General features: G+C 65.7%; 48 protein-coding genes (2 of these 48 running past the window's edge). 25 read left to right on the top strand and 23 right to left on the bottom strand.

Annotated features, from left to right (window positions below; translation table 11 throughout):
• On the bottom strand, window positions 1-790 hold the 5' portion of the coding sequence (locus tag KUW17_RS20275) for a hypothetical protein (RefSeq protein ID WP_222482125.1). Its footprint begins 737 nt before the window's first position; the window shows 790 of its 1527 coding nt (coding positions 1-790); it begins with the start codon at window positions 788-790; its stop codon lies beyond the left edge, outside the window.
• Between the two features lie 3 nt (window positions 791-793).
• Window positions 794-1747, bottom strand: coding sequence for a hypothetical protein (locus KUW17_RS20270; RefSeq protein ID WP_222482124.1), 954 nt, complete (start codon window positions 1745-1747; stop codon window positions 794-796).
• Window positions 1748-1954: 207 nt separating this feature from the next.
• On the opposite strand from KUW17_RS20270, the gene KUW17_RS20265 reads away from it, so the two are divergent.
• On the top strand, window positions 1955-3001 hold the full coding sequence (locus KUW17_RS20265) for a hypothetical protein (protein ID WP_222482123.1): 1047 nt from the start codon (window positions 1955-1957) through the stop codon (window positions 2999-3001).
• Window positions 3002-3039: 38 nt separating this feature from the next.
• Here the strand turns inward: KUW17_RS20265 and KUW17_RS20260 are convergent, their stop codons facing one another.
• A complete protein-coding gene (locus KUW17_RS20260) occupies window positions 3040-3579 on the bottom strand; it encodes a hypothetical protein (protein WP_222482122.1) in 540 nt (179 codons plus the stop codon).
• A 243-nt stretch (window positions 3580-3822) separates the two neighbouring features.
• On the opposite strand from KUW17_RS20260, the gene KUW17_RS20255 reads away from it, so the two are divergent.
• The 7 genes from KUW17_RS20255 (at window position 3823) to KUW17_RS20225 (ending at window position 11073) form a co-directional block, all read left to right on the top strand.
• Complete coding sequence (locus KUW17_RS20255; protein WP_222482121.1) at window positions 3823-6213, top strand: glycosyltransferase; 2391 nt, start codon at window positions 3823-3825, stop codon at window positions 6211-6213.
• Window position 6214: 1 nt separating this feature from the next.
• Entirely contained in the window at window positions 6215-6835 is a 621-nt protein-coding gene (locus KUW17_RS20250; protein ID WP_222482120.1) for a sulfotransferase family 2 domain-containing protein, read from the top strand.
• Window positions 6832-7518 carry a sulfotransferase gene (locus tag KUW17_RS20245; protein ID WP_222482119.1) on the top strand — a complete coding sequence of 229 codons (687 nt, stop codon included), beginning with the start codon at window positions 6832-6834 and terminating at the stop codon, window positions 7516-7518. The genes KUW17_RS20250 and KUW17_RS20245 overlap by 4 nt, the downstream gene beginning before the upstream one ends.
• A 2-nt stretch (window positions 7519-7520) precedes the next feature.
• Window positions 7521-8378: a hypothetical protein gene (locus tag KUW17_RS20240; RefSeq protein WP_222482118.1), complete on the top strand. Its 858-nt coding sequence runs from the start codon at window positions 7521-7523 to the stop codon at window positions 8376-8378.
• An 87-nt stretch (window positions 8379-8465) separates the two neighbouring features.
• On the top strand, window positions 8466-8990 hold the full coding sequence (locus KUW17_RS20235) for a hypothetical protein (RefSeq protein WP_222482117.1): 525 nt from the start codon (window positions 8466-8468) through the stop codon (window positions 8988-8990).
• 9 nt (window positions 8991-8999) lie between these two features.
• A complete protein-coding gene (locus KUW17_RS20230; RefSeq protein ID WP_222482116.1) occupies window positions 9000-10028 on the top strand; it encodes a glycosyltransferase family 2 protein in 1029 nt (342 codons plus the stop codon).
• A gap of 7 nt (window positions 10029-10035) precedes the next feature.
• The gene (locus KUW17_RS20225) at window positions 10036-11073 is read left to right on the top strand and encodes a hypothetical protein (protein ID WP_222482115.1); all 1038 of its coding nucleotides are present in this window, start codon (window positions 10036-10038) and stop codon (window positions 11071-11073) included.
• 29 nt (window positions 11074-11102) lie between these two features.
• Here KUW17_RS20225 and glf read toward each other — a convergent pair whose 3' ends face one another.
• Both glf and KUW17_RS20215 read right to left on the bottom strand, forming a co-directional pair.
• A complete protein-coding gene (gene glf / locus KUW17_RS20220; protein ID WP_222482114.1) occupies window positions 11103-12266 on the bottom strand; it encodes a UDP-galactopyranose mutase in 1164 nt (387 codons plus the stop codon).
• Window positions 12267-12472: 206 nt separating this feature from the next.
• Window positions 12473-13360 (bottom strand): glycosyltransferase, encoded by an 888-nt coding sequence (locus tag KUW17_RS20215; protein ID WP_222482113.1) that lies wholly within the window; start codon window positions 13358-13360, stop codon window positions 12473-12475.
• Window positions 13361-13715: 355 nt separating this feature from the next.
• Between KUW17_RS20215 and KUW17_RS20210 the strand changes: the two genes are divergently transcribed.
• The 4 genes from KUW17_RS20210 (at window position 13716) to KUW17_RS20195 (ending at window position 17400) form a co-directional block, all read left to right on the top strand.
• Window positions 13716-14468, top strand: coding sequence for a sulfotransferase family protein (locus KUW17_RS20210; RefSeq protein WP_222482112.1), 753 nt, complete (start codon window positions 13716-13718; stop codon window positions 14466-14468).
• On the top strand, window positions 14461-15147 hold the full coding sequence (locus tag KUW17_RS20205) for a sulfotransferase (RefSeq protein WP_222482111.1): 687 nt from the start codon (window positions 14461-14463) through the stop codon (window positions 15145-15147). Before KUW17_RS20210 ends, KUW17_RS20205 begins: the two co-directional genes overlap by 8 nt.
• A 13-nt stretch (window positions 15148-15160) precedes the next feature.
• Window positions 15161-16309: a hypothetical protein gene (locus tag KUW17_RS20200; protein ID WP_222482110.1), complete on the top strand. Its 1149-nt coding sequence runs from the start codon at window positions 15161-15163 to the stop codon at window positions 16307-16309.
• A 236-nt stretch (window positions 16310-16545) separates the two neighbouring features.
• Window positions 16546-17400, top strand: a complete 855-nt coding sequence (locus KUW17_RS20195; protein WP_261397315.1) for a hypothetical protein — start codon at window positions 16546-16548, stop codon at window positions 17398-17400.
• 71 nt (window positions 17401-17471) lie between these two features.
• Here KUW17_RS20195 and KUW17_RS20190 read toward each other — a convergent pair whose 3' ends face one another.
• The 3 genes from KUW17_RS20190 to KUW17_RS20180 form a co-directional block, all read right to left on the bottom strand.
• Complete coding sequence (locus KUW17_RS20190; RefSeq protein WP_222482108.1) at window positions 17472-19301, bottom strand: glycosyltransferase; 1830 nt, start codon at window positions 19299-19301, stop codon at window positions 17472-17474.
• A gap of 120 nt (window positions 19302-19421) precedes the next feature.
• Window positions 19422-20075, bottom strand: a complete 654-nt coding sequence (locus tag KUW17_RS20185) for an ABC transporter ATP-binding protein (protein ID WP_222482107.1) — start codon at window positions 20073-20075, stop codon at window positions 19422-19424.
• A gap of 10 nt (window positions 20076-20085) precedes the next feature.
• Entirely contained in the window at window positions 20086-21513 is a 1428-nt protein-coding gene (locus KUW17_RS20180) for a sugar transporter (RefSeq protein WP_222482106.1), read from the bottom strand.
• A gap of 90 nt (window positions 21514-21603) precedes the next feature.
• Between KUW17_RS20180 and KUW17_RS20175 the strand changes: the two genes are divergently transcribed.
• The 7 genes from KUW17_RS20175 (at window position 21604) to KUW17_RS20145 (ending at window position 30299) form a co-directional block, all read left to right on the top strand.
• Complete coding sequence (locus KUW17_RS20175; protein WP_222482105.1) at window positions 21604-22476, top strand: ABC transporter permease; 873 nt, start codon at window positions 21604-21606, stop codon at window positions 22474-22476.
• Window positions 22477-23108: 632 nt separating this feature from the next.
• Window positions 23109-24227: a glycosyltransferase family 4 protein gene (locus KUW17_RS20170; protein WP_222482104.1), complete on the top strand. Its 1119-nt coding sequence runs from the start codon at window positions 23109-23111 to the stop codon at window positions 24225-24227.
• Window positions 24224-25363, top strand: a complete 1140-nt coding sequence (locus KUW17_RS20165) for a glycosyltransferase family 4 protein (RefSeq protein ID WP_222482103.1) — start codon at window positions 24224-24226, stop codon at window positions 25361-25363. The genes KUW17_RS20170 and KUW17_RS20165 overlap by 4 nt, the downstream gene beginning before the upstream one ends.
• Window positions 25360-26256 carry a sulfotransferase family protein gene (locus tag KUW17_RS20160; RefSeq protein ID WP_222482102.1) on the top strand — a complete coding sequence of 299 codons (897 nt, stop codon included), beginning with the start codon at window positions 25360-25362 and terminating at the stop codon, window positions 26254-26256. The genes KUW17_RS20165 and KUW17_RS20160 overlap by 4 nt, the downstream gene beginning before the upstream one ends.
• A gap of 141 nt (window positions 26257-26397) precedes the next feature.
• Window positions 26398-27663, top strand: a complete 1266-nt coding sequence (locus tag KUW17_RS20155) for a polysaccharide biosynthesis C-terminal domain-containing protein (RefSeq protein ID WP_222482101.1) — start codon at window positions 26398-26400, stop codon at window positions 27661-27663.
• A 72-nt stretch (window positions 27664-27735) separates the two neighbouring features.
• The gene (locus KUW17_RS20150; protein WP_222482100.1) at window positions 27736-28911 is read left to right on the top strand and encodes an O-antigen ligase family protein; all 1176 of its coding nucleotides are present in this window, start codon (window positions 27736-27738) and stop codon (window positions 28909-28911) included.
• Between the two features lie 287 nt (window positions 28912-29198).
• Window positions 29199-30299, top strand: coding sequence for a glycosyltransferase (locus KUW17_RS20145; protein ID WP_222482099.1), 1101 nt, complete (start codon window positions 29199-29201; stop codon window positions 30297-30299).
• A 56-nt stretch (window positions 30300-30355) separates the two neighbouring features.
• On the opposite strand, the gene KUW17_RS20140 is transcribed toward KUW17_RS20145, so the two are convergent.
• The 3 genes from KUW17_RS20140 to KUW17_RS20130 are packed head-to-tail and all read right to left on the bottom strand — an operon-like array spanning window position 30356 to window position 34465.
• Complete coding sequence (locus KUW17_RS20140; RefSeq protein ID WP_261397314.1) at window positions 30356-31771, bottom strand: polysaccharide biosynthesis/export family protein; 1416 nt, start codon at window positions 31769-31771, stop codon at window positions 30356-30358.
• Entirely contained in the window at window positions 31761-32402 is a 642-nt protein-coding gene (locus tag KUW17_RS20135) for a YjbF family lipoprotein (RefSeq protein ID WP_261397313.1), read from the bottom strand. The genes KUW17_RS20140 and KUW17_RS20135 overlap by 11 nt, the downstream gene beginning before the upstream one ends.
• Window positions 32399-34465, bottom strand: a complete 2067-nt coding sequence (locus KUW17_RS20130) for a YjbH domain-containing protein (protein WP_222482098.1) — start codon at window positions 34463-34465, stop codon at window positions 32399-32401. The genes KUW17_RS20135 and KUW17_RS20130 overlap by 4 nt, the downstream gene beginning before the upstream one ends.
• 369 nt (window positions 34466-34834) lie before the next feature.
• Between KUW17_RS20130 and KUW17_RS20125 the strand changes: the two genes are divergently transcribed.
• Complete coding sequence (locus KUW17_RS20125) at window positions 34835-35140, top strand: hypothetical protein (RefSeq protein ID WP_222482097.1); 306 nt, start codon at window positions 34835-34837, stop codon at window positions 35138-35140.
• 32 nt (window positions 35141-35172) lie between these two features.
• Here KUW17_RS20125 and KUW17_RS20120 read toward each other — a convergent pair whose 3' ends face one another.
• The 6 genes from KUW17_RS20120 to xrtE form a co-directional block, all read right to left on the bottom strand.
• Window positions 35173-37317 carry a polysaccharide biosynthesis tyrosine autokinase gene (locus KUW17_RS20120; RefSeq protein ID WP_222482096.1) on the bottom strand — a complete coding sequence of 715 codons (2145 nt, stop codon included), beginning with the start codon at window positions 37315-37317 and terminating at the stop codon, window positions 35173-35175.
• Between the two features lie 105 nt (window positions 37318-37422).
• The gene (locus KUW17_RS20115) at window positions 37423-38079 is read right to left on the bottom strand and encodes a sugar transferase (protein ID WP_409996785.1); all 657 of its coding nucleotides are present in this window, start codon (window positions 38077-38079) and stop codon (window positions 37423-37425) included.
• 194 nt (window positions 38080-38273) lie between these two features.
• Window positions 38274-38537: a VPEID-CTERM sorting domain-containing protein gene (locus KUW17_RS20110; protein WP_222482094.1), complete on the bottom strand. Its 264-nt coding sequence runs from the start codon at window positions 38535-38537 to the stop codon at window positions 38274-38276.
• Between the two features lie 199 nt (window positions 38538-38736).
• Complete coding sequence (locus KUW17_RS20105; RefSeq protein ID WP_315899414.1) at window positions 38737-39468, bottom strand: metallophosphoesterase; 732 nt, start codon at window positions 39466-39468, stop codon at window positions 38737-38739.
• Between the two features lie 124 nt (window positions 39469-39592).
• The gene (locus tag KUW17_RS20100) at window positions 39593-40102 is read right to left on the bottom strand and encodes a hypothetical protein (RefSeq protein ID WP_222482093.1); all 510 of its coding nucleotides are present in this window, start codon (window positions 40100-40102) and stop codon (window positions 39593-39595) included.
• A 187-nt stretch (window positions 40103-40289) separates the two neighbouring features.
• Entirely contained in the window at window positions 40290-41828 is a 1539-nt protein-coding gene (xrtE, locus tag KUW17_RS20095) for an exosortase E/protease, VPEID-CTERM system (protein ID WP_261397312.1), read from the bottom strand.
• Between the two features lie 606 nt (window positions 41829-42434).
• Between xrtE and KUW17_RS20090 the strand changes: the two genes are divergently transcribed.
• Complete coding sequence (locus KUW17_RS20090) at window positions 42435-42698, top strand: hypothetical protein (protein ID WP_222482092.1); 264 nt, start codon at window positions 42435-42437, stop codon at window positions 42696-42698.
• Window positions 42698-44524, top strand: a complete 1827-nt coding sequence (locus KUW17_RS20085) for a hypothetical protein (RefSeq protein ID WP_222482091.1) — start codon at window positions 42698-42700, stop codon at window positions 44522-44524. The genes KUW17_RS20090 and KUW17_RS20085 overlap by 1 nt, the downstream gene beginning before the upstream one ends.
• A gap of 152 nt (window positions 44525-44676) precedes the next feature.
• On the opposite strand, the gene KUW17_RS20080 is transcribed toward KUW17_RS20085, so the two are convergent.
• Window positions 44677-45765 (bottom strand): glycosyltransferase, encoded by a 1089-nt coding sequence (locus tag KUW17_RS20080; protein ID WP_315899413.1) that lies wholly within the window; start codon window positions 45763-45765, stop codon window positions 44677-44679.
• Window positions 45766-45901: 136 nt separating this feature from the next.
• Here KUW17_RS20080 and KUW17_RS20075 point away from each other — a divergent pair, with 136 nt between their 5' ends.
• On the top strand, window positions 45902-46903 hold the full coding sequence (locus KUW17_RS20075) for an NAD-dependent epimerase/dehydratase family protein (RefSeq protein ID WP_222482089.1): 1002 nt from the start codon (window positions 45902-45904) through the stop codon (window positions 46901-46903).
• Window positions 46904-47125: 222 nt separating this feature from the next.
• Window positions 47126-48436, top strand: coding sequence for a UDP-glucose dehydrogenase family protein (locus tag KUW17_RS20070; RefSeq protein ID WP_222482088.1), 1311 nt, complete (start codon window positions 47126-47128; stop codon window positions 48434-48436).
• A gap of 156 nt (window positions 48437-48592) precedes the next feature.
• Here KUW17_RS20070 and KUW17_RS20065 read toward each other — a convergent pair whose 3' ends face one another.
• The gene (locus tag KUW17_RS20065; protein ID WP_222482087.1) at window positions 48593-49705 is read right to left on the bottom strand and encodes a ParB/RepB/Spo0J family partition protein; all 1113 of its coding nucleotides are present in this window, start codon (window positions 49703-49705) and stop codon (window positions 48593-48595) included.
• A 55-nt stretch (window positions 49706-49760) separates the two neighbouring features.
• Entirely contained in the window at window positions 49761-51170 is a 1410-nt protein-coding gene (locus tag KUW17_RS20060) for an AAA family ATPase (protein ID WP_222482086.1), read from the bottom strand.
• A gap of 485 nt (window positions 51171-51655) precedes the next feature.
• Between KUW17_RS20060 and KUW17_RS20055 the strand changes: the two genes are divergently transcribed.
• On the top strand, window positions 51656-52663 hold the full coding sequence (locus tag KUW17_RS20055; protein WP_222482085.1) for a replication initiator protein A: 1008 nt from the start codon (window positions 51656-51658) through the stop codon (window positions 52661-52663).
• Window positions 52664-52950: 287 nt separating this feature from the next.
• Here the strand turns inward: KUW17_RS20055 and KUW17_RS20050 are convergent, their stop codons facing one another.
• The 3 genes from KUW17_RS20050 to KUW17_RS20040 form a co-directional block, all read right to left on the bottom strand.
• Window positions 52951-54366 carry an HlyD family type I secretion periplasmic adaptor subunit gene (locus tag KUW17_RS20050; RefSeq protein WP_222482084.1) on the bottom strand — a complete coding sequence of 472 codons (1416 nt, stop codon included), beginning with the start codon at window positions 54364-54366 and terminating at the stop codon, window positions 52951-52953.
• Entirely contained in the window at window positions 54363-56162 is a 1800-nt protein-coding gene (locus tag KUW17_RS20045) for a type I secretion system permease/ATPase (protein WP_222482083.1), read from the bottom strand. Before KUW17_RS20045 ends, KUW17_RS20050 begins: the two co-directional genes overlap by 4 nt.
• Window positions 56163-56316: 154 nt before the next feature.
• Window positions 56317-57177: the 3' end of a calcium-binding protein gene (locus tag KUW17_RS20040; RefSeq protein WP_222482082.1), read on the bottom strand. Its footprint extends 1590 nt past the window's final position; only the last 861 of its 2451 coding nucleotides appear in the window; its start codon lies off the right edge, out of view; the stop codon is at window positions 56317-56319.

Raw genomic sequence — 57177 nt, 5'->3', positions numbered from 1 at the left:
CCCGCACAGCCAGCCGCTCCGCTTCGGCCTCCAGCTCCCCGCAGCGTGCGGCCTGCAGCGCCAGTTCCCGGCAGGTGTCGGCATGCTCCTCGGCCTGCGCCGCGGCAGCCTCCTGGCTTGCCTCAAGCGCCCCGGTCAATTCCTGCAGATCCCGCTTCACCCCGCCTGCGCCTACGGCGCGGACCGCAAACAGATACGGCCGGTCCGGATCCTCCGGCGCCGGCTCCAGCCAGCCCTCATAGCCCAGTTCCTGCAGCAGCGCCTGCAGCTCCGCCAGCCCCGGCGCCCCGTCGTAAAGCGGCTGCCGCCCCTCCTGCACCCGGACCGACCGGAACCCCTCCAGCAGCCCGGCCCGGGCCAGCGCCTGCAGAATGCCCGCTGCCTCGCCGGGCGCCTCGATCACCAGCAACCCGGCGCCGTCCTGCGGCAGCCCCGCCTCCGCAACCAGCGCCTCCGGGGCAACCGTTGCCGCCGGCTCGGCGGCCAGAACCTCCAGCCCCGGGAACAGCGCCCTGAGCGCCGGACCGGGCGCGCGCAACCCGTTCAGATCAGAGAAATTGGTGCGGTAATAGGTCTGCGGCCCCGGCCGGGCGCTGACCGCGGCCTGCACCGCCCGGACCACCGAATGCGCCGCCGCCAGCTGCTGCAGCTCCGCCGCGGCTTCGGGATCGGCCTCGGCCAGGACAACCGGGTTCAGCCCCGCGGCGAGGTAAGCGCCGGCATCGCCGCCGCCCCCCGCGCCGATATGCAGGACATGGCTGAAGGGCAAGGGCACACGCATGGCCGCCATCGCTCAGCGCCCCCCGCGCAAGGCACGGCGCAGCCGCCGCAGCGGCGCGGTCAGCCGGTAGGACCGGGACATCTCGAAACGGCGGATCTCCGCCCGCAGGGTTTCGGCCTCCTGTTTCAGCGCCGCCGCCTCGCCGGCCTTGCCGGCCGCGGCCTGCTCCAGCCCGGCGATCACCGCACCGGCTTCCTTCAGCGCCGCTTCCTTGGCGGCCAGGCGCTCCGTGAGTCCCTCCAGCCGCGCCTCCAGCGCCTGATAGGCCTCCAGCCCGCTGCGCATCTGCTCCAGCCGCTGCTCGAGCTGAAGCTTCTCGCCGTAAAGCCCCTCCATCTGCTCGTACATGCTGCGCTGCTGGCTTTGCAGCAGCTCCAGTTCCTGCAGGCTGTCCTGCTGCTGCAGATAGGCCTGCAGCGCGGCTTCCGGATCCCCGGCGCGCGCGCCGCCCGCCAGCGCCGCGGCAGCGGCCAGCTCGCCTGCCAGCCGCCGCAGCTCCGGGCTTGCCGCCAGGCAGCTCTGCGCCAGCTCCAGCAGCACCGGCGACGGGGCCGGTCCGGAGGCCGCGCGCAAGCGCTGTTCCGCCGCCCCGCCGGCCGGCTGTCCGCACAGCGCCAGAAAGGCCTCCGGCGCCCGGCGCAGGGCAGAGGCATCCACGATCCGCACCCGCGCGCGGCAGCGCCGCTGCAGCGCCAGCACCTGCTGCGCCTGGGCCTGCCAGGCCTCCAGCGCAGCCCCGGGCTGCTGCCCGGCCTCCAGGCTCCGGCACAGGGTTTCCGCCGCCGGGCGGCACATGAGCAGCAGGGCCGGCCCGTCCGGCCCGGCCGTTTCCGGCAACTCACCTGTCACGCTGATGGCGGCGGCGTCCAGCGCCGCGCCAACAGCGCTCTGCAGCTCCGCATCCGCGGCCCACACCAGAAGCCCCTTGCCGGCGCCCGCATCTTCCAGCGGAAACGACTCTTTCATCATGCCCGTCATCTGTCCCTCAACGGGCGGCTGTTTCCGCCGCCCCAGCTCTTTTTCTGCACCACTGCCTGGCAGGGAACTTGTACGGGCGCGCGCGCCCGGTTGGCAACCCGGACGCCGGGCCCTTGCGGATTTTTGCAGGACAAGCGGCCGCCGTGCCTGCTATAGGCCGCTTAAAACAGGTTCCCCCGGCAGGCAGCAGACAGAATGATACGGGTTTTCAAGACCGGAAAGCACGCCATCCGCACCCCGCTCAGCTACCCGGCGCTGGCGCCGCTGTTCGAAGGGCGCATCGAACTGGTGGAACGCCCCGAGCAGGCGGACCTCTACGTCTTTGCCCATGTGCTGGACGTGCGGGACGCCCCGCAGGCGCTGGCAGAGGACTGGCGGCGGCGCCGCCGCCCCATCGTGCTGTTGTCGGAAGAGCCGTTCTGGGACACCATCTGGGCCGGGCAGCCGCTGGCCTCCTGCCGTACGGCGGACAGCGCCTGGGGGGTGCTGCCGCTGCACCAGCTCAACCACCACACCTCCGCCATCTACGATTTCGCGCGGATTCCCTACTACCTGCTGACCAACCACCGCTTTGCCAATGCCTATGCCGCGAAATTCAGCCGCAACACGCAGCTGGCGCCGCGGGACTGGGCGGCGGCCTTCCGGGACCGGCGCACCGCCCTCGCCTTCATGTTCGAACGCCGCCCCGAACCCTACCATTCGGTGAGCTGGCCCGAGGGCAATATCACCGGCCTTTGCCACTGGCGCACCCTGGTGGCAGAAGCCTGCCGCCGCGGGCCGATCGAGCAGCTGGGCCGCAGCTGGCAGCCGGACGCGCCACCGCGCAACCGGCTGACCGACTGGCACCTGGACAAGCTGGCGCTGCTCGACGGCCGCCAGCGGGTGCTCGCCGCGTTCGAGAACACCCACCAGCCCAGCTACATGACCGAGAAGATCTTCGATGCCTTCGCGGCCGGCGCCCTGCCCGCCTACTGGGCGGCGCCGGAGCACCGGATCCACGAGTTCGGCCTGCCCGGCAGCGCCTGGGTCAACCTGCACGGCCAGAACCCGGCGGACGCCGCCGCCACGCTGGACGGGCTCGGCTGGGACGACCCGGCCTGGCTAGAGGAGGTCTGCGCCGCCTATTGCCAGGCGCAGCAGGCGCTGGCCGCGCTGTTCTGCAACCCGCGCCACTGGCAGCAGGAGCGCCGCCGGCTGCAGCAGGTGCTGCCCGCCGAACTGGCCCGCATCCTGGACGGCTGAGCCGCCCCGCCCGGCAAAAGGAGGACGGGGGCCGGCGGTCAGACCATCAGCAGCGGCTCGATCTGCACCGCGTCAGCCCGGAAGCTGTCGTCAAGGAAGAAGATATTGAGTTCACAGGCGCTTGCCCGGGCGGCCAGTTCGCGGTCCACCGGCAGATGCACCAGCACTTCGCGGGCGCCCGGCGCCAGCAGCAGCGGCGCGGCGGCAGGCACGTCGCGCAGGCCGCCCTCGGGCAGGAAATAGCGCAGCGCCGGGCTGCAGGCGATCAGGCTGCCGCTGCGCAGGGCCAAGCGCAGCCCAGCATAACGCGCCTGTGCCAGCTCCGCGGGCTGCAACTTAAGCCCCAGGCAGGCCCAGCGGCCGCTGTCGCCGCCCTCCAGCCCCAGGGTGAAACCGTCCTGCCCCGGACCCGCGGACATCCGCGCATGGCCGCCCGGGTCGCAAGACAGCCACAGCCCCTCTCCCAAGTCCAGATGGCCCGCCCGCACGTCCCGGGGTGCGGCTTCCGCAAGGGCGGCGGCCTGGCCGCGCAAATGATCGAGAGCAGGCAGGGCGGCAGGCATATCCATGGCGTTCACGGGGGGTCCTCATGTCCGGTATCGTCGCTGCCGGGCAGCTTCCGGGAAAACGGCGCGGGATGCAAGCTGCCGCGGCCGGGCTAAACTCCACCCTGACGAGAATGATGCGGCATATTTTCGCCACAGCTCGGCAAGCGAAACAGCGGCCATTTACCCCCTGGGAGAATCCTGTAAATGTCCCCGCAAAAGCCGCCGCCATGGCCGCAAACCGCCAGCCCCTTCAGGACCGTTTCCGCATTGACCGTGACAGAATTCAAAACCGCCGCCCGTTTCTGGGACGAACTCAGTGAGTTGTCCCGCACCGCCGCCCGCCTGCCGGCAGAGGAAACCCGGACCCGCCTGTCCCGGCTCGCCGCCCAGGGCACCGGCGACAGCGATCTCGATGCCGCCAGGCAGGAAGCCCTGAAGTACACTGCGCGGGAAATCGGCATCGACCTGCCGGACCTGAACCGCCCGCCGGCACCGCCGCTGGCCCTGGCCGAAGGCCCGCTGCCGCCGATCACCGGCGGCGGCCTGCCCGGCACCAGCCTAGTCACCTGCGCTATGAACCGCGAGGCCAACCTGCTGCGGGCGCTGGACAGCTGGCTGGCCTGCCCCGACCTGCGCGAGATCATCATCGTCGACTGGTCCTCGGACCGCCCGGTGCGCGCCGCCCTGCAGGCGCAGGGGATCAGCGATCCCCGCATCCGGGTGCTGCGGGTGGAGGGCGAGCCGCGCTGGATTCTGTCCTATGCCTTCAACGCAGGCTTCCGCGCCGCCTCCTGCAGCCGGATCCTGAAGGCGGATGCAGATATCGTGCTGGACCCGGAGTTCTTTGCCAGAAACCGCCTGTTCAAGGGCAGTTTCATCGCCGGCAACTGGCGCAAGGCCGCCGCAGGCCAGGCGCATGTGAACGGTTTCTTCTACGTGCACAAATCGGACCTGGCCGCGATTGCCGGCTTCAACGAGCATATCACCACCTACGGCTGGGACGATGATGACATCTATGCCCGGCTGACCGATCACGGGCTGGCGCGGCGCGACGTGGACCCCGGCACCCTGCGCCACCTCGACCACAGCGACGAGGAGCGCACCGGCGAGGCCGCCGCCGCGGGGCCGCTTTCGGCGCTGGAGGAGCTGCAGGCGGGCACCATGTTCAAGATCCGCCAGAACCGCTTCCTGGCCAATACGATGCCCGCCTGGGGCCCGGGCCAGCACCTGCTGCCCTTCGAGGTCAGCGCGGCGGGCCCGGACGGCGCCACCCTGGCGCGCCAGGGCTGGGTGCCGCATCCGGTGCCGCCTTCGGTGCAGACCGATGCGGCCCATTACGCGGCGCTGGAGATGACCGCCTGGCGGCTCGGCTCGCGGGTCTTCGGGCTGGAGCGGGCGCAGCTGGCCAAGCTGCTGGAAAAACCCTTTGCCGATCTGACCCGGCTGGACGTGGAGCTGCTGCTGCACGGCCATCAGGCAGGGCTTGCGGGCGGCGCCCTGGTGGCCCGGCTGGAGGCGGCCGCAGCGCTGCCGGAGCAGGCGCTGGAGGCCCTCGCGGACCGCGCCCGCGCCTGCGGTCTGACGCTGGTGCTGAGCGGCCCCTTCGCGGAGCTGCCGCAGGCGGCCGCCGCCGCACGCGCCTGCCCCTTCGTGCCGGACTGGGAGAACCTGGGCGAGCTCACCCGCTTGCAGGCCGCGGATCTGGCGCCGCCGCGGGCGCGGGCGCCGGGCGAGCATTTCGAACTGCTGCTGGACGCAGAGGCGCTGGAAACGCTGGCTGCCGCCGCCCCGGCCGCGCCGGCGCTGCAGCCGGACCGGCCGCGGCTCTACATCGACGGCCAGCACGGGCTCGGCAACCGGCTGCGCGCCATCGGCTCGGCGGCGGCGATCGCTGCAAAGACCGGCCGCGAGCTGGTCATCGTCTGGCAGCCCGACGCCCATTGCGACTGCCGCTTCAGCGACCTGTTCGACTACGATGGCGCGGTGATCGAGGAGGCCTTTGTCTCCGAGGCCGCCTCCCGCGGCCTGCGCACCTACAACTACATGGAAATCGAGGACGGCGCCGAGAAGGACGCACCGGTCGATGCCGGCGGCAGCGCCAGCCTCTATGCCCGCTCGGCCTATGTGCTGAACAGCCCGCTCAGCAGCTGGGAGGACGAGAACCGCTTCCTGCAGCGCCTGCAGCCGGTCGCCTCGGTCAAGGAGATGGTGGCGGGCGTGCGCACCCCCAACGACGTCAGCGCCCATGTGCGCATGGCCGGCGGCAAGGACTATGAGCACCTGCCTTACGAGCAGGCCGAGGGCAACTGGAGCGAGGAGGGCCACCAGGCCATCGCCCACTGGCGCGAAAAGAGCCATTTCAGCCATTTCTTCAAACGGCTGGATGCGCTAGCAGCGGAAGGCCGGGTGGAGCGGATCTTCGTCGCCGCCGACCTGCCGGAAACCTACGCCGAATTCCGTGCCGTCTACGGCGATCGCGTTGCCATGCTGGAGCGCGCCGTCTATGACCGTTCGGCGGAACAGCTGCGCTACGCGCTTGCGGATGCGCTGCTTCTGGGCTCCTCGCCGCTGCTCCTTGGCAGCTCTTGGAGCTCCTTCTCGGAGCTCGCGATGCGCCTGTCGCCGCAGAAGATGAAGATCGAAATGAGCGGGAAGGATTTCTGAAGTGATTTTTCAAATCAGGTCAAAACGTATTCTGTTTATCCACATCCCGAAATGCGCAGGCACAAGTGTGGAAGCCGGGCTCAACAGGCTATCCGAAAGACCCATTGAACTCAGGAATGATTCTCCGGTGCCAGAGCTTTTATGGGGGCAGCACAATGGCAAACAGCTGCAACACGCGACGCTTCCTGAAGCACTTGAAAACACGGGCCTCTCAGTGGAAGACTTCGATGCTATATTTTCTGTTGTCCGCGACCCAATGGATCGGTTCTTCTCCGAGCTTCGCTGGCTTCTGTCGAACCCATACTTTCAATCGCGTGCTTCTATCGACTTTCTGATGCAGAAAATGGCCCTTCAGAAGAAGGATCGCTTCCCTCATTTCAAGCTTCAAAGAGAATTTTTTCAACCATCCGACCCAGTCGCTGTGTTTGATCTGAAAGATATCAACAAACTACCAGATTACATCAAGAGCATAACCGGGGTTACCCCCGTTATAGAAAAAAGGAATGCCTCCAAGAAAGACATACTGCCAAGATCAGTGGTTTCACACGAGAACATGAACCGCATTAAGGATATCATCGCCGCTGACATAGAGTTCTGTAAGGACCTTGGAGCCATAATATGACAGACTTGAAGTTTGCCTTTATAATAACTTATGGCAGAAGCGGCTCCACCTTGCTGCAGGGTGTTCTCAACTCATTGGAGGGCACGCACATTCTCGGGGAAAACGGAAACCTGATCCAATACCTATTTGAAATGCAGAAGAAATTGGATAGCATACAGCATTCCGTGGGCGAAAACAAATGGCGCACGGAAAAAGATCCCTTTTTCGGAATAGACTATTTGACCTTCGACCTGATCGCGAAGGCCACGCGCAGTTTCGTCACTGATATGGCGATGGCTTCTTGGACCGAAACGCGTCCGCCTCGCATGGTCGGTTTCAAAGAAATTCGCTACCCCCACATGCAAAACCCTCAAGAAATGCTGAACTGGATGAGGCGCGTATTCCCTGAAGCAATTTTTATTTTCAACAAACGAAGTCTTGATAATGTTCTGAATTCCGGAATGTTCTTAGAACATTCGGATGAGGCACGAAAAGAATTGCGCAAGCAGTTCGAAGCATTCGATGCAATCATGTCGCAACATGATCAGCAGGATCAAAACTCGATTTTATTAGACTATGATACTTACCGTGATGATGCCGCCTACATTTCGGAAAGCTTGTCGAGGGTAGGCATTACAATCCCGACAGATTTGGTTGCAACGGTCATGGAAAAGAAGCACAGCTACACGTGGAAGGGAAAATAAAAATGAACCATTTTGTTTTCCAGTCCCGTGCGAGAAGCTGCTCCTCCGAAGCTGGCGTTCTTTATTGCGGATATGGGGAAAAATATGTTCAAGAGGCGGCAGGGTCCGCGCGGAGCCTCAGGCGGCTCAATGACCTGCCCTGTGCCTTGTTTACTGACAAGGTGAGTTTCGCGCAGGAACTGGGGTGTTTTGACTATGTCCTTCCGTTCCAGCCACTGGAAGAATTTAACGCGGTGTTTGTTGCAACAAAGCGCCTGCCGTCTTTGAAGTTGTTTCCGCTGCTGGCGTCTCCCTTTCGGCGGACACTGCACCTCGACTCAGACACTCATATTTTCGGCGACTTGTCAGAAGCTTTTGACCTGTTGCTGCATTTCGATGTCCTTCTTACCAACGAAGCCAAAACAAAAATCGCGCCAAACGAAGATAAGTTTAGGTCCGGGCAGCACATGAGCCTCGAAAAGCTGATGATGCCCAGAGCATTCAATGCTGGCGTCTTCGGATATTCGGACACTGAGACCGCAACTAATTTCATCCGCTTTTGGATCGACGATTTTCTGAAGATGTCGGAAGAGTCCCCAGATTCCGGAAACTGGAAAGGGGTGAATGACCAGGTATCTCTGAACCAGCTTTTCAGCAAAGGCGTTATGAGTAAAACGGGGGTGAACTTGGGAATTCTGCCCAACTACCATTACAACGCCACGGGACGCATGCTGCCAGAGCTGCACAGGATCGGAGCGCTGGAGCGCGTGCGCATTGCACACACCCACCTTTGCGCACAGGTGCTTGATGAGCAGAGCAGCATACTGGAGCTTGCGTACCATCCGTCGCTTGCGAAGTTCAAAACCGACGCACCCACATAGTGCGGTCCACCCCTCCGCCCCTGCCGCACACCGCGGCCAGAACAATCAAAGGTTGACTGACGCCTTCCCATCCCGGACAACAGACCCATGCTGACCGCCCCCCCGCTTCCGCTTCCGGACCTGGCCCGGTTCCAGCGCCAGGACGGCGCCGGTGCGCTGGCGCCGGAGACCACGGAGCTGGCGCCGGGGCTGTTCCTCAATGCCGACCCTAACCTGGGGCTTTCCGGCAGTTGGCGGTCACCGCCGGGGCGGTTCCTGGAGCTGGAGGCCCGGGCCACGGGCCGCGGCGGCTGGATGGCGCTGCATTTGGCGCTGCCGCTGGGCGGGCTGCAGGATATCACCTATCTGGGCTATGCCTGCCGCGCCGCGGGCCCCGCGCCCTGGATGATCCGCCCCTGCCTGCGCTCGGGCACCGTGGACGGCGGTTTCACCGACACCTTCTTCGGCAAGCACATCCTCGCCACCGAGCGCCCGGCCAGCCATCTGGATGCACTCTATCTCGACAGCTGCCCGGAGCTGCCGCTGGCCGCCCCCTGGCGCGAGATGGTGCTGTTTTTCCCCTGCGAGGATTTCCAGATCCATCTGCATCATCTTTACCTTTTTGCGCTATGAGCTGCTGCCATGACGCTTGACCTGACCATTGCCATTCCGGTCCGCAATGACACCGGCCACCTGATCCAGCTGCTGGCCAGCCTGGCGGCGCTGGACCTGGCGCGCCAGGTCATCGTGGCCGATGACGGCTCGGACGAGCCGGTGGCGGCCGCCGCCCTGGCCCGGGCCTCCGGCTTTCCGGCGGAGCGGCTGGCGGTGCTGCGTCTGGACCGCGGCCGCGGCGCCGGCGCCGCCCGCAACCTGGCGCTGCGCGCCGTGCGCACCCGGCATCTGCTGTTTCTCGACGCCGATGACCGCCCCACCCGCGAGCTGCGCAGTCTCTGCGCCGCCCTAGCGCAGGCGGGGGAGTTCGACTTCTGCATCTTCCAGCACCATGACAGCCGCCTGGCAAAGGACCGCCTGTTCGGCCAGCCCTGCCATGACCAGGCGTTCTGGGCTGCCGCAGGCCTGGCCCGGGGGGCGCTGGCGCCGGTCTCCGACGCTGCCGCCGCGCAGCTGGCGCAGACCGCGAACTACCCCTGGAACAAGATCTACCGGACCGAATTCCTGCACGCCCAGGGCATCACCTGCACTGAGATTTCGGTGCACAACGACGTCGAGCTGCACTGGATGAGCTTCCTCAAAGCCGGCCGCATCCTGGCCAGCGACCATATCGGCGTGGTGCATTTTGTCGATGAGGCCGGCCAGCGGCTCACCAACCGGTTCGGCCCGGAGCGGCTGCAGGTGTTCCAGGCCTTCGAGGCGGTCGCGCAGGAAATCCGCCGCGCACCGGAGCGCGGCCTCGGCCTGCCGTTCTACGCCTTCACCCTGGGGCTGATCGGCTGGATCCGGGACCGGATGCAGCCCGGCCTGCATCCGCGCCTGGCCGCCTCCGCCGCCGGTTTCCTGGAGCACAACCGGACCGCCGCGCAGCGGGCTGAGCTGCGTCGCCTGCAGCCGGAGGCCTATGAGCGGATCCTGCATCTGATCGCGGCCCATGCCCCGGCCAACCTGCCCGGCCTGCTGGAGGCGCCCGCTGCAGAGCGCCGCCGGGCCTGACCCCGCCATGGTTCTGCGCGCCCTGCTTCCCCGCCGCCGCCGCCCGCGCCAGGTCTGGCTGCACATCGGCCTGCCCAAATGCGGCTCCACCACGATCCAGCGCCACATGGCGGAGGCCTATGAGCAGCACCTGCAGCTTGGCCTCTGCTACCCGCAGAGCCACCGCTCTGCCACCGGCTACCGCAACCACATCCCGCTGGCCCGGCTGGCGGCGGAAGACCTGCCCGCCGCCCTGGCAGAGATCGAGGCCGAGGCGGACCGCCACGGCTGCCGCCGCATCCTGCTGTCCTGCGAGCATTGGACCAATGCGTTTTACACCGGCAGGCTGGCCGCGCTGGCCGAGGCGCTGCAGCAGCAGATGCCGGACTGGCAGATCCGCCTGGTTGCCTATTTCCGCAACCCCTATGACCTCGCGGAATCCAGCTATGCGCAGTTCCTGCGCGCCGGGCTGTTCGGGATCGACAAGCCGGCCTTCTTTGCCGCAGGCCCGCCCGGCATCGGCCGCTACCTCAGCTGTTTCGAGGAGAACTACGGCTTTCCCCTGCCCTCGCTGCTCGGCTTTGCGCAGATGCTGCAGGCCGGGCTCCCCGCCGGCAGCCTGATCCTGCGCTCGAACGAGCCTGCGGACCTCGACGCGCCGGACATGCTGAGCGATTTCTGCAGCCTGCTCAGCCTGCCGCCCCCGGCCGCAGCAGAGCGGCGCAACAGCCGCATCCTGCCGCGCAAGCTGGCCGAAATCGAATATGTGCAGACCCGGGTCAGCCAGCCGGTCTATGCGCAGCTGCGCCCGAAGCTGCTGAAACGGGATTTCACCCGCGGCGCCCCGCCCGGCCCCGCCCGCGGCAGCAGCCTGCACCTGAGCGCCGCCATGGCAGAGGAGATCACCCGGCGGCTGGAGGCCGAGCGCGGCCAGCTGGCGGCGCTGTTTGCCACCCGCACCGATGCGCTCTGCGCAGCCCGCCGCCAGGACTGGAGCCAGGCGGAGCTGCTGGACGAGGAGGCCCGGGCGCGGCTGCGCAAATTCATCCGCCGCCAAAGCCCCTGACCCCGCGCCTGAGCCGGCGCGGGCCGCCCTTACAAGGGCGCCGCGAAAAACGCCGGCGCCGCCTTGCCCGCCTGCTGGCACTCCAGGAAGCCGCGCGCCGCATCCAGCGCCTCGCGGATGGTCACATCCATGTCCAGGTAGCGGTAGGTGGCCAGCCGCCCGGTGAAGGTGACGCCGCGGGTCTCCTCCGCCAGCTTCACATAGGCCGCCAGGAGCTCCTTCTCCTTCACCTGGCGGATCGGGTAGTAGGGAATGTCGCCGGGCTCCGCCAGGCGCGAGAACTCGCGGTAGCAGACCGAGCCCTCGTGGCTTTCCCAGGGCGCGAAATGCTTGTGCTCGGTGATCCTTGTGTAAGGAACGGATTCCTCGCCGTAGTTCATCACCGCGCAGCCCTGGTAATCGCCCTGATGGGTGAAGCGCTCGAAATCCAGCGTCCGGTAGCCCAGCCGCCCCAGCTCGTAGCCGAAGTAGCCATCCAGCGGCCCGGAATAGAACACGTGATCATACTCCGCCGCCTGGGAGCGTTCGAAAACAGTCCCTAACCGGACCGAAATGCCCGGATGGTCGAGGATCTTTTCGATCATCGCGGTATAGCCGTTCTCCGGCATCCCCTGGAACTGGTGGAAGAAGTAGTTGTCGTCGTAGTTGAACCGCACCGGCAGCCGCTTGAGGATGGAGGCGGGCAGCTCGGAAGGATGCATGCCCCATTGCTTGACGGTGTAGCCCTTGAAGAAGGCCTCGTAGAGATCACGGCCCACGAAGCGCATCGCCTGCTCCTCGAAGGTCTGCGGGTCCCCGATGGTGGTGTCGGCCTGTTCATTGACGATGAAATCATGCGCCTCTTCCGGGCGCATCGTCTTGCGGAAGAACTGGTTGATGGTGTGCAGGTTCACCGGCAGCGAGAACACTTCCTGCTCGCCCGAGAGCCCGCGGGTGGTGGATTTCACCCGGTTCTTGTAGGGCTTGAAGGCCTCGAAGCGGTTCACATACTCCCAGACCTCGGCGTCGTCGGTGTGGAAGATATGCGGCCCGTAGACATGCACCATCACCCCGGTTTCCGCGTCGCGCTCGGTATGGCAGTTGCCGCCGGCATGGTCGCGGCTGTCCACCACGGTGACCGCATGGCCCGCCTCTGCCAGATGCCGCCCGATGACCGCGCCCGAAAGCCCTGCGCCCACGCATAGAATGTTCATGTGCTTGTCCTGTTCCTGGGAGACACCCGCCGTGTATATGCCCTCTACCAAGCTGCAGTGAAGCACTCCCTGCCGCTAATGTCACCTCCGGCAGGGAGTGCTGACTTGAACGAGCCCCTAACAAGGCCCCCGCCGCCCGCCCTGCAGCAGGGAGCCAGGCCATGTCATCAGCCGTGCCGCGGTTCTCACCTGCGGAAATGACAACGCTACGAGGCACGCTGGCTAAAGGCCTTGCCCGCAAGCGCGCCCTCCGGCGCCAATAGCAGATCCGCATCCAGATCGAACCGGCGGCGCAGTATCTGGCGGGCGCGGTCCGGCGCCAGTACCTGGCCCCGGTTGAGGTTCGAAATGCCGCCGTCGTTGTCCCCATGCACCGACCGCACGTACATGATCCGCGAGGGGTCTATGAAACAAGGGTAGAACATGGCCGCGTCCCGGTGCCCTTTCAGATAGTGGTGGCCAATCTCATCACGCGGGCTGACAATGGTGTAGCCCATCGACAGCGGCACCCGGTCACAGATATCAATCAGCTGCGAGCGCCCTTTGCCGTCGTTCTTCCAATAGACACCGCGGGTGGAGCTCAGCACCGTGGGTTTCTGGATCAACCCGGCATTAATCAGACGGCGGGCGCGGCGGCGCAGGCTGCCAACAAAATCCACAGCCAGCGCATCGTCGTCATCCAGCCGGAACAAGCTGACATGCTCGGCTTGCGGGTCAATGACCTGCTCGAAAGCGCGGCGCACGGCATCGGCCAGAGGCATCTGCGGCAGCGCAACGATCCGCACGCCGGGCACATCCGAGACGATCTCCTCCAGCCGGCGCCGGTGTTCCGGCGGCATCCGTTCGGAAACCAGATAGATCATCGAGAAATTGCGGTCGCCCTGCGTCTTCAATGAATGCGCATTGAGCAGCTCCAGCATGCGGAAGCGGAAGGCGATCCGGTTGTCGTCAAACAACGCCCGCAGAAGCTGTGTTTCGTCCTGATGATCCCGAGCGGCCTGGAACCGGTCGGCCGCCGCATAGGAGAAAGGGACAATCCCGATGATCTGGTTTTTCAAAGCCGTGAGATCCTGCATCCAAGGGGTGAAAACCATGTTCTGACTATCTGCCCCTCCCCAATGCTTCAAGGGCTATATTCCCTGACGGCCGGGTGTTGCCACGGCGCTATAGGCCGCCATCCCACCCCACCACATCCTGCTGGAGCAGCGGCCCGCAAGCCGCTATGAGAAACTGAACTGCAAACCGCGACCCAGCCGCAACGAGGGAACGATGAAAAAGCCAGCATATTCACCTCAGAATGCTGCGGCAGAAGCCGAAGAGACTGCCCGGACGATCCGCAGGCTCCTGCAGGAAAGCCGGTTCAGCCAGGCGCGCGAAACGCTGGACGCTCTTGGTAGGTCCAGTCTTCAAGTGAAACGCCGGCGGGTTCGGACCCAACCGGCGGCTTCAGTGCGACTCAAGCGTCCGGTGTTCATCTGCGGCCTGCACCGCAGCGGCACAACGCTGCTGCACGACTATCTTTGCGCCCATTACAAGGTCAGCTTCTTTCAATCTGCCAAAGTGCCGGAGAACGAAGGCCAGTTCTTGCAGGATGTCTATATGGCGGAACGTCCGTTCGGCGGGCCCGGCGCCTTCGCTTTTTATCCGCAGATGCAATTTACCCCGCTGAAAAAGCCTGGGCGGGCACGCAAGACAGCCGGCCGCCTGCTGGCCCAATGGGATAGCTGGGCAACCGGAGAGTCCCCGATACTTCTGGAGAAATCACCGCCCAATATCGTGCGCATACCCTATTTCCGCAGCCTGTTTCCCAATGCCCGTTTCATCGTATGGACCAGAGACCCCCGGGCCGTCACCTTGTCGACCCGCAAATGGCACAAACTGCCCGTCCCCCAGCTCATGGCGCATTGGAACACCGCTTACATGAAGGCCTTCCAGGATCTCAGCGAGGACTGCATCCTCGCCCGTTACGAGGATTTCTGCGAAGACCCAAGCGGCACGGCAGAACGGCTTGCGACCTTCTGCGGCCTTGAAAAACGCAGCGCGCCCTTGCCAATGGCCGAGCGCTTCTGCGCGGTGAAAAACTCCAACGCCAAATACATTGCCGATTTCCCCGCGGCCTACCGGACCCGCAATCTGGTCCGGGCCTGGGAATACTTCGGCTACACTTTTTCCAGCAATCACGGGACCGCTGCCAATGACTGATGCCGCCTCCAGCCAAGAGCGCACCATTGCCGTTCAGATCGGCTTCAACAAATGCGCCACCCTGTCGCTAACCCGGCTGTTCAACCGCAGCGGCGTCAATTCGCTGCACTGCAACTGGTCCAAAGGCAAGGGACGGCAGGAAAAACCGCCCTACCAGGCTAGGATCCACCGCAACCTGACAGCCGGCAGGCCCGCTTTCGAAGGGCTTGAGCGCTTCTCCGGCTTCTTCGACCTGGAACTGATCCGCACCAAGCGCCATTACGAGAACTTCAAACAGTTCCAGGCTATTGCCGAGGCCTACCCGAACGCGAAGTTCATCCTCAACACCCGTGACAAGGCCAAGTGGCTGCGCAGCCGCGCCCGCCATACAAACGGGCTCTATCTGTCCAAGAACATGGCGCTCTACAACGAGAGCGAAGACCAGGTGTTTGCCCGCTGGTCGCGGGAATTCGATAGCCATCATGCCAATGTCCGCGCCTATTTCTCGGATAAGCCCGGCCGGCTGGCGGAATTCGACATTGCTGCTGACCCCATCAGCAAGATCACAGATTTCTTCGCCCCCGAATTCGCGCTCGACCCCGCCCACTGGGAGCATGCCCACAAGACCAGCGACAAAAGCTGGGCCCAACAGGAAGAGGACCGCTGGAGCAGTTTCGACTTCTCGCGTTTCAGCGCATGAAGGGAAGCCACCCATGATACAGGATCTGCTAGTACACACCGGCGACCCCAAGACCGGAACCAGCTCGATCCAATCGGTGCTCAACGCCGGCGCCTGGCGCTGCAGCACTGCGCAGTTGGTGCCCCAGCAGCACCTCAACAACGCGCCCCTTGCCAATGCGCTGAAGGCAGACGCCGACCCCGCCCTTGTAGAGGCGCAGTTCGGCAGCCTCCGGGACTGGTTCTCATCCCGCGACGGCGGCACCGGCGTGATCTCCACCGAGTTTCTGGCCCGGCGCAGCCCGCATCGGCTGCGGGAAGTGCTGGCAGATTATTTCCCCGGCCTGCCCGTCCGCACGATCTCCTACGTGCGCCCGCATGCCTCGCGCGCGGTCTCAGCCTACGGCCAGCGGCTGAAGACCGGCACCTTTGACGGCTCGCTGCCGGATTTTTGCCGCTTCATCACCACCGTACCCACCCTTTATTACGCCAAACGGTTCCCGGCCTGGCGCGAGGTCTTCGGCAGCGGCATGATCCTGCGCCCCTTTGTGCGCAGCGCGCTGCGCGAAGGCGATGCGGTGTCCGATTTTCTCTCTCACGCCTTGGGCACCGGCGATTTCGAGCTGCTGCCCCTGGACACGGTCAACGAAGCGCTCTCCGTGGCGGAGCTGTCAGGCCTGCGCCTTGTCCAGCAGGTCCTGCGCGGCCGGGAGGTGACAGACCACCACAGGCTAGCCCTTGGCGGCGCGCTGCAGCGCAAACTGTCCGCCGTCCCCGGGCGCCGCGGCGAAAAACCGGTGCTCGACCAGGCCAGCGCCAGCCGTCTTTTGACGGCGTTCCAAGCGGATGCACAAGCCTTGGACAGCCAGTTCTTCGGCAAGTCCGTTCTCGAAGAAGAGCTGCTGCGGAGCCACGGCAGCGCATCCCGGACCGGGCAGGACTTCTCCCCCGAAGCCCATTTCCTCCCCCGCCAAAGGATCCGGCTGGACAAGGCAGCGGCCCGTATAGCTTCTTTGATCCGAAAAATGCCCAAAGCCTGGCGCCAAGAATATCAGGTATCAGTATCGCAGCGCGATCCCCAGGACATCGAGGATCGCTCCCTGGCCCAGCGAAGGAACGCCAAAGCTGTCTGGGAAACCTTGGATGAAATAGCCGCCATCCTGGCACAGCCGAAAGCTGCGTAGGGCAGGAATATCCTTTGGCACTTGATGTCGAAACCCGTTAAGCATCACTTAGAAAGCCACAGGCCGTCGGCCGCAGAACATCACAGGTACCCAGGTTGAAACGCACACTGATCCTTCACATTGGCGCCCACCGGACCGCGACCTCTGCCCTGCAGGAATACCTTCATGCCAATTCCGCGCAACTTCTAACAAAGGGCTACTTCTACCCGTTTAGGGTCCGCCGCCATCTGAAGCTGATGAACAATCTGTTCAGCGGCAAGCGTGCTCCGGCCGAGGTGGCACAGACCCTTACAGAACGGGCGGACAAGCGCACGCAGCGGATCCATACGGTGATCCTCAGCGACGAAGACATCTGCATGCGCCACGACCTGGGGGTTCTTGCCGCGTTCCGCGAATGGTTCGACGTCAAGCTGGTCTTCACCCTGCGCCGCCAGGACAGCTGGCTGGAAAGCTGGTTCTTCCAGAACATCAAATGGCAATGGAACAAGAAGCTGAGCCATTGCACCTTCGATGAATTCATGGCCCTGCGCGAGGATTTCCACTGGATCCACTACGACCGCTACCTGCGCCATCTCGAAGAGCTGTTCGGGCAGGAGAACATCATCCTGAACGTGCATGAGCGGGACCAGATGAAAGGCGGCCCGATCGAAACCTTCTGCGACAGCATCGGCCTGACGGACCGCAGCGGCTTCAGCGCTCCGGGCCATATCAACGAAAGCTATTCACCCGCGATGTCCGAATTTATGCGCTGCCTGCCGCTGGATGAGGCCGCCCCCGGCTACCGCGGAATGCTGACTGCGGCCTGCGCCCGGATCGACCAGGCGCTGAATGGCGGCGGCAGGAAACAGTCCGAACGGCTGATGCCGCCAGCGCAGCGCGCCGCGGTAATGACGGAATATGCCGACGGCAACCGCGCCGTCGCACAGCGCTATTTCGGTCGCGAGGAGCTGTTTTTTGACCCGCTGCCCGCTGCCGATATCCCGCTAGCCCGGATGGAGCTGCCCGCCGACAGCTACACGCTGATGCGCGATCTGGTCACTCCGCTGATGCAGGCAGTGATTGCCCATCAAGCGGCTGAAAAGGAACAATAATAACCAAAGGGCCCGGTTCCCGCCGCCAAGGCGGGAACCGGGCCCTTTGCATTTTTCCGCCGTTCCGGCTGTTACTCCGCCGCCTGCCGCTCCTGCGGTGCGGCAAAGCCCAGCCTGGCCTGCCAGTAGTCATCGCTGGTCAGCTGCCCGTAGCGGCTGCGGTATTCCGCGGCCAGAGCATCATAGCCCTTCAGGAAGGCGCGGGCGTTGCGCAGGAAGCGCCCGGTCTCGCGCCAGGCGGCAGATTTCGAATGGCGGACGGTGTAGGATTTCGTGCGCTCCGCATTGAGGCAGGTGATCTCTGCCGCGCCCCAGGCAAAGCCGATGTGGCTGCGGTTCTGCGCCTCCAGCGTGATCTTGCCGCCCAGCCGGGCAAAGCCAGGGATCAGCAGGCCGTTGAGGGTCAGCTTCATCAGATGCCGCTTCCAGGCCGCGGGCGGGTGGTGGCGCACCGGCGGCAGCTCCCGGCGCGGGTCCAGATCCTGCCATGCTTCGCTGGTGGTCAGCGCCTTCAGGTCCGCCCGGCGCCCGGCCATGTCGGCGTTTTCGTCAAAGAAGCCGGGGCCTTGCATCACGTCCTCCACCGCCAGGTTGATGGCGGCCAGGGTGTCGTAATGCATCCGCGGCAGGTTGCGCAGGAAGAACCAGGCGGCGATCTTCAGCACCCCCCGCGCGCCCACGTCCATCTGCGGCAGGCTCAGGTGGTGCGCCATATGGCTGCGCAGGTCCAGGTACCAGGTCTGCGGGCTTTCCTTCTCGGTGAAGCTTTCCTGGAACGAGACCACCCCGTTGAGGGTGGTGATGTTGAAATCATTGGCCAGCGAGAAGCTGACATCGTCGCCGCGCACGAAAAACGGGAAGGCCAGGTGCTCTGCCTGCGCCACCGGGAAGGCGAAATACCACCAGCCGCCGTAGAAATCCTCCGGCACCGGCTGCGCCGTCTCATGCTCCATCGCCAGCATCCGCGCCATGTCGCGCAAGTCGGTGCCCATGTGCAGCGGCTGGCAGCGGGCGAAGAACCGGGCGCCGTTTTCCCAGATCGCCCAGCGGTGCTGCTCGCTGATCATAGCGCCGGCCACCGCGGTTTTGGGATCCTCGGCATAGGCCAGGAACATCCAGGTGCGTTCCAGGCTCTGCATGTGGATCGAGGCGTCGTCATCCATGAACAGGCAGTGCGAGGCGCCCTGCGCCCGTGCCTCCAAGAGGCCGCGGGTGAAGCCGCCTGCGCCGCCCAGGTTCTCGTTCGGCACCAGGGTGACGCCCTCGCGCGGCGGCAGATCCACCGACTGGCCGTTGTCGGTGACGATCATCTGCACATGCGGCTTCATCCAGGAGGAGTCGCGGAAGGCCGCGAACCGCTCCACCGTGCGCGCCACCGCCGCCTCGCGCTTGAAGGTGGTGACCGCCAGCGCCAGCTGCGGCGCCCGCCGCGGCGCGTCCCGGGTCTGCCAGCTGGCCCCGGACAGCCGTCCCGGCCCCATCGCGCGCAGCTCGAAGAACAGCACCCCGGGCCTGAAACCGGGCGCCAGCACATGGTCCAGATCCACCCGCAACCGCCCGTCCTGCGGAAACTCCGCATAGGTGCTCACCACCCGGTCCCAGGACTGGCCGCGCGGCACCAGGAACACCACCAGCTCAAAGGCGCCCTCGCCTTGCAGCTCCAAACTCAGGCTCTGCAGCCCGCATTCGCGCTGCCATTTCTCCAGGTTGAACAGATTGAACCAGCTGCCGAAGGACACATGGCCGCCTGCCTCGAAGCGCAGCTCGCGCTGATCCGGCAGCACCGCAACCGGCCCCTGCGGCCGCAGGTACAGCTCCTGCTCGGTGCAGATGCCAAGCTCCGGCCATATCAGCCCCTGCAGCGCCGCCGCGCCTGTTGCAGCCAGCATGTCCTTCGCCATCGGTAAACTCCTTTGCCCGGCACCCTCAATCACACGGGAGCTGCATACTGGAGCTGCGCGCAGAAATAAATTGCTCATTGCCGTGCAGCCGCAGAAACCCGCCGGCGGGCAGCTGGGCTGTTATTCCAGCATTTCCTCATGCACCGCGATGGCCTCCTCCAGGTCATCGAAATAGCGCACCCGCCCGGCTTCCAGCACCAGGCCGGCATCGCAGAACTGGCGGATCTGGCTCATCGAGTGGCTGACCATGATGGCGCCCGACAGCTTCATCCGGTCGGCAAAGACCGCGCGGCTCTTGCGGCGGAAGGCCTGGTCGCCAACCGCGGTCACCTCATCGACCAGATAGGTGTCGAAGCGGATCCCCATCGAGGCGCCGAAGGTCAGCCGCGAGCGCATGCCGGAGGAATAGCCGCGCATCGGCATGTGGTAGAATTTTCCCAGTTCCGCAAAATCGCCGACGAAGTTCACCAGGTCATCGGTGTCGACGCCATAGATCCGGGCGATGAAGCGGACGTTTTCCGCCCCGGTCAGATCCTTGTGGAACGACCCGCCCAGCCCTACCGGCCAGGAGATGGTGCCGTCCGAGACCACCCGCCCGCTGTCAGGCCTGAGCGTGCCCGCGATGATCTGCAGCAGCGTCGACTTGCCGGCGCCGTTGCGCCCCAGGAGCGCCAGCGAGCGCCCCGGCGGCAGCGTCAGGTTCAGATTGTCGATCACCACCTTGCGCTCGCCCTTGAGCCGGAAGCTCTTGGTCAGGTTCTCCAGCCGGATCATCGCCCTGCCCTCAGCTGCGGTCGCGGACCGAGTAATAGACCAGCGCCCCGATCGACCAGCCCAGCAGCAGGAACAGGGCAGCGAGCGCGCTTAGCATGAACCGGCGCGGGTACTCCGCCTCCTCGGCCAGGGTCGGGGTGATATAGGTGGCCAGGTAGCGGCTCTGGCGGGCGGCCTCGTCGCGCGCCACCTCCAGCGCCGCCAGCGCCGCGCGGTAGGTTTCCTCGGCAAACTCGCGGTCCACCGTCAGCCGCTCGAACTCGGAAATCAGGGTCGGGTAATCCTCGCCGACGCCGCCGGTGTCGGTGTTGCTGGAGGCGAAGGTCTGGCGCTCGATATTGATGCGCCCGCGGATCACCTCGATCTGCTGCTGCGCCTTCTTCAGCCGCACGTCGCTTTCGGCCACCGAGCCCGCAAGCAGGTCGTATTCAATGAGCGCCTCGGCCAGCTGCTGCTGCAGGTTGTTCATCACCCCCATGCGGCCCTGGATGTCGGCCTCGGGATCGACGATGCGGGTGCGGGTGCGGAACCGGGTCAGCGCCTCGCGCGCGGCCTTCAGCCGTTCCACCGCCTCCTCCAGGTCGGTTTCGGCATAGCGCATGGCATCGGCGCGGGCCTGGTCGTTGAGCGCATTGATGCGGATCTGGCTTTTCTCGACCACGGCGCGGGTGATCGCCCGGGCGGTTTCGGCATCAAAAGCTGTGACCTGCAGCTCGGTCAGCCCGGAGCCGCTGTCATAGGAGATGCGGGCGACGCGCTGCCAGAACCAGACCAGCTCCTCCAGGGTGGCATCGGGCCAGATCGAGAACACCCAGTCGCCTGGCCAGTGCTGGCTGTAATGGGCGCGCAGGTCCACCCGGGCATTGACCGCCTCGGCCATTTCCTGGCTCTGGATGAACTCATAGAGGATGTCGCTGTCCGAGGCGGTGGAGGCGCCGGCAAATGTGGCCAGCCCGCCCAGCAGGTCATTGGCGCCGGAGCTTTCCTGGCTGCGCACGGTGAAGCCCGCGGTGGAGGCATACTGGTCCTCGGCCACCGCAAACAGATAGAACACCACCGCCGCCAGCGGCAGCAGCACCAGCACCGCAAAGCTGGCGATCAGCCCGCGGTGGCGCGGCTTCAGGTGCGCGGGCCGGGCCACCGGATAGGCCGGGGTCTGGGCGATCTGCTGTTCCAGCCGCCCCGCCTTCTCGGCCAGCGCGGCCTGCCTGGCCTCGGCCTCGCGCATCTTGCGGCGCAGCTTCCGGAGCTTCCTGCCCCCCGCCGCGCCGCGCTTCTGCCCGGCCCCGGCGGCCGCTGCAGCGGCCCCTTTTTCCGCGGCTCCAGCCTCGCCGCCGGGCGTCTCCGGGGCGGGCGGCGGGGCCTGATCTGCGCGTTTGCGGCCGGTGCGGAACTGGGCGGCAGCCTTCTGCCGCGCCGCCGGGCGATCCTGTTTCATAATCTGCTATCCCGGCCTGCAGCCGTTTGTAATTGCCTCGTCTTTCTTTCATAGTATCGCCTGCACCGCGCGCATTCACAATGGGTATTCATGACCACCACACCATCTGCGGCCCGGCCCTCTGCCCGGCCCCCGGAGCTCTCTCCGGACGCCGCTCCGGACCAGTCTCCGGCCCTGCGGCCCGCCGTCGGGCGGGCGCGCCGCTTTGCCTCGCTGCGCACCGTGGCGGCGCTGGTGCTGCGCGAGATGTCGACCCGCTACGGCCGCACCCCCGGCGGCTACCTCTGGGCGGTGCTGGAGCCGCTGGCGGCAATCCTGTTTCTCTCCATCGGCTTCTCGCTGGTGATCCGGACCCCGTCGCTGGGGACCAGCTTCCTGCTGTTCTACGCCACCGGCTACCTGCCGTTCGACCTCTATAATTCGGTCTCCAACACCACCGCCCGGGCGGTGGGCTTCTCCAAGTCGCTCCTGAAGTTCCCGGCGGTGACCTGGCTGGATGCGGTGCTGGCCCGGTTCCTGCTGAACAGCCTGACCGGCGCCCTGGTGGCCATTCTGCTGCTGGGCGGCGTGCTGGCGGTCACCGACAGCCGCACGGTTCTGGACCTGCCTGCGGCGGTGCTGGCAATGGCGCTGGCAATGGCTCTGGGGCTGGGGCTGGGCACACTCAACTGCGCGCTGATGGGGCTATTCCCCTTGTGGGAAGTGGCCTGGTCTGTCCTAACCCGGCCGCTATTCCTGGCCTCCGGGGTCTTCTTTCTCTATGACGACATGCCGCCGCTGGCGCAGAATATCCTGTGGTACAACCCGCTGATGCATATCACCGGGCTGATGCGCAGCGGCTTTTACCCCAGCTATACCGCCTCTTACGCCAGCGTGACCTATGTGCTGGCCCTCAGCCTGATCCTGCTGGCGCTGGGGCTGGTGCTGATGGGCCGCTACCACCGCGATATCCTGAACCGTTGAGGCGCGGGGCCCGGAGACGGCCGGAACGGTTTGCCCCTTGGCTTCAGCCGAAGCCTCAAGCTTGGCGTGCCGGACAGGAGGCAAATAGGTCTTGGCTTGTTTCTTATGGGCCGGCATTTCTGCTCAGCAGCAGTCTGCTTGCTGGCGAATGGCCTATCCCCCCTTGGACCCGCATTTGAGCTGATTTTTTTCCGAACGGAGCCTGCAGCCTTACCAAATCCCGCCAGTTCCATCGTTTCCGTCCCCGCCGCTGACACGCTGTGCTTCAGCTCATTCGCCAGGGGTAGAGCCCATGATGAAATTTATTGCGGTACTGCTGTTTGGCTTGTCTCTGAGAAGGTCATTCACTACGACCTGAATGCAACAAGCCATTGATCGAGTATTTAATCATGTTGATTAACCCCGCCCTCCCGTGCGGAGGTTCCGGAGCACGCTTGCGGCCCCTGCCGCGCAAGAACTGCCCCTGGCAGTCTGCCCCGATCCTGGGCAAGGAGGCCTTTTTTCAAGCCTCAGCGCGCCGTTTGCCCGGAGACGGGGTCTTCCGCAGCCGGCCGGCCGGCGGGATCCGTGATGCGGCTGAAAAGGGGGGCACGAGGGATCTGTTTGGCGGCAGCTGACAAGAGGAAACGGCAATGGTGAAATTTACGTTGAACGGCCGCTTCTTGGTTCAGAATATTACTGGCGTGCAGAGGGTTGCGAGAGAAATCTTAGCGCAGCTAGACCACCTGGCCGGAATCGGCCAGATTCCCGCCCCAAGACTGCTTGCTCCGGCGAAGGGCAGCATCATCGCTCGGCCTGATCTGAAGACGATTCAAATCGAGCGTGTGGGCCGTTTGACCGGCCATGCCTGGGAGCAGCTGGAACTGCCGCTTTATGCAGGGAGAGATCCGCTTTTATGCCTGGGCAACACTGCTCCCGTGCTGCCGCTTCTCATGCCGCATCATAAAGTGGTCACGATGGTGCATGATCTATCGTACAAGTACTTTCCCTCTGCCTATAACTGGAAGTTTCGTGCATTTTACAATGCACTCATGCCTCTGGTTCTCCGTTTCAGCAGCCATGTCGCGACGGTGTCGCAAGCAGAACAGAATGCCATCGAAACGCATTATCCGTTTTTGGAGGGAAGCCCCCGGCTGAGCTATTTGCAAAATGGCGGCATTCCCGATCATCGTGTCAAAGAGCTGCAAAACGCGGAAATGCCAAAGGCCGAAGACCGGGGTTACGGGCTCTATGTCGGCTCTCTCACCAAAAGAAAGAACGCACATGGTGTTCTTCAAGGCGCGGTGGATTTTTTGCGCGCTTATCCCGGGATGCGGTTTGTGGTGATTGGTGCAACCGGCGCATCATTTGACGGGCCAAGCTTCAGCATTCCCGGCGAGATCGGGAATAGAATCGAATTCTGGGGGCAAATCGATGATGCTGAGCGGGTCTATGCAGCTTGCGCAGGGGCAAGGTTCATGTTGTTTCCCTCGTTTTACGAAGCGTCGCCATTGCCTCCCATCGAGGCCATGGCTTTTGGCTGCCCGGTGGTGGCATCGCGCATTCCCAGCTTGAGCGAACGCTGCGGCGGCGCAGCCGTCTATTGCGAAGCAGAGGACCCCAAAAGCATCAGTGCCGCAATCGGCAACCTCATGGAGGACCCGGAGCGCTGGCGCCAAGTCTCTGCCGCCGGCCGCAGCTGGGCGGCGCGGTTCTCCTGGGAAGGCCAGGCGCGCGGACTGGTCAGCCTGTGCCGGAAGGCCGCTGCATGACAGGTCCCAGGCTGCGCATCCTGCATGAAACGAACCCGGCGAAGTATTTCCCCGCGCTGTACGAACTGGCGGCGTGCGGGACTGCACAGCTTACCGGTGCGCATCGCTATTCGGTGCTGAAGGAGTGGCTGCGGGCCGGCTTGAAGGACCGGACCCCGCTGGTTCAGCGCACCCGGAACGCGCTGGAGGATCTGGCCTTTCGTTTGCGCCAGTGGCGGGTGCGGGATGAGATCATTGTCATGGGGTTTGCGCCCTGGGACTGGCGGCTCCTGCTTTACCGCGGGCTGGCCCGCAGAAACCGGGTTCTCTACCATACATCCTGGCACGATTGGCGGGCGGACCATACACCGCGGCAGCCTGTATTGCTGAGACCGGCGCTCCTGCGGATCTGGCGGGCGTTTCTCTCACATCCCAACGTTTCTGTCATTGCCGTGACGCCGGCGGCGGCAGACGCCGTCAAGTCGCAGATGGGGGCGAGCGCGCAGGTGATCCCCCATGCCGTGCCCGATGCCTTCTTTGAGGCGGGCAAAGCGCGTGCCCTGCAAGCCCCCTCCCGGAACCGCCTCCTCAAGCTGTTGTTCGTGGGGGAGGTGACCGCCAAGAAGGGGGTGCTTGTTTTGCGCAAGATCATGCCGGAGCTGGCAGCACAGGGCGTTGAACTCACGATTGTGGGCAACGGCGACCTTGCCGCGGAGCTGGAACGCGCACCGCAAAAGGGGATCCGCTTCTTGGGGCCGCTCCATGACCGTGAAGAACTTGCTGAAACAATGGCCGCTCACGATGTTCTGGTGCTGCCGTCGCAGCGCGTGAGGGGCTGGGAGGAGCTGTTTGGCATCGTGATTGCCGAAGCCCTGGCAGCAGGCCTTGCGGTTCTGGCCTCGGCGCATATCGGGCCCAAGGGTATTCTGGCCCCGGCCGGGGGAGCAGGGCTGTTTGATGACTCCGATCATGACGGGCTTGCGCTTGAGATTGCCGCCCTGGCCAGGGATCCTGACCGCCTGGCAGCGCTGAAGGCCCGGCAGGCGCCGATGGCCGAGCCCTACGCGATCGGCGCGGTGCGGCAGGCTTGGGAGGCGGCGATTGCAAGCGCACCGGAAGCTTCCGGCAAGACACCGAAACCGGAGAGGCACGCGTGAGTATCGATTTCATGATCCTGGGCGCGCAGAAAGCGGCCACCTCCGCCTTGCAAGCTGCCCTGAGAAACCATCCCGAAATCCATATGCCCAAGGGCGAAAGCACCTTTTTCGAGGACCCGGACTTCGCTACCCGGCCCTGGGAAGCATTTGGCGCCGGTCAGCCTGCCCGCCTAAAGGGTATCAAGCGGCCGGATAGCCTGTGCTCGAAGCAGAGCATGGAGCGGATTGCGCAGACGGTGCCTGAAGCCCGGTTCATTGTGGTTCTGCGCGAACCGGTCAGCCGCGCCATCTCCAGTTATTGCTACCTGCTGCGCCACGCGCACTTGCCGGCGCTTTCCTTGAATGACGGTCTTGAGCGCTGTTTTGATGCGTTCGAAGCGGGAGAGCACAGCCGCGCCGCAGAGGTACTGCGTTTTGGTCTTTATGGAGCCTACTTGCGGAAGTGGCAGACATTGTTCCCGCGCGAGCGTTTCCTGGTGCTTTCGCAAAAGCAGGTCTCGGGTGCGCCGGAGACGGCGCTTGGCCTTGTGGCAGAGCATCTGGAGGTGAGTGCCGCGCCGCTGTTCGCAGCTCTGAGGGGCGGAGCGATCGGCGAAAACAATACCGGGCTTTATGATCCGGCCATGCTGCGGCTGGCGAGGCTGGGGAGCACGCTCAAGACCCGGCCGTTGCCAGGAACGGTGCGGCGCGTCCCGCGCAGTCTTCCACCGCGTGCCATTGGCTTTGCCATCACCCGGCTGGCCGAGGAGCTGGCCCGGCGGCGCGGGCAGGCCCGCGAGTCCCTTTCTCCGGAAATGCGCGCCCGGATGGAAGCGCTTTACGCTTCGGACATGCCTGCGCTGCGCGCCTGTGCCCCGGCAGAGGCCATCTACTGGAACAGTGAAGCGTTTTGATATGGCGCCCGGCAGTCCAGCACACCCGCGTCCGCCAGCAGGCATCCCGTGTCGCGGACGCGTGAAACCGGCACCGGAAAAAGAAGAGGCTCTTACGTGAAACGACTCCTAGCCCCGCTTGCCAAGGTGCTGAGCGCGCGAATGATCGCTCTCCTCCTGGTGTTCCTGCAAACGCTGGTGATGACCCGCGTCCTGGGGGTGGAGGTCTTCGGGCTGTTGTCTTTTGCCATCTCAATCAGCGCGCTGCTCAATCGGGTGCTGTCGATGGGGCTTGATCAAGTCCTGATGCGCGAACTCGCCCGCGACGGCCCGGATCAGGCAGGGTCCGGCCCCGTCTGGCAAGCGTGCTGGCGGCTTGTCGGCAGGGTTACGGCGCCTCTGGTTTTGGCCATTGCGGCCATTGGCCTCCTGCTGAGCCTGGCAACGCCGCTCTTCGGCCCCTACCGGATGACACTGGCTGCAGCCTTTGCCACGCTGCCCCTTCTGATTTGCCGGAAATACGCTGAATCGCTGATTTTGGGCGCCAAGCAGGCAGTCCGTTCGATTCTGGGCAGCCAGATCGCCTATCCGGCGCTGATGATCCTGGGGGCGCTTCTGACCTGGGGGCTGGGCATGCCAGCCACCGGCGGAACGGTATCGGCAGTCTATAGCGCAGCCATCCTGGGAAGCCTGCTCTGCGCGGTGATTATGCTGCAGCCGACACGGGAGCGCCTGCGCGCCAGCAAGGCCGCGGCAACCGCGCCGCGGATTGCCGCCCGCACGGTGGCCATGAGCGGCGCGCATTTCGCCTTTATCGGGATTGGGATCGTCCTGACACAGCACGTGGACGTGCTGATGATCGGCCTCATCATGGGGCCGGAAGAGGCCGCGCTTGTGCGCATTGCCACACGGGTGGCCGAAATGGCCGGGCTGATGCAGACCATCGTCCTTCTGCAATACAAACCCCTTGTTGCAGAGGCGCATGGGAAGGGCGATCTGGACCTGCTGCAAAAGCATGTCACGGCCATGACGCTGCTTTTTGTCGTTACCGGCATACCTATCACCCTGGGCCTCTGGATCTTTGCCGAAGAAACCATGTCCGTCTTCGGGCCCGGCTTTACCGAGGGGGCCTGGGCAATGCGGATCTATGTGCTGGGCGTAATGTCGATGCTGGTCTGCGGGCCATCGACCCACATTCTGTCGCTATGCCGCGAGGAAAGGCGGGCCAGCCGCGATGTGGGGGTCGCGCTTGGCATACAGGTGGCGCTCAATCTGCTGCTCATCCCGGTGTTCGGCATCATGGGCTGCGCGTTTGCGAACCTTCTTGCCCTGCTTTCACTTTCATTTCTTGGCAGGTATAACGCTGCGCGGCACATCGGCATCGAAACTTCCGTTCTTTCATTCAGAAAATTATCCACTGAAAGGTAATTGCGGCGTGCGGACCCCGCCAGGATATCACGGCTTGCTGATCACGGCTGCGTCCCGGGCGCTTTTTGAGCGATGATTGCTTTTTCCTTCAAGATACTCCTGTGGTCATGCTTTGTCCCGGTCGCCATGCTGACGCCTGTTGGCTTTGTGTCGGTGGTGGATGTCACGGTTGCGTGTTTCTTTGTTCTTTCAATGTACACGTCGCTGACCAGGGGCAGGATCCTGGCATCAAACCCCTTTGCGCTCTTCGCCTTCATCCTTTCCTTTGCCGTTGTCGTGACGGTGCAGCTGCAATCAGGCCTGCTGGGGGATGCAGGCACAATTCTGAAACACCTCGAGTTCCTTGTCCTGATCCCCCTTTCGGTGTCGGTTAGCTTCCGGGAATTGAGCCGGTTAAGGGTCTGCGAGATCGCGTCGAGCGTGGGCTGGGCAAGTTTCCTGCTTTTGCTTTCGGCGGCCGCCAGCGCTCTCCTGGGAGGAAAGCAAGGATTTGACATTTCCATTTGGGGCGCCCCCATTAACAAGAACGCCCTCGGGAGCCTGCTTCTGTTCGGAGCTTCGGCCTGGCTGTATCTGGCGTGCACGAAGAGCAAATGGTTCTGGCTTCATCTCCCGGCCTATTTATGCGCGATGCTCTTTTTCGAAGCCCGCTCGGCCGCCATTTCCCTGATTTTCCTCACCCCGGTAATATACGCCATGGCGCATGGCGGTAAGAAGTTCATCGTCTGGATGTGCGCCGTCTCTGCCGCCGTTCTGATTTTGGGAGTTCTCCTCGTTAACACGCCGGTGTTCCTGTACTACACGCAACGGCTGTATGAGGCCATGTCCCTGGACACGGCAGAGCTAACAAGCTCGTCTTCCAGAATCCTGCTGTGGTCCCTTGCTTTCGGCGAGTTTCTGCAAAAGCCGATCTTCGGATGGGGCATAGGCGGGTTCTCCTACGACGGCCCCGTTGTCTGGCTCAGGCACCTGGAAGAGCCGCACAATTTCATCCTTCAGATAATGCACAACGGAGGGCTCGCCCTCTCTTTGTCATATCTCCTGCTGTTCTTTGAAATTGCCCGGGCGTCCCGGCGGGAAATATTCTTCCTGGCGGTGTTTCTCGGATATTTCTCGAACATGCTGGCCTCAATACTCTTCAACCGCTTTGAGGGGCACTTGTTCTTTCTGATCTCATCTTTTGCCGTGTTCGTCTTCACGTCAGCAAAATACAAACGCGGGCCCGGTTCCGGGAACCGCAGCCCGTAGAAGCGGCCTTATGAAGAGGCAGGTCAATGCTCATCAGGATCCCGGGCGGAGAGCGGCGGCATGACCGGCATGCAATCCTGCCAGCGCATCAGAGCCGGCCGGAGACCGGGGGTTCCCGTCTGCTGGCGGGCGCAGCGGTATTCCCTGCGGCACCGCCCCGTGCCGCATGAGCAGAGGTTCACTGTGCCGCGGCACTTGCCCCTAAACCTTCACATGAAGAGATGGTATCGGTGCTGATCAATGCCGGCCCAAACCTGTCTCCGCTCGATTAGCATTCGGAATGCACAATGAAAGTTGCAATTATCCATTACTGGCTTGTTGGGATGCGGGGAGGAGAGAAGGTACTGGAAGCAATCTGCGACCTGTACCCCCAGGCCGATATTTTCACGCACGTCGCGATCCGTGAAAACCTGTCCGAAAAGCTGAGGCGGCATCGCATATTCGAAACCTTCATTGCCCGCCTGCCAATGGCGCGCAGGATGTACCAGAGCTATTTGCCGTTGATGCCCCGGGCGCTGGAAGCGATCGACCTCACCGGCTATGACCTGATCTTATCAACGGAAGCGGGGCCGGCCAAAGGGGTCATTGCCCCCCCCGATGCGCCGCATATCTGTTATGTGCATTCCCCGATGCGGTACCTTTGGGATCAGTACCACGCCTACCGGGAGGGCGCCGGATCCCTTGCCAGGCTTGCAATGCCCGTATTTGCGCCGGGCTTGCGAAGCTGGGATGTCACCTCCGCAGCGCGCGTGGATCATTTTCTGGCGAATTCGAACCATGTCGCGAACCGGGTGAGGAAATACTGGCGGAGAGAGGCCGATGTTGTATTTCCTCCGTGTGATGTGGCGGCGTTTTCACCGCGAAAGCAGGGCGGGCATGAGGAGTTTTACCTTTGGTGCGGAGAGCTGGCCCCCTACAAGCGCCCAGACATCGCCATCGGGGCATTCGAGCGGCTGGGCCTGCCGCTGAAAGTGATCGGAGGCCCGGAAAAAGCCAAGGGCAAATTCGCCGCGGCCGCCGCAAGCAATATTGAGTTCCTCGGCAAGGTGGATTTCGATGTGCTGCGGGACCATTTGGCGCGCTGCAAAGCGCTGATCTTCCCGGGCGAGGAGGATTTTGGCATCGTGCCCGTGGAGGCGCAGGCTTCAGGCCGCCCCGTGATCGCTTACGCGCGGGGAGGAGCGCTCGACACGGTGAAACACGGTGAAACCGGCTGGCTGTTCGATGACCAGAGCATTGACGGCCTAGTGGAGGCCGTGCGGGGGTTCGAGGCAGAAGGCCTTGCTGGCCTCAACCCCGGCACGCTCCATGAACATGCGGCGAATTTTGGCGTGAAGCAGTTTCAGGAAGGTTTCAGGCGCGCGGTTGAGGAGCAGCTCGCAAGGTAACGCGAAAGCCCGCTCAGGCCGGTTCCCGGCCCAGGCCGCTGCTTTGCAGGGAGATCTCAGTCCGCAATCGCATTGACCGGCGCGGTGATCAGCGAGGGGGTGATCTGGTCGATGGTGCGGCCCCAGCGGGTCACCGGGTTCTCGGCCACGAACACGACATCGCCGGGGCGCAGCTCGAACCGGGCCGCCAGCGGCAGATGCGCGGCGTTGCGCACGTCCAGGTGCCAGGCGGTCACCGCGCCGAACTCGCGGATATCCTCCGAGGCGCGCAGCACATAGACTTCCGAGGCGTCGCCGGTCTCCTTGGCGATGCCGCCGCCGGTGTCGAACAGCGCATCCGCCAGCGTCGCCTTGCGCCCGAACGGCAGCGTGTAGCGGCCCTGGGTGCGGACCTCGCCGCTGAGGTAGACGTAATCCCGCTCCACCGCGTCCAGCTCCACCGCCTGGGTGAAGTTTTCCCGCCGCTCATTGAGGTCGGCGCGGCGCAGCGTCAGCGCCGCGGTCAGCTCGTCGATTGCGGCGCGGCGGCCGGCCAGGGTGGTCTGCTGCAGCTGGATCTGCTGGGCGAAATAGCGCTCGGCGCGGCCAAGGTCGTAATCGGTGTCCACAAACACCGAGTCATCCGCCAGCAGGATGAGGCGCTGCAGCTCGGAGCGGGCATAGAGATCCTCGAGCGGGATCTGGTACATGGCGCCATCGCGGTAGATCCGCACCGAGCTGGTGTCGATATCCCCCACCGAGACCGAGCCCGCCGCCGCCAGCGCCTCGCCCAGGGTGAGCGGCGTCAGGGTGATGGGATAGACGCCGGGCTTGCCGACGGCGCCGCCGACCGAGACCCGGCGGGAATTGAACTCGGCAACCTCGAGGCTGAAGGTCGGATCGATCTGGCTTTCCACCAGCCGCTGGAACAGCAGCGCCTCAGCCTCGTCCACGGTGAGCCCCGCGATGCGCACCCGGCCCACGTCCGGGATGTTGATCGAGCCGTCATCCTGCACCGTGTAGCCGTTGCGGCTGTTCTGCGCCGCCAGCAGCCCCGACAGCTCGGCCACGGTGCCTTGCGTCGACGGCGTGGACAGCACCACCACATCGCCGGTGCCGATGGTATAGGGGCCGGGATCGGCGGCAGGCGGCGGGTCCAGCCGCAGCCCCTGGCGGCCGCCGTCCTGGGTCGAGGGCGCCTCGGGCAGGGTGCCCAGCCCCCGCGGGCTGGCGCCGGCGCCGGAGCCTGCGGAGACCTGGAACACGGCCGGAAGCGCCTTGGGCTGATAGGCGGCGCGGTTGGCCACCAGCACGGTTTCCGGCGTCATCGCCACCACCCGGACCTTGCCGGTGTCCGACACGCCGGCCTTGACCGCGGGGCTGCGGTAGATCGTGGAGCAGCCGGCGGCCAGTGCAGCCAGGGCCAGGGCGCTGAGGGCGATGGAAATGCGGCGCACGGTGCGTCCTCCAATAAGCTTAATGTCAAATATCATCCGGCACCGCCTTCATGAACAGGTTGCCAAGGAAGCCGCCGGTCCACTGCGAGGATTGCACGACCGCGGGGGCGCCCTGCCGTATCCAATAGGTATTTGTGAAGCTTTCCGCCACCCCGTGGCAGCGCTCCTCCAGCTTCTGCACCGGCACCGGCACCCCGCGCAGGAAGACCTCCTCCGGCCCGAGGCGCGCCACCTCGCACCTGTAGGCGTGCAGCTCGATCTGGTCGTTGCCGTTCAGGAAGCTGTGGAACCGCTCCGCCCTGCCCGCCTGCCCGGCCAGCACCAGAGCCGCGCTTTGCTGCACATCGGAGGCCGCCAGGCCGGAGCCGAAGCCCTTGGCCGAGGTCAGGAACCCCTGTTTGAGGGTGATGGTGGCGCCATCGGCGGTGAGCCAGGTCTGCACGCCCGCGCGCTCGGTCTCCAGGAGCATGACACCGCTCAGATCGCGGCTCGGGAACCCCACCTCCAGCCGCGGCGGGATCGGCCGGATGGAGGCCAGCGCCGAGGCGCGCGGGTGGAACCGGGGCGCCTCGGGCAGCAGCGCGCCGCGCAGCAGATCAAGCTCGTCCTGCGCCTCGCCGCAGGAGAGGAGCAGCAGGGTGAGCAGGGCGGTGCAGAGCCGTTTCATCGCATGAACCTCCCCCATCCCCTGACCAGCTGCTGGGCGCGCGCCTCGCGGGTGACGCCATAAAGCCGGTTGCGCACGTTGAGCCGGGCGCCGCCATCGCGCAGCACCGGCCGGATCACCTGCGCCAGCCGGTCGCGCGACGGGCGGCCGGTCAGCCAGGACACCGGAATCTCCAGCCGGATCCCCTTGTCGAAACTGCCCTCGCCGAAATCGCTGACCCCCACCGAGGTCAGGGTGAAGAAGGCGCCGACCTTGAAGCCGTTGGCAAATTCCCGGTCCAGCGTGAACGTGGCGCCGTAATCGCCGGCCAGGTAGCGGCCCGCGTCCGCCTGGATGTGATACTCCCCCGGCAGATCGTAATAGGCAGAGACATGGCCGGTGGCGGTGGCATAGTCCTGGAAGCCGAACAGCACATCGAAGTCGCGCTGCCGCACATAGTTCAGCTCCGCTCCCAGCGCCAGGCGGCTGTTGACCGGGAACCACAGCAGTTCCGCCGACAGGCCGCCGTACATGGTTTCCAGATAGCCCGCCGTGGTGCGGGCATAGAGGTCCGCCCCCGGCCGCCAGATGTATTCGGCGGTCAGATGCTCGATCCTCAGGTCGGATTCCTGCGCGTAAAGCCCCCAGTCCGAGCGCACCCGCTGGATCACCGAATTCGACTGGCGCTCGCCCTCATCCAGGGTGCCAGCCAACGGCTGGCGCAGCCCGGCGGACAGGGTCAGCCCGGGGGCAGCCGTGTAATCGAGCCCCAGCTGGGCGCCGACCTCGTAGCGGAAGGGCGCGTCCGGGTCGAAGAAGGATGCCTGCAGATAGGGGCCGAACCGGTAGCGGAAATGCGGATAGGCGCCGGCGGCGGTTCCGCCGCCGGCCAGCGCCAGGCTGTCGGAGACCTCGGCGCGGGCAAAGCTGCGCCAGGCGCCGTCGGGGTCATGCTCCAGCTCATAGAGATCCTGGCGGCGGATCCGCACCGCGCTGAGCGGCACCCCGTTTGCCATCAGCGCAATGTCGAAATCCTGCGTTCCGGCGGGCTGGGTATTGGCCAGCACCCGCGCGGTGCGGCCGAGGGCCTGGGCGGCCTGGCCGTAGCGGCCGTTTTCCACCCCGATGCGCAAGGCCTGCCCCGCGTCTTCCAGGTAGACCAGCCGCAGCCCCTCCTGCGCGAGGGCCTGCGCCAGCACCTGCCGGCGGCGGTCCGCGGGGGCGTCCGGAGGCAGGTTCCAGCTGGCCAGCGCCACCTGGTCAGCCGGCAGCAAGGGCGGCGGCGCCGCCCCCTGCCCGCCCGGCGCCACGCTCTGGCGCGGGTCGATGAAATAGCTGTAGGTGAAGCCTATGGTGCTTCCATACATGTAAGAGGCGGTCAGCTGCGACCCGTTCCTGAACCGGTACTGGGCGGCGAAGTTGAACGGGGAGCCGGCCTCGAAGCCGATCCGCTCCCGCTCCTGGGTGTAGAGATCCGGCGAATATTCCGCGAGCAGGGTCAGGCGGTCATTCCAGGCCCAGCTGGCGCCGCCGAAAAACGCGGCATCGCCGCGGAACCAATTGCCGAAATCGATCTGGCCGGTGGTTGAAATCCCCCCTGCATCCGCCTCCGGGCGGGTTTTGAAACGGCCGGACAGCACCCCCAGCGGGTTGGAGAAACTGCCCCGTCCGGCCATCCGCCCCCAGCCGATGCCGCCGGAGAGCTTCAGCCGCTCCCGGATGGTTTTGGTGGCCACCAGATATTCCGAGGCATAGATGCCGGTGCCGCCGAAGTCGCGCAGGCCCAGGGCCAGGGCCGGCGACCTGCGGCCTTCCTCGCGCAGCAGGAAATGCAGGTCGAAGCTGCGGTCATAACGGTTGCGGGCTTGCCCGTCGAAATCCTCGATCACCGCATAGCGGAAGCTACCATGCACCCAGGGCAGCATCTGGAAGGTCATGGTGGCCCGCAGGGTCCGGTCCAGCATGCCGCTGGTAAAGGCCAGGGTGCCATCGGGATACATCTCGGCGGTGGGCGTCTCGATCAGCCCCGGCGTGCCGTAATTCGAAGTGCTTTGCGCCTGGGCCAGGGCCGGAGAGGCAGCCATCAATGCTGCCCAAAGCAATTGCCGCCCCTGGAAAATCAATTCTCTCATACCGTCAAAAGTACTTCTGGCCTGCCGCCCCTTTACCCGTTTTCCGGCGGCCTGTCCCGCGGGCAGGAAAAAAGACCGGAAATGCCTGCCTGCTGTGGCGGATCTGCCTGTCTCTTTCCCGTTCTGAGGCGGCAAGGCAACCCTCGCCGGGGCAAACCGCCCGCTTGCGCAGCAGGCGCAGTTTCCCGCCGCCGGGAACGCGGCGGCCGGCAAAGGAAAATGCGGCTTCCGGTGCCGCGGATGCAGCTTTGCAGCGATGCGGCATTCTCAGAACCGGCCGGGCATGATAGTTTGGCACCGAATAGGTTTAGGAGATTGACGATGATCCGGATTGCCCTTTTGGCGCTGGCCCTGTCCGCAACCGGCGCGGCCGCCCAGACCGCCGCCTCCGCAAACGGTCAGGATGACTGTGAAGAAAACCAGGCCAATCACAAAGACAAGGACGAGTGCATTGCCGCCCTGCTGGACGCAGGAGAAGCCGCCGCCGCGGCGGAAGCGGAAGGCGTCACCGGCTTCGTGCCGCTGATTGCCCCGGCTCTGGGGGCCGCTGCTGCGGCGGCAGGGCTTGCAGCCGCGGCAGGCGGCGGTTCGACCCCCTCCACCACGAGCACCGTCAGCACCAACTGATCCGGCCATGGGCGCCAGCCGGGCCCGCTGCCTCAGCTTACGTAGTATTTCGAGCCGTAGTTGCCGTAACTGTAACCGTACTGCTTCATCTTGCGGGTGTTGATCTGGCTCAGGATCATCCCGGTCAGGCGCTGGTTGTCGGTCCGGAACAGCCGCAGGGTTTCCGCCAGATCCTGCTCGGCGGTGCCGTCCCACTTCACCGCCAGCAGCACCGCATCGGCGCTGCGGGCGATCAGCCGCGCATCCGACACCGCCAGCACCGGCGGCGTGTCGATCAGGATCACGTCATAACGCTGCCGCATCGCGTCCAGCAGCTCCCGGAACCGCTCCGAGGCAAACAGGTCGGCGGCATTGGCCGAAGTCTTTTCCCCCGCCAGGATATCGCAGCCCAACAGCGGGTCCTGGAAGATGGCGTCCTCTGCCGGGATATCTCCTGCCAGGACAGAGACAATGCCCTGCGGCGGCACCTGGCTCAGCTGGGCGGTCAGGGTCCGGCGCCGGATGTCGCCCTCGACCAGCAGCACCTTCTTGCCGATGCCGGTGAAGTTCTGCGCCAGCGCCAGCGCGTTGGTGGTCTTGCCCTCCCCCGGCAGCGAGGAGGTCATCACCACCACCTGCGGCGGCTGGTCGACATTGGACAGCATCAGCGAGGTGCGCAGGTTGCGCACCGCTTCCGCCGTTGCTGAAGACGGCTTGCCGGCCAGATACTCCAGCACCCTGCGGCGGCCGCTGGCCGGAAACACCGGGATCTGCCCCAGCACGCTGCAGCCGGTCTTGCGCTCCAGCTCCCGGGCGGAGCGGAACCCCTGCCGCCGCGCCTCCAGCAGCAGCACGCCGGCGCCCCCCAGCATCACCCCCAGGAGGCCGCTCATAGCGAGGATCAGGGATTTCCGCGGCGCCGAGGGCCGCAGCGGGATCACCGCCCGCGACAGCAGGCGGCTGTCGGCCTTCTGGATGCCCTCTTGGGCCGAGGTCTCCTTGAGGCGGGTCAGGAAGTACTCATAGAGCAGCCGCACCGCTTCCGCCTCCCGGCTGAGCTGCTGCAGGGTGATCAGATCCCCGCTCTGCCGGGCAAGCTGGCTCGACAGCTCCGCCTCCGACAGCACCAGCGTCTGCAGCTGCTGCGCGGCGCGGCGGGCCTCCAGCGCGGCGCGCGCCAGCAGCCGCTGGAACGCGGTGTCAAAGGCGGCCCCGCCCGCAGCCGTGCCGGCCTGGTCCAGCAGCCGCTGCAATTGCCGGTCCTGGGCGGCCTCCGCCTGCGCCGCGCGGGTCTCTGCGCCGCGCAGCCCGTCATAGCGCGCCTGCGCAGCCTCTGCCGCGGTCCCGGCCAGGGCAATGCGCTCGCGCAGGTCCTTCAGCTGCACCTCCTGCGCCTGCAGCGCCTCAGCCGAGATCAGCGCGGTGCCGGCGTTGAATTCACTGGCCCTGGCCTCGGCGTCTTCCAGCTCCGCTTTCAGCTCCGCCACCCGGCCGGTCAGCCAGGTTGTCGCCTGTTCGGTGGCGTCGAATTTCACCTCGATCTGGTTGAGAATGTAGAGCTCCACGATGGTATCGGCGATCAGCGCCGATTTGCGGGCGGATTCGCTCTCCGCAACAACTTGGAATACCAGGGTATTGGCAATATTGTGCACCGACACCTTGTCCAGCAGGGCCGAGACCACGCTGTCCCGGATCAGCTGCTGCACCAGCTCCTCCGGCAGCTTCTCGGCCGGGCGCTGCAGGCCCAAGAGCGATTTGATCCCCGATTTCACCCTCCAGACCAGAACCGACAGGGCAGACGGTTCAACCAGAGCTCCGTTGAACTCCGGATCCTCCACCAGGTTCAGCTTGTCCGCCACCTTGTCCATCAGCCCGCGGGACTGCAGCACCTCCAGCTCTGAATTGACCTCGGCGTAATCGCCCGACAAGCCGCTGACGACGCTTTGCAGATCAACCACGCTTTGCTGTTTGGTTTCCAGCATCACCACGGCGCTGGAGGTATAAACCGGCACCGCGACGGCAAAGGCATACACTCCGCCGATGAAAATGGCCGCCAGGGTTGCCAGCGCCATGATCCACTTGCCGCGCCACAGGGTGGCGGCCAGGGCGCCCAGATCGATGACATCGCCATCCTGCGCTTCTGCGGGCGCCGGGCGCTGGACCGGGAAAGAGACTTCATTCAAAGGCGTTTGTTTCATGGCTACCCGGTTACCGTCGTTAATGAAGCGCGCCTGCCGAACGCATCATATTCCGCATACACGGGGCAGCCTTCAGAAGAAAGGCCTGCGGCCCTGCGCCGGGGGTCAGCAGCCGGTCCTGCGCAGGATGACGGCCCCGGTCCGGGCGATGATCCAGAGATCGCGGGAGAAGCTGCGCCGGGCCAGATAGGCCGTATCCAGCGCCACCCGTTCGTCATAGCTGACAGCATTGCGGCCCGAGACCTGCCACAGCCCGGTGATCCCCGGCGTCTGGGCCCGGTAGGCGGCGGCGGCGCTGCCGTATCTGGCCAGCTCCGCGGCAACGACGGGGCGCGGGCCGACAAAGCTCATCTCGCCCTTCAGCACGTTCCAGATCTGCGGCAGCTCATCCAGGCTGGTCTTGCGCAGGACATGGCCCAGGCGGCTGATGCGCGGATCGTTGGCCAGCTTGTGGCCGCGGGCCCATTCCGCCGCCGCCTCGGGGCTGGAGTCCAGATGCGCCTGCAACTGCGCTTCGGCATCCGCCACCATGCTGCGGATCTTCCAGCAGGTGAACCGCCTGCCGTCCCGCCCCACCCGGGTATGGCCGAAGAAACCCGGCCCGCCGTCATGGCGCGCGACAGCCCATAACAGCAGGATCACCGGCGCCAGAACCGGCAGCAGCAGCAGCGCCAGCCCGAGATCGAACAGCCGCTTTCCCGCCCGGCCATAAAAGCCGGAACGCATCCGGCACAGGGGCAGGCTGGCGGCGGCGCCATTCATGGCAGAGGCGGTGAAGGCAAGATCATGCATCGTCAGCCCCCTGAGATTCAGTGCGTTTCAGCAAGGGGCCACACTTTTTATGAGCGCAATGCATCATGGATACACCCAAATCTAAATAAAACTTGAGTAATGTTTTCCAAATATTTGCGGCAGAAAAATGGCAGCGCCCGGAAGCCTCGTGCCCTGACCCTGCGTCAGGCCCGCCGCCGCCGGTTCACTTCCCAGGCCAGCGCCAGGGCCGCCGCAACCGCCGCAACTGCCAGCAGGCCCGCGCTTGCATCGATTTCCGGCACCCCATGCGGGTTGCCGACGCCGTTGTTCCAGCCGTTGCCGCCGGAGTTGCCATTGCCGGTGCCCCAGCCGCCATTGCCATTGCCCCGGCCAGCGGCAAAGGCCGCGGACAGGGTCATGCAGCTGGTGAAAACCGCGGTGCCGGCAGCGGTCAGAAGAGATTTCATTGCTTTGGCCTCAAAAGGTTGAGTTACAATTGCCTTCCGGCAACCGTTAGCATTTTCCCGGCCCGGGCACAATTTCCGGAGCCGCCCGGACGTGTTTCTGCCGCCCGGCTGTCTCCGGGATGCACCGCACAGGGCGCTGCAGGCCTGGCCAGTCAGAAGACCTGCCAGGCCAGTGGCGGGAAATTGGCAGGGCCTGCCCCTAGAGGCGCACCTGCAGGAACCGCGGCGCGCCGCCGTCCAGGCAGACCGCCGACAGCACCCCGCTGGCATAGGCGCCGGTGTCGATGGCAATCCGGCCCTGCTCTGCTGCGGGCCTGCTGACGATGGTGTGCCCGTGCACCACCCAGATGCCGTCGCGGCGCGGGGTGCGGAAAAACTCCGGGTGCCCCCACATCAGCACCTCCTCCGGCTGCGCATCGGGCGCCGCCCGCGGGTCCGCCCCGGCATGCACCATCAGCACATTGCCCGACAGCGCCGAGGTCTTCAGCCCGGCCACCCAGGCAATCAGCCCCTCCCCCATCGCCGCCTGCAGCTGGCCGCGGCAATCGCGCAGTTCCGCTGCCGTCATCTGCGGCCGCACCCCGCAGATGCCGAAGGAGGCCAGCGTCTGCAGCCCGCCATTGCGGAGCCAGACTCCGCCCGCACGGACCGGATCACGCAAAAAGTCCAGCAGCATGGCCTCGTGATTGCCCATCAGGCAGGTCAGATCCGGGCGCGCGCTAAGGCAGCGCAGCACCTCCGCGCTGTTCTCGCCGCGGTCGGTATAATCGCCCGCCAGCACGATCCGGTGGCCCCGCGGCACCTGCGCCAGCATATGCTCCAGCAGCTCCAGGCAGCCATGCACGTCGCCGATCACGCACAGCGGCACCGCCGGCGCCGGATCCGCAAACCGGGCTCCCGGCCAGAACCTGTTGAACAAGGATGACAGCACGGATGCCAGGCCTCCCGGCGGCCCCCCCCCCGATGCAGCGAACTCCCGGCGCGGGGCCGCGCGCCGGGGCAAATGCCGTCAGACGGTGATAGCCGCCCGCCCGCCGCGGGGCAAGCGCGGCGGCTCAGGCGCTGCGGCAGGCCGGCACCCCCATGCGGATGATCTCGCTGCCCTTGATCTTGTGCACCCCGGAAACCCGGTTGCGCCCCTCCGCCATGAACCAGGCCTTCAAGGGCGCCGGGTAGTACTGCGCCATCACCCGGCTGAAATAGTCGAACTTTTCCTGTGTCAGGCGGCGGCCGCCGCGCGAGGGGCCGTGGAAGCCGAAGGTGGTGCCGGGATCGACGCAGGCGCCGGGCAGGCCGAGGAACATGGTGCAGGTGGAGTAGCAGACCTTGCCGCGGATCTCGACCCGCACCCCGCGCTTCTGCAGGTTGCTGAGCTCGATCAGCCGGTCATGCAGATAGCCGCCGCGGTCGCTGCCCACCACATAGGTCTGCTGGGCGGCGGCGGCCGCGGGCTGCAGCGCGGCAAGTGCCAGAGCCGCGGCGGCGGCCTTTGCGGCGGTGCGGAAGGCGGAACCGGCGTGTCCTGCGAAGGCAGCCGCCGAAAATACGTTGTTCAGTGCCGGCATGGTCGGATCTCCAATGCAAAAACTGGCGTTGGAGATTAAGTAGGCAAACCCTGGGCGCGGACCGCGGTCAGGATGTGGCAAAAATTAGCACATTATCAACACTTTAGAGCGCATGTTAGGAAAATTTTAAGAGATTGCGCCAGCCTGAGCCGGACGCAGCCGGCCGGCCCGGAGGGTCCGGAACCGCTCAGATCAGGCCGAAGTCCCCAGCGGCGAGGGCCGCGGCGGCAATGACGGCGTTGGCCAGCATATGCGCCTGCACCGCGCCGCCGGGGCGGCGGCTGCGCAGATACAGCAGCCCGAAGGCCGCCCCCGCCAAGGCGCCTGCCAGCCAGCGGTCGTGCAGCGCCGCAAACAGCAGGCTGCTGACTGCCAGCCCGGCCAGCGCCCGCCAGGGCGCCGCCGCGGGGCTTCCGGCGATGCGCTCCAGCACATAGGCGCGGAAGAACAGCTCTTCGATCACCGGCACCAGCAGCACCGTGCCCAGGAGGCGGCAGGCAATCCAGAACGGATCGGGCGCCCCGGCGGCGGCGGCGGCCTCCGGGGCGGTCCAGAGCCACAGCGCCGCCACCGCGCCGCCGGTAAGCCAGTCCAGCGGCCCGGCCTGCCATTTGAAGGTCTTCAGCGCAGGCCAGAACAGCGCCAGCCCCAGCAGCATCGCCGCCACCCGCAGCGGGTAGCCATCGGCGGGGGTCTCCCAGATCAGCGGGGTGAGCGTGCCGCTGATCATGAACAGGATGAAGGGCACGATCCTGGCAAACAGCGGATCCGCGGCCAGGGGCGGGCCTGTCCGGGCGGCGGGGCCGGCGGTCCTTTCATGGAAGAAATCCATGTTGTGGACGATGGCCAGAACCCCAAAGGCCAGCAGCGAGAACAGAAGCCAGCCGGCATAGGAATGAAACCCGTCCACCGCCAGCTTGGGCGAGACATTGGCCCCCAGCCAGATCAGCACGGAAATGCGGAGGACATTGAAAACCCAGCTCAGTAAAACGGCGATGGGGAACAGCAAAAGCCAATACGGTTTCATGCGCAGGGTGCCAACGGAGAGCAGGGCATAGCCAGCCACGAAGAGGGCAATCAAAGCAATGCCTTCGATGCCGGAGCATGTATTTCCAACCTGAACGGCAAAGTCGTTCAGGGCAAAGATGCGTTCTTCCGGCAAGCTCGTGACCTCTGCATGGAATAGCAGCAGAACATGGCCAACGGCAGCAAAGGTAAGCCAGGTCAAAACCTGATTGCCGCCCCAAAGGAAACTTGCCGCATCGGTAAATTCCGGCAGCGCAAAAATGGCCGCCAGAGTGAGCGGCAAGAACAATCCGTTCCCGAACAGCCATTGCCGCCAAGCCCTGAGCGGCATGAGCCACAGCATTGCCCCCAGGGCTGCGCAAAGGGCGCCCAGCAGCAAAGCAGGCGCCACCTTGGAAAATTGGGCCTCCAAATCCGTGAACGGGATCCACCAGAGCGGCACAAATATCATGGCCAAACCGCTGAAATGCAGCAAGGCGGCTTTCTGGCTTGCAAAGGAGGCCGCTGCCGGGCCGGACCGGGCCGCTTGCCAGAGCGACGGCTTCAGCGCAGCCGCAGATGCCAGGGCAAGGCCCACGTAAATGACCCGGCGTGGCAAGAGGACCATCCAGAAGCACAGGCCAGGCACCGTGGTTTCCGCGCAGGAGAAATCCTCTCTGTAGGGCAAAACAGATTGAATGGCATGCACTTCGGCCAGCATCACGATCACAAAAACCGCAAGCCGGAATATGAGCGGCCTTGAAGACATCGCCTGCAGCACACGCCTCTCCCCAAGGACAGCTTGCAATATGGCCTCTGAAAAGCGGGATATGAACATGCCTTCAGCCCTGTCGGAGATGCTCTTTCTCAAGCAAGGCGGCCGCATGCTCAAGGGGGTCCACCAAACCCCTGCCGTTGGCATCTGCCACCCAGCAGAAAGCCTCGATGCTACCCGCCCCGCCCTGGAGGTTTGCAAATGATATTACCGGCATGCCTGCTCCGCCTCTTTCTCCTCACAGTACCAGATAGCAGACAGACATCTATAGATGCGATCTGGATATCAGGAAGCGGTCAGATACCGGGTGGCGCCAGCCAAGGCGGTTCCCCGTTCAGGTGCGGCGCCCTGTCCGCTCTTGGCCAATGCCAAACAGCTCCCGGATAGCTAGGGAAGAGACCGTTCTTTGCACAAGCCTCTCAAAGCGTTGCGGCAGAAGGCCATCCGGCGCACGCCCGGTTGTTCCAGCCTTAACCCGGATATCCCACCATTCAGCCATCGGAGGAATCGGGACGCACGTTTCATCAAGCCTGCCATTTCAGGAGTACGCAAATGCCTCAAACCGATCCGTTCGCCAGCCACCGCCGCGGGTTTGAAAGCCCGGCTGCAACCCACTTCGCCATCACTCCCCAAGATGGCACCGACCTGCCGGTGCGGCCGCGGGTGCTGCGGGTTGTCTCGGGCGGCGACCTGGCGCTCCGGGATGCCGCGGGAACCATCATTGTCTATCCGGTCGCCTCCGGCGAGACATTTGCCTTCTCGGCGGCCGGAGTCGAAGCAACCGGCACAACGGCAACCGTCGCGGGGTGGTACTGATGCTGGGCGCCGGCCTTTCAATGACGGGTGAGGCCGTGCAGGGCCGCAGGCCGCCGCCTGCCCCCCTGATCGACCTGGACTTCCGGCAGGACCGCTACTTTCAGGCGGGTGCTGCCAGGAGCTTTGACGAGATGTTCGCCTACAGCGGCACCGGCCTGCGCACCTTCACCGGCGAGACCGGGCAGCTGGTCTGGGCGGCGCATAACCTGCTGGCCCATTCCGGGGATCTGACGCAGGGCGCCGCAAGCGGCGCGTCGGTGTCAGCGACTCGGCTCACGGCCGCGGCAGGCACAGGCGCAAGGGCGCCCGAGGCGCTGCGGGCAGGGGTGGCGCTGCCGGATGCGGGCACCTATACCTACGCGGCCCATGTCCGGCAGGTGAACCTGCGCTACCTTGCCATGGCAACCGCGGGCTACGGCGCCGGAGCAGACGGCGTTTCCCTTTTCGACCTGCAGGACGGGGCGGTTGCCAGCCAGGGCAATGGCCATCTTGCGCAAATCCAGCTGCTGGCCGGCGGCAGCTTCATCTGCAGCATTGCTTTCGCCATGGATGAATCCGCGCCGGCCGGCACGCTGAGTGCGGGCGTATCAGAAAGCGCGGCAGCGCATCTGGTGACGGATCCGGACGGCACCGAGGCGATGGATATTCTGGCGCAATGGCTCTACCGCTCCGATCTCGGCGGCATGGCGGACAACCCGGACAACGCCCTGGGGGCAGGGTTCGAGACCTATGTCCCGTCCAGTGCCTCACCGGCCTTCAAGGCGCGCCGCAACGCGTATGAAAACGGGGCGCCGGCAGGGATTAAGATCGAAAGCAGCGCCGCCGCGAACCTGTTGCGGCACACCAACGCGCCGGCGGGGAACTGGGCCTCTCCCAACAGCACCCTGGAGGAGGTGCCCGGCGGGTTCGTCCGGATAACTTCGAATGGCACAGGCGGCTTCCCCAGAGCCGAAAGAGGGGACGTCGGCGGCGGCGCAGGCGTGTATACCGCGCAGGTCGAGGTGCGTGCGGGCAACAGCGGCGGGTTTACCTTCAGGGCTTTTGGCACCGGGTTCAGCGGCGGCAACGATTCCGTCGCCTACCGCTTTGATTTCAGCACTGAGACATTCACCAAACTGGCGGCCGCCCCGGCCCTCTTTCCCCCGGTGGCGAAGCTGGTATCCCCCGGTGTCTACAGGCTGGCAATGACGTTCACCGCCGGAACAGTAGCGTCCTTCAACATGTATCCTGTCTGGAATGATGCAACTCCGGGCATGTATGCGGACTTCCGCCGCCCCCAGCTTGAACCGGGAGACACCCCCTCCTCCTTCATCCCCACGGCAGGCAGCCCGGCCGCCCGCGCGGCGGAGACGCTGGCCGTCCGCACCTCTGTGCTGCCTGCAGCCATGCCGGAAGCGGTGTCGTTCGCCGTGGATGGCCGCATGAGTCTTGCAGACACCGGATCCGGTGCAGCAGCCCGGTTCTTCGACTGGCAGGCTGATCAGGGCAGCTTCCTCCGTGCGGATCTGAGCGCCGGCAGCCCGGCAACCGGCCGGATCCAGGTTTTCAGCGAACAGTCCGGTGCCGCCAGCACGGCCAGCGGCGCAGCATCCGCCTATGCGCCCGGGACCGAGGCCGCTGTCAGCTTTGCCGCCCGCCACCAGGCGGCGCTTCTGGAGCTGGCAGAGAAAGGGAAGACCTTCCCCGCCTCGCCCGCGCCATCCGCGCTGCCGGTCCTGGCGGCAGCCGGTATCGGCCTGGCACCGGTGTTCAACGGCAGCCTTGGCCGCTTCCGCATGTGGGACCGCGATCTTGGCAGCCCCGGCATTGAGCGGATGACCGCATGAGCAGCAGCCTGGCGCCGCAATTTGCCGCTCACGGCGGCCAGGCCCAGCTTTCCTGGGCAGCGGGCGCAGATACCAGATAGCTATCGGATGTCCTTTCGGATGCCGGAGCCCTGCAAATGTGCATGCCCCGCACCCCTGCCCTGCCTTCGTTCTCAGCCTTCGCGGCTCAGCTCCAGCACCCGCGCATGGCGCACCGCGGTGCGGCGCAGGATTCCGTCGCGCAGCGCATGGGCCAGGAGCCGCAGGAAGACGCGGCGCGCGCCCGGGTGCTGACGCGCCTTCGTCAGCCATTTCGGCACGATCACCAGGAGCACCGGCCAGAACAGCCAGCCCGCCGCCATCCGGTACAAGAGCAACAGGTTGCGGTGGTAGTAATAGGCCTTCCACAGCGGCACGAAGCGGCCGCGCTGCGCCGCATCCGCCTTTTGCGGGTCCGCGCCCCCGGCCCGGAAGGTCGACAGGTCATGCTCGAAGCGCACCGAGGGCTCAAAGCCGATGCGGCCGCCCGCCTTGGTCAGCCCCAGGGTATAGAGCCCGTCATCGCCGTAGATGAACAGCTCCGGGTCCGGGTAGCCGGTGCGCCGCACCGCCTCCGCGGAGATGAAGAAGCCCACGAAAGAGGTGACATCGATCTGCATCCCCGGCCCCTCGTAATCCGAGGGCTGCACGTGAAAGCCGGAGCGGCCGCCCCCGAACAGGGTGCGCAGGAACTCGCGGGCATGCCAGAACGGGTTGCGCGAGGGCCGGTTCATCTCGCAGATGCGGCCGTCGGGGAAATAGACCGCCGCCGCCACCGCATCCCAGCCGCCGCCGGTTTCCCGGTCCGCCTGCCGGTGCATGGCCAGCGCGCGGAAGGCCGCGAGCCCGCCCGGCGCCGGCCGCCCGTCGTCATCCATCACCACCAGCCAGTCCGGGCCATGCGCCTCCATCGCCCGGCGCATGCCCATCTCGAACCCGCCGGCGCCGCCGCGGTTTTCCGCACTGCTGCAGATGTCGAGCCGCGGATCGGCCTGCGCCGCCAGCCAGGCGCCGGTGCCGTCGGAGGAGGCATTGTCGGCCACCACCACCGCCGCGAGCTCATGCGCGGGGCTCTCCAGCAGCCGCGCCAGCGTCGCCTTGAGCTTGTCCAGCCGGTTGTGGGTCACCACCACCGCCACCAGCCGGCCCGCCCCCTGCCCAGTCCCATGTCCGGTGCCCGCCGGGTCTGCCGCAGCTGTGCCGATTGCCTGTGCTGTGTTCACCCGGGGCTCCTTGCCTGTCTGATGGAATCTGATGCGGCCTGCGCGGCTCCGAAAGCTCATAAATCCCGGCCCCTGTCAAATCCATTGCCGCGGCAAAGGGTTTGACAGGGCGGCAGGAAGCCGCCACCTAAAGGGCATGCAGACAGCTCTCATCACCGGCTCGGCCGGCTTCATCGGATATCACCTGGCAGCGCGGCTGCTGGCGGCAGGCTGGCGGGTCATCGGGCTGGACTGCCTGTCGCCCTACTACGACGTGGCGCTGAAGGAGCGCCGCCACGGCATGCTGGCGCAGACCCCGGGCTTCACCCCGGTGATCGGCAAGCTGGAGGACCCCGGCCTGCTGATGCAGCTGTTCGAGGCGCACCAGCCGGATGCGGTGATCCACCTGGCCGCCCAGGCCGGGGTGCGCCATTCGATCGACGCGCCGCGCGACTATCTGGAGGCCAATCTGATCGGCACCTTCGAGCTGCTGGAAGCGGCCCGCGCGCATCCGCCGCAGCACCTGCTGATGGCCTCCACCTCCTCGGCCTACGGCGCCAGCACCGAGATGCCGTTCGGAGAGCGCCAGCAGGCCGACCACCAGATGTCCTTTTATGCCGCCACCAAGAAGGCCAACGAGTCGATGGCGCATTCCTATGCCCATCTCTACGGGCTTCCCACCACCATGTTCCGCTTCTTCACCGTCTACGGCCCCTGGGGGCGACCCGACATGGCGCTGTTCAAATTCACCAGGGCGATGCTGGCGGGGGAGCCCATCGACGTCTACAACCACGGCCGGATGAGCCGCGATTTCACCTATATCGACGATCTGGTCAGCGGCATCACCGGCCTTATCGCCGCGGTGCCGGGCACAGAGCCGGTCTCGGACCAGGACAGCCTCAGCCCGGTGGCGCCGTTCCGGGTGGTCAATATCGGCGCCAGCAAGCCGACCCCGCTGATGGAGTACATCGCCGCACTGGAGGCGGCGCTGGGGTGCGAAGCGCAGAAGAACATGATGGAGATGCAGGCCGGCGACGTGCCTGCCACCTGGGCCGACACCCGCCTGCTGACCGAGCTCACCGGCTATCAGCCGCAGGTCGGCGTCACCGAGGGCGTGGCCCGGTTTGCCGCCTGGTACCGGGAGTATTACCGCATCTGAGCCGCCGCCCGGCCCTGGTCCGGAAGGCCCAAATAGGTCAGCACAGTTGACCAAATGTTTCGCGCGCGAAACATTTGGTCCGGACCGGACTTATCTCCGCGCTGCGGGCGGTGCCGCCAAAATTCCGGTTTCCGCCCTGTCCGGCTGCGTATATGTCTCTATCTGAACAACACCACCTGCAGCGCAAAGCCAGGTGGACTAGGAACGGAAAAAGGGCATCCCATGCGTATTGCGATGATTGGCACCGGCTATGTCGGACTGGTATCCGGCGTCTGTTTTTCGGATTTCGGCCATGACGTGATCTGCGTCGACAAGGACGAAAGCAAGATCACCCGGCTGAACAACGGCGAGGTGCCGATCTACGAGCCCGGCCTCGACCAGCTGATGGAAAAGAACGTGAAGGCGGGGCGGCTCAGCTTCACCGCCGATCTGGCCGCCGCGGTGGACGGGGCGGACGCGGTGTTCATCGCGGTCGGCACCCCGACCCGGCGCGGCGACGGCCATGCCGACCTCACCTATGTGATGGCCGCGGCCGAGGAGATCGCCGGGGCGCTGACTGCCTACGCGGTGGTGGTGACCAAATCCACCGTGCCGGTGGGCACCAACCGCAAGGTGCAGGAGGTGATCGCCAAGGCCAACCCAAGCGCCGATTTCGATGTCGCCTCCAACCCGGAGTTCCTGCGCGAAGGCGCCGCGATCGAGGATTTCATGAAACCCGACCGGGTGGTGGTCGGCGTCCAGACCGAGCGCGCCGCCGAAGTGATGTCGGAGATCTACCGCCCGCTGTACCTGCGCGACTTCCCGATCCTGTCCACTGACCTGGAATCGGCGGAGATGATCAAATACGCGGCCAATGCCTTCCTCGCCGCCAAGATCACCTTCATCAACGAGATCGCGGGCCTGTGCGAGCGGGTCGGCGCCGACGTCAAGGAAGTGTCCCGCGGCATCGGCTTTGACGGCCGCATCGGCAACAAGTTCCTGCACGCGGGCCCCGGCTACGGCGGCTCCTGCTTCCCCAAGGACACCGCGGCGCTGGCGCGGATCGGCCAGGACCATGCCTTCCCGATGCGGATCACCGAAACCGTGATGCAGGTGAACAACGAGGTGAAGGCGCGGATGGTGGAGAAGCTGCGCGATGCCTGCGGCGGCTCCTTCAACGGCCGCACAGTGGCGGTGCTCGGCGTCACCTTCAAGCCCAACACCGACGACATGCGCGACGCCCCCAGCCTGACCATCGTGCCGGCCCTGATCGGCGGCGGCGCCAGGGTGCGGGTGGTGGACCCGCAGGGCCGTGCCGAGGGCGAGGCGCTCCTGCCCGGCGCCGCCTGGGTGGAAGACCCCTATGAGGCGGCGCAGGGTGCCGACCTGATCGTGCTGCTGACCGAGTGGAACGAGTTCCGCGCCCTGGACCTGAAGAAGCTGGCCGGCGGGATGGCGCAGCCGCGGATGGCGGACCTGCGCAACATCTATTCGCCCGAGAGTGCCAAACAGGCCGGGTTCGAGACCTATACGGCCGTGGGGCGGGGCGCCTGAGCGCCGCCTACGGCGCAGGTCTTGAAATAGGTCCGGTCCGGACCAAATGTTTCGCGCGCGAAACATTTGGTCAGACAGGCTGACCTAATATCAGGCTCTAACAAGGCACAAAAAAAGGGCGCGGTCTCCGCGCCCTTGTCCGTTTTCAGGCTCGGATCAGAGCTTTTTCAGCCAGGCCTGCAACGCCTCCACCAGCGCGGCGCTGACGCCCGGGCCGCTGATCTCGATCTTCTGCTCGCTGGGGGTATAGCCCAGGACCACCCCCTTGGCCCCAGGCAGGGAGATCCGCTCGCCCGGCATGGCGGCGTCCCAGTCATAGGCGCCGCGCACCCGCGGGCCGCTGACCAGCGGCTGCCCGGACGGCGGGGCAGGGGAGAGATCAGCCTCTAACCGAGGCTTTTTCTCAGGCTGCTTCTCAGGCCGCGCCTCCACCAGCCGGGCCAGAACCTCCAGCTCAGCCTCGGGGCTGGACCGGTCGGCGGCCTGCAGCGCCTGTGCCGCGCGCTCCGCGAACCCCTCATCCGCCTCGATCTCGCGCACCAGCGCCAGGCCCAGCTTCTCGCTGATCGCGGTGGGGTAGAACAGCACCGCGTCCAGCGCCTCGACCAGGGTGACGAAGCTGCCGATCTTGGAGCGCTTGGCGCGGGTCGCGTTGCCGAACAGCGCCTGCAGCGCGTATTTGCGGCGGCTGAAGACGCCCTCCTTATACGCCCGCACGGCAATACGGGCGCGCTCGTAGTGCGACAGGTTCACCCGGATCTCGTTTTCCTCGACCATCGCCACATAAGCGCCTTCGGCGCTGTCCGGCTTGATCACCAGCGCCTTAAGGGTGGCGAACCGCGGGTCTGATGTCTCCTCATAGAGCCTGCGAAGCGCGGTCAGGCGGCGCCAGCCGGAGATCAGCCCGTGGGTGCGCCCGCCAAATGTATCCTCCAGCGGCACCACCTCGGCCGGGGTCTGCTGGCCGCGGGCGCGGATCGAGTCGATCAGCGACTGCAGCTCTTCCTCGTCCTGCTCGATGCGGTCGCGCACCAGGTGGTTCTCGTCGATCGCTGCCAGCGGCAGTTCCTCGATCATCAGCCCTTTGGCGCGGGCGTTTTCCAGCACGCCGGACAATTCCTGCAGCGCCGCCTGGGCGGAAGCGTCCGAGGCCACCTGGGCAATCGGCGCGGCCCCTACACTGGACGGCCCGCCAAGCGCGGGTTTGCCGGCGGGGGCAGCTGCCAGGTAATCGGTCTGCGCCGGGGAAAGCCGTTTGCGTTTTGCCATATCCTGTCCTCATGTCTCCGGGCTGCCAGTGTGCCGGAAAGTCCTTGTTAGGGCCTTAGCCCGCCGCGCGCTGTTCCGCCTCTTCCTGCAACACCTCGCGCCGCCAGACGCCGATCAGCAGTTTCTTGAAGGCGGCGTAGGTCTCGTCGAAGGTCTCGCGGCCGCGGGCATAGGTCTCGCGGTTGAAGTCGCGGTAGTCGGCCTCGTAGATGCCGCTGACCTGCTCGCCGGCCTGGCCGATCAGCGCGGTGAAATCCTGTTTGTGGGGGGAGAGCACCCGGCCCATGTAGGCCTGCATCAGCGCCGCCAGCTCACCCTGCTGGGCGCCGTCGTAGCGGGTGATCACCGCGCGCACCGCGTCCCACTCGAAGCTGAGGCCGGGGCGGCCAAGCGCGCGGGCCGCCAGGTTCTCGCCCTCTTCGATGGAGGCGAAGGTGGAGTGCAGCATGTCGAAGAACCGGCCGGTCGAGTCGAACTCCAGGAACGACGCGCCCATCGGCACCAGCAGGATGTCGGCGGCGCTGAGCCCGTTGATCGTCAGGTAGCCAAGCGCCGGAGGGGTGTCGATGAAGATCACATCGTATTGGTCCAGCACCCCGTCGGCCTCCAGCCGCTCCGTCAGCGCATCCCACAGTTTCCAGCTGCGCGCCGCCATCCGCCAGACCGGGATCTGGAACTCCGCCCAGTAGAGGTTCAGCTGGGCGCCGATCAGGTCGATGTTGGGCCAGTGGGTGTTCTGGATGACGTCCGCCGCGGTCATCTCCATCGCCGCATCCAGCGCCTCGTCCAGCGGCTGCGGGGCGTCGCCGCGGTCGAGCCGGCGCTGGTTCTCCAGCCGCAGATGCTCGCCGTAGTGGCGCGCCAGCAGCGGGAAGGCGGTCTGCCATTCATCCTCGACGCGGCCGCCGAAGATCGAGGTCATCGACCCCTGGCTGTCGAGATCGATGACCAGCACCTTGTAGCCGTCGAGCGCCGCCGACATCGCCAGATGCGCCGCGGTCGAGGTCTTGCCGACGCCGCCCTTGAAGTTGGCAACCGCCACCATCTTGGCGGGCAGGCCCGCGGGGCGGTAGGGCTGGTAGTCCTTGGCCTTGGAGCCTTGCGCCGCGAAGAAGGCGCGCAAGGCCAGCACCTCGTCGAGGGTGAACCACTTGGCGCCGCCCTCGGTCTCCGACCGGCCCTGGGGCAGATCGGGGTTGGCTTTCAGCACCCGGCGGAAATGGGCCTGGGCGACCGGGATCAGGTAGCGGGTGATCTCCCAGGTGGAGAACAGGCGCAGCTCCTTGCGGCCTTCCTCGTTCATGCCGCGGCTGGCCAGGTCCGCCCTGCCTTGCGCGCAGGCGGCGGCAATCTCGGCAAAGCCCGCGGTGCTGGTGGGGGCGTCCAGCTCCGCCAGGGCGGCGTCCGGGTCGATGCTGAAATAGGGGGGGAGGCTTGCGTTCGCCTTGTGGATATCTCGCGCCATGAGGATCTGCCTGCTGTCCTTGGGCCCTCCGGCCCTGCCCGTGTGAAATGCTGCTGTTCTGCTGCTCCGCAGCCTGATGTGCTGCCTTTTGGACAGAATACGCAAAAACACCGCACATGGAAGCAAAATGCGCATACCTCCTGCTTTTTCTAAGCAAATCCGGGGGTTGGGAGGGGGCGAAACAGGGCTGTTTCAGGGCCGGCAAAAAAATCTGCCAAGTTAATTATGAGTTATTTATTAGTTACAGGGGGAAGGGCGTGCGCGCAAAGCCCTTTTTTCATTGGCGATCGGGGCGGATTTTGCCGCACGCATGACTCTGAAACCCCGATGGGATGACTCCGAAACCCCGGCAAAGCGATTCCGAACCCCCGTTGCCGCCGGCTGTGGATAACCTTAGGGTGAGTGTAATCAAAACCACGATAAAACGAGTCGCCGACCGGGGCAGAAGATTCCGGCGGCCGGCAGAGCAGACGGCGGACAGGCAGATGGCAGCAGAGCTGACGGCGGGGGGAGTCCCTCCGGAAGGGCAGGGGGATTTCTTCCTCTGCGATATCTTCGGGGCGATCCCCAAGAACGACCTGGCCTCGATGGAGCATCCGCTGTTCTCCCTGGGCACACGGCCGGACCGGCGCATCCTCAATTACCAGCACAACGGCGCGGAGATCACCGTGACGCCCTCGGTCAAGGGGCTGGCGACAATCCACGACAAGGACATCCTGATCTTCTGCATCAGCCAGCTGATGGCGGCGATCAATGCCGGCCGCCAGGTGAGCCGCACCCTGCACCTGAAGGCGCATGACCTGCTGGTCGCCTGCAACCGGGAAACCTCCGGCGATGCCTACCGGCGGCTGCGCGAGGCCTTCGAGCGGCTGGCGGGCACCCGCATCACCACCAATATCGTCACCGGCGGCGAGGAGGTGACCACCGGCTTCGGCCTGATCGAGAAATGGGAGATCGTGCGCAAGGCCCGCGGCGGCAAGATGGTCAGCGTGGCGGTGACGCTCAGCGACTGGCTGTACCGCGCGGTGCTGTCGAAATCGGTGCTGACGCTCAGCCGCGATTACTTCCGCCTCAGGAAACCGCTGGAGCGGCGGATCTACGAGCTGGCGCGCAAGCACTGCGGGCGGCAGAACAGCTGGCAGGTCTCGGTGGAAACGCTCCTGAAGAAATCCGGCTCCGCCTCCCCGCGCCGGGTGTTCCGCAAGATGATCCGCGACATGATCGACGCGCAGCCCTTGCCCGATTACGCGCTGGAGGAGCTGGAGGGCGACCTGATCCGGTTTTCCCAGAAGGCTGCAGTGACCGAGGCAGTGCTGAACGCGCCGCAGCTGAAGCCCGCCACCCTGGAGCAGGCGCGCGCGCTGATCCCCGGCGCCGATGCCTATGCGCTGGAGGCGGAATGGCGGGCCATGTGGGTGCGCTCTGGCACGCCGCGCCTCAGGGCGCCCGATGCGGCGTTTCTGGGCTGGGTCCGCAAACGCGCCGCGGACTAGGGGCCGCCGAAGCGTCTTTTGTGCAAACGGGCTTTCCACGGAAAGCCCGTTTCAGACTCTGATACCTGCGGAAAGCGCCTCTCAATATAGGTCAGCATGACTGACCAAATGTTTCGCGCGCGAAACATTTGGTCCGGACCGGACCTTTTTTACGAACCCGGTGCAGGCTGTTGCGGGGCGCAGGGCCGGGGCGAACTAACAGGCCCGCCCCTGCCCTGCGGCGGGTGCGGGCCTGGCAGGCGGCGGTCCTCCCCCCGGGGCCGCGGCCTTTCCTGCAGCGGCTCCCCCTAGCTGCTGCCTTCCTTCAGAGCCTGGGACATGCTGGAGAGCACCGGGCTGATCAGATAGTCGGCCAGGGTCTGGCGGCCGGTCTCGATCATCGCCTGGGCCGGCATGCCGGGCAGCGCCTTCACATTGGGCAGTGCCGCCAGCTCGGCTTCATTGATGCGGATATGCACCGGGTAAAACGGCTGGCCGGTGGCCTCGTCGAGGCTGCTGCCCGCCGCCACCATCACCACCTCGCCCTGCACCGGCGGGGTGGAGCGGAAGCTGTAGGCGGTCAGCTGCACCCGCGCCTGGCTGCCCTCGGCAACCTCGTCGATATCGGCCACCGCCACCCGGGTTTCCACCAGCAGCCCGGCATCCGCGGGCATCAGCTCGAGGATGGTCTGGCCGGGATCCACCACCTGGCCCAGGGTGTTGATCGTCAGGCCGACCACCCGGCCGTCCTGCGGCGCGCGGATGGTCAGACGGTCCTGCACGTCCCGTGTGGCGTCCAGCCGCTGGCGCAGGTCCAGGATCTGCTCCTGCACCGACTGGCTTTCGGCGGCGATCCGCGCCGCCCGGTCGCGGCCGGCCTGCAGCCGCCGCTCCTCCATCTCGCCGATCTGCTCCAGCACGTTGCCGCGGTCGCTTTCCATCGCGCCGAGGGTGCCCAGGAGGCCGCTCTGCTGCATCTGCCGCTGGCTGATGCGGGTCTTCGGCACCAGCCCCTTTTCAAACAGCCCGGCCAGGTCCGCCAGCTCCTCCTGCACCAGGGCCAGCTGCTCCTCGGTGGCCCGGATGCGGGCGTCGCGGCCCTTGAGCTGATCGCTGAGCTGGGTGATGCGGCCGCTGAGGATCTCCATCTGGCCCTGGTAGAGCGCCCGGTTGGAGCTGAGCAGGTCGCGCTGCACCGCCACCAGCTGCGCCAGTTCCGGCGCCTGGGCGATGAGCTGCTCCAGCTCCTCGCCGGGCTGCAGGGTCTCTGACCCTTGCAGCTCCGCCTGCAGCCGCGCCCGCTGCGCCAGCAGGCTGGCCAGCTGGCCGCTCAGGATGCCCATCTGCGCCTGCACCCGGCGGCCGTCGAGCCGGGCGATCACCTGGCCGCCGCTGACCCGGTCGCCCTCGGCGACCTTCAGCTCGCGCAGGATGCCGCCCTCCAGGTGCTGCACCGCCAGCCGGTCGCCGGCCACGTTGAATTCGCCGGGCGCCACCACCGCGCTGGTGAGCTCTGCCTGGGTGGCCCAGAACACCAGGCCGCCGAACAGGCCGAAGCCGCAGACCGCCATCCACAGCACCAGCTGGCGCACCCGGGTCGGCGGATGTTTGGGCAGCGGCACGTCCATGCTGAGGGCGGCCGGCATCTGGTCGCGGAAACCGCCCTGGGCGGGCAGGCGCCCGGTTTTTGCAGGGCTGCGGGTCTCATGTTCCACCAGGCTCATGCGCGTGCTCCTTCATTCCGGCGGGCTGTCCCCTGACGGCCCGGGCTGTCCGCCTCCTGGTCCGGGCCGCGGTCCTCCGGGCTGCGGTGCCGGAACGGGGCAATCTTGGGATCGCCCGTCCGGGCCGGGCTGCCGGCCATCGGCTGGGCCGCCGCCTCGATCACCTGGCGGGCCTCGCCGAAGCGCATGATCCGGCCCTCCTGCAGCAGTGCCGCGTGGCTCACCCGGCGCAAGAGGCTGAGCCGGTGGGTCACCGCCACCACCGCGGCGCCGCGGGCGCAGGCGGCCTCGATGGCCGTGGCCAGCGCCTCTTCGCCCTCGGGGTCGAGATTGGCGTTGGGCTCATCCAGGATGATCAGCTTGCGATCGCCGAAGAAGGCGCGCGCCAGGCCGATGCGCTGGCGCTGGCCGGCCGACAGGAACTCGCCGCGCGGGCCCACTTCGGCGTTGTAGCCGCCGGGCAGCGCCAGGATCATCTCGTGCACCTGCGCCAGTTTCGCCGCCGCCACCACATCCGACGGCTTGGCGCCGGGGTCCATCAGCGCGATGTTTTCCGCCACCGTGCCCTGGAACAGCTCCACCCGCTGCGGCAGGAAGCCGATGTGCTGGCCGATCTGCGCCGGGTCCCAGTCGGTGAGCGCGGCGTCGTCGATCCGGATATGGCCGCGCACCAGCGGCTGCAGCCCGGCCAGCGCATGGGCAAGCGTGGTCTTGCCGGCGCCGGAGGGGCCGATCAGCCCCAGCGACTGGCCCGGCTTCAATTCCAGGCTGATGTCCAAGAGCAGCGGCTCCGGCCGGCCCGGCAGCACCACGGTGGCGTTCTCCACAGACAGGCGGCCTTCGGGATCGGGCAGGGCCAGCCGCTCCGGCGCCTCATCGAGATGGGCAAGGAAAGTGTTCAGCCGTCCGTGCGCGCTGCGCGCCTTGAGGAAGGCGCGCCAGCCGGCGATCGACTGCTCCACCGGCGCCGCGGCGCGGCCCAGGAGGATCGAGGCGGCAATCATCAGCCCCGGCGACAGCTGGTTGTTGATCACCAGCACCACGCCCACGCCCAGCACCGCGATCTGCAGCCCCATGCGCACCGCCTTGGCCAGCGAGGTCATCAGCGCCACCCGGTCGGTGGCCAATGTGTTGAACACCAGCGCCGAGAACGCCTTGACCTGCCAGCGGGCGATCAGCGGTCCGGTCTTGCCCATGGCATGGATCAGGCTGGCGTTGTTCATCATTTCCGCCACCGCGGTATTGGTCTCGGCGGCCTGTTTGGTGGCTTCGTCCATCGGCTTGCGGGCCGCCATCTCGCTGATCAGCCCGAGGCTGAACAGCAGCATGAGGCCGACCAGCGCCACCAGGCCCAGGACCGGGCTGAACAGGAAGATCAGGGCCAGGAACAGCAGCGACCAGGGCGCGTCCAGCAGTGCCAGGAACAGCGGGCTGGTGACAAAGCCGCGCAGCTCCTGAATGTCGCGGATGGGCTCGGCGCGGGCCAGCGCCGGCGGCAGGCGGCCGCCGATCATGCCGCCCAGCACGGCGGGGCTGAGCCGCGCCTCGAGCCGCGATCCGAGCCGCGCCACCAGGCGCTGGCGGATCATGTCGAACAGAAAAAAGAACACCAGCGCAATTGCGGCGCCGGTGGTCAGGGCAATCAGAGTGGGAATGCTGCCCGAGGCCATGACCCGGGCAAACAATTGCAGCATGTAGAGCGGCGCTGTCAGGATGAGCAGGTTCACAAAGATGCTTGCTGTGAAGATGGCGGCAAGCACACCCCGTTGACCGTCAAATACCTGTCTTACCTTCATTGTCGTAGCCCCCCGGCTGCACGAAGTGAAGTTATGAAATCTGGAGACCAGCGCCCTGGTCCAAGGATGCAATCCTTGGCCGGGGACCAAATCGCTGTCCTGAACCAGGGCTGGACGGGCCCGGGGTTGCCCCCGGGCCCGCCGTTCCTATGGCTCAGACAGTGTGACCCCAGATGTTGTCGTAGCTGTCATCGAAGCCGTCATCGGATGCCAGCACGCGGATCGCCTCGTAAGAGCCCGCATCGCCGGTGGTCACGGCGTTGATGCCGACGCCGCCGATCGGGATGGCGTCCTGGCCCAGCGAGGTGAACGGTGCCTCGCGGCCGGTCAGGCCGAGGATGTTCACCGTGGCGCCGCCCGCCGAGATGCTGGTGTCGGTGCCATTGTCGGTCACCGTTGCACCGCCGCCGTCCAGCGCCGCAAAGGCATCCTGCGCCGAGGTGCCGAGGCCTGCGCCGACATTGGTGACACGGAACAGCAGCACGTCGTGGTCCTGGTCGATGTCGAAGTCGGTGATGGTGTCCGTGCCGTCGGTGGAGGCAAAGGTGGCGCCATCCCAGGTCAGGTCGATGATGAAGACATCCTTGCCGTCGCCGCCGGTCAGGTTGTCATCGCCTTCGCCGCCCTTCAGGAAGTCGTTGTAGTCGCCTACACCGCCATGCAGCCAGTCGTTGCCGGTGCCGCCATCCAGGAAGTCCGACCCCTTGCCGCCGTTCAGCTCGTCGTTGCCGCTTTCGCCGTAGAGGCAGTCGTTGCCCGGGCCGCCATTGAGGTGGTCGTTGCCGGCGCCGCCTTTCAGCACGTCGTCGCCGTAACCGCCGTAGACATGGTCCGCGCCGTCATTGCCGTCCAGCAGATCGTCGCCGGCGCCGCCCTTGACGGTGTCGTGGCCGTTGCCGCCGGAGGCCACGTCATTGCCGGAGCCGCCATAGACCTTGTCGTTGCCGTCCTCGCCATAGAGGAAGTCATCGCCGGAGTTGCCCTTGACGACGTCGTCGCCCGTGCCGCCGAAGGC

Source organism: Leisingera aquaemixtae, assembly GCF_019801145.1.
GTDB classification, from domain to species: Bacteria; Pseudomonadota; Alphaproteobacteria; order Rhodobacterales; family Rhodobacteraceae; genus Leisingera; species Leisingera aquaemixtae_A.
Note: the sequence above shows the minus strand (reverse complement) of the source record. Positions and strands in the feature narration are given on the sequence as shown.

What these genes read in the sequence shown, in the direction of transcription:
- KUW17_RS20270 (WP_222482124.1), bottom strand. Translation starts at nt 1,747, where the DNA reads ATGAAAGAGTCGTTTCCGCTGGAAGATGCGGGCGCCGGCAAGGGGCTT.
- KUW17_RS20240 (WP_222482118.1), top strand. Translation starts at nt 7,521, where the DNA reads ATGAACCATTTTGTTTTCCAGTCCCGTGCGAGAAGCTGCTCCTCCGAA.
- KUW17_RS20180 (WP_222482106.1), bottom strand. Translation starts at nt 21,513, where the DNA reads ATGAAACAGGATCGCCCGGCGGCGCGGCAGAAGGCTGCCGCCCAGTTC.
- KUW17_RS20065 (WP_222482087.1), bottom strand. Translation starts at nt 49,705, where the DNA reads ATGGCAAAACGCAAACGGCTTTCCCCGGCGCAGACCGATTACCTGGCA.
- KUW17_RS20060 (WP_222482086.1), bottom strand. Translation starts at nt 51,170, where the DNA reads ATGGCGCGAGATATCCACAAGGCGAACGCAAGCCTCCCCCCCTATTTC.
- KUW17_RS20045 (WP_222482083.1), bottom strand. Translation starts at nt 56,162, where the DNA reads ATGAAGGTAAGACAGGTATTTGACGGTCAACGGGGTGTGCTTGCCGCC.
- KUW17_RS20070 (WP_222482088.1), top strand. Translation starts at nt 47,126, where the DNA reads ATGCGTATTGCGATGATTGGCACCGGCTATGTCGGACTGGTATCCGGC.
- KUW17_RS20205 (WP_222482111.1), top strand. Translation starts at nt 14,461, where the DNA reads ATGACTGATGCCGCCTCCAGCCAAGAGCGCACCATTGCCGTTCAGATC.
- KUW17_RS20170 (WP_222482104.1), top strand. Translation starts at nt 23,109, where the DNA reads ATGGTGAAATTTACGTTGAACGGCCGCTTCTTGGTTCAGAATATTACT.
- KUW17_RS20235 (WP_222482117.1), top strand. Translation starts at nt 8,466, where the DNA reads ATGCTGACCGCCCCCCCGCTTCCGCTTCCGGACCTGGCCCGGTTCCAG.
- KUW17_RS20245 (WP_222482119.1), top strand. Translation starts at nt 6,832, where the DNA reads ATGACAGACTTGAAGTTTGCCTTTATAATAACTTATGGCAGAAGCGGC.
- KUW17_RS20165 (WP_222482103.1), top strand. Translation starts at nt 24,224, where the DNA reads ATGACAGGTCCCAGGCTGCGCATCCTGCATGAAACGAACCCGGCGAAG.
- KUW17_RS20075 (WP_222482089.1), top strand. Translation starts at nt 45,902, where the DNA reads ATGCAGACAGCTCTCATCACCGGCTCGGCCGGCTTCATCGGATATCAC.
- KUW17_RS20230 (WP_222482116.1), top strand. Translation starts at nt 9,000, where the DNA reads ATGACGCTTGACCTGACCATTGCCATTCCGGTCCGCAATGACACCGGC.
- KUW17_RS20175 (WP_222482105.1), top strand. Translation starts at nt 21,604, where the DNA reads ATGACCACCACACCATCTGCGGCCCGGCCCTCTGCCCGGCCCCCGGAG.
- KUW17_RS20055 (WP_222482085.1), top strand. Translation starts at nt 51,656, where the DNA reads ATGGCAGCAGAGCTGACGGCGGGGGGAGTCCCTCCGGAAGGGCAGGGG.
- glf (WP_222482114.1), bottom strand. Translation starts at nt 12,266, where the DNA reads ATGAACATTCTATGCGTGGGCGCAGGGCTTTCGGGCGCGGTCATCGGG.
- KUW17_RS20155 (WP_222482101.1), top strand. Translation starts at nt 26,398, where the DNA reads ATGATCGCTCTCCTCCTGGTGTTCCTGCAAACGCTGGTGATGACCCGC.
- KUW17_RS20130 (WP_222482098.1), bottom strand. Translation starts at nt 34,465, where the DNA reads ATGGCTGCCTCTCCGGCCCTGGCCCAGGCGCAAAGCACTTCGAATTAC.
- KUW17_RS20140 (WP_261397314.1), bottom strand. Translation starts at nt 31,771, where the DNA reads ATGATATTTGACATTAAGCTTATTGGAGGACGCACCGTGCGCCGCATT.
- KUW17_RS20120 (WP_222482096.1), bottom strand. Translation starts at nt 37,317, where the DNA reads ATGAAACAAACGCCTTTGAATGAAGTCTCTTTCCCGGTCCAGCGCCCG.
- KUW17_RS20200 (WP_222482110.1), top strand. Translation starts at nt 15,161, where the DNA reads ATGATACAGGATCTGCTAGTACACACCGGCGACCCCAAGACCGGAACC.
- KUW17_RS20185 (WP_222482107.1), bottom strand. Translation starts at nt 20,075, where the DNA reads ATGATCCGGCTGGAGAACCTGACCAAGAGCTTCCGGCTCAAGGGCGAG.
- KUW17_RS20050 (WP_222482084.1), bottom strand. Translation starts at nt 54,366, where the DNA reads ATGAGCCTGGTGGAACATGAGACCCGCAGCCCTGCAAAAACCGGGCGC.
- KUW17_RS20135 (WP_261397313.1), bottom strand. Translation starts at nt 32,402, where the DNA reads ATGAAACGGCTCTGCACCGCCCTGCTCACCCTGCTGCTCCTCTCCTGC.
- KUW17_RS20150 (WP_222482100.1), top strand. Translation starts at nt 27,736, where the DNA reads ATGATTGCTTTTTCCTTCAAGATACTCCTGTGGTCATGCTTTGTCCCG.
- KUW17_RS20110 (WP_222482094.1), bottom strand. Translation starts at nt 38,537, where the DNA reads ATGAAATCTCTTCTGACCGCTGCCGGCACCGCGGTTTTCACCAGCTGC.
- xrtE (WP_261397312.1), bottom strand. Translation starts at nt 41,828, where the DNA reads ATGCTGGCCGAAGTGCATGCCATTCAATCTGTTTTGCCCTACAGAGAG.
- KUW17_RS20085 (WP_222482091.1), top strand. Translation starts at nt 42,698, where the DNA reads ATGCTGGGCGCCGGCCTTTCAATGACGGGTGAGGCCGTGCAGGGCCGC.
- KUW17_RS20090 (WP_222482092.1), top strand. Translation starts at nt 42,435, where the DNA reads ATGCCTCAAACCGATCCGTTCGCCAGCCACCGCCGCGGGTTTGAAAGC.
- KUW17_RS20190 (WP_222482108.1), bottom strand. Translation starts at nt 19,301, where the DNA reads ATGGCGAAGGACATGCTGGCTGCAACAGGCGCGGCGGCGCTGCAGGGG.
- KUW17_RS20225 (WP_222482115.1), top strand. Translation starts at nt 10,036, where the DNA reads ATGGTTCTGCGCGCCCTGCTTCCCCGCCGCCGCCGCCCGCGCCAGGTC.
- KUW17_RS20265 (WP_222482123.1), top strand. Translation starts at nt 1,955, where the DNA reads ATGATACGGGTTTTCAAGACCGGAAAGCACGCCATCCGCACCCCGCTC.
- KUW17_RS20100 (WP_222482093.1), bottom strand. Translation starts at nt 40,102, where the DNA reads ATGCCGGCACTGAACAACGTATTTTCGGCGGCTGCCTTCGCAGGACAC.
- KUW17_RS20125 (WP_222482097.1), top strand. Translation starts at nt 34,835, where the DNA reads ATGATCCGGATTGCCCTTTTGGCGCTGGCCCTGTCCGCAACCGGCGCG.
- KUW17_RS20115 (WP_409996785.1), bottom strand. Translation starts at nt 38,079, where the DNA reads ATGAATGGCGCCGCCGCCAGCCTGCCCCTGTGCCGGATGCGTTCCGGC.
- KUW17_RS20215 (WP_222482113.1), bottom strand. Translation starts at nt 13,360, where the DNA reads ATGGTTTTCACCCCTTGGATGCAGGATCTCACGGCTTTGAAAAACCAG.
- KUW17_RS20145 (WP_222482099.1), top strand. Translation starts at nt 29,199, where the DNA reads ATGAAAGTTGCAATTATCCATTACTGGCTTGTTGGGATGCGGGGAGGA.
- KUW17_RS20195 (WP_261397315.1), top strand. Translation starts at nt 16,546, where the DNA reads ATGAACAATCTGTTCAGCGGCAAGCGTGCTCCGGCCGAGGTGGCACAG.